A 57,671-nucleotide genomic window follows, 5' to 3' on the forward strand; every position below is an offset into this window, starting at 1 on the left:
AAACCAATAATGCAGTTTAGGGCGTAGCTTGTTTGACAGGTTTAAAATGTTTGAGCATCTACCCGATGCAAAGTATGATAAGTATCAAGATATGAGACTGCCATCTGATTATTAGGTTGGACAGAGTGACTTTTACATCGGGGTATGAACGGGAGGTAAATCCATGTTGATAATGAATGAAAAAATCAAAGCGTCAGAGGTTTTACTAACAGGACTTGATGGTGAAGACTTAGGCATAGTATCAAGGGAAGAAGCTTTGCGTATGGCGAAGGAACATAGGGTTTCGCTCGTCTGCACCTCGCTAATGAGCAGCCCTCCTCCTTGCAGCCTGATGGCGAAGGGCAAGGGTAAAGAAGCTTCCCAGAAGGAAGCTTCGGCGGCACGCAAAGCCGGAGCAGCAGCCGGGGGTTTCGGGCAAGCGGGAGCACGCTCTGCAACAGGCTCCGGCAAAGGCGGCGGAGACAAAGCCAAAGAGCTGCGCTTCACTGCGCACATCGAGGAGCATGACTATGACACGAAGCTGCGCCAAGCGGACAAACATCTGCGCTCCGGCAAGCCGGTGCAGATCGTCGTAAAGGCGTCCGGAGCCAAGGAGGGCGCTGCGGCGAAGGCGGTAGTGGAGCGGCTGCTCGGCGATCTCAAGGAAGTCGGCGTCAAAGAGACCGGCATCCAGTCCAGTGGCAAGGGCTCGCAGGTTAGGGTCAATCCGAAGTGAAGATACGGGGAGTTGAGCGCTTGGCGCTCAGCTCCTTTTTCTTTTTTATAGGAATGAGAGGAAGAAATCCAACCCTTCCCCTAGTTCACCAACCCACCGCGTCCTTCCCCGGTTCGTTTCTACGGGTACTCAACCAGGGTCCGCTATTTCATGGGCTCTCAAGCCTGTGAAAAGCGCTGCCTGTAACTGCGCGGCGAGATGCCCTCGTACTTAGAGAAGCAGGAGGCGAAATACGCCGCCTGATTAAAGCCGACCTCGCCCGCGATACGCGAGACGGGGTAATCGGTGCGCAGCAGGAGCAGCTTGGACTGGTCGATGCGGTAGCGAAGCAGGTACTCTTTCGGCGAGCAGCCGAACTCCTTTTGCATGCAGCGGGCGATATAAACGGAGTGGAAGTTCAGGCTCTCGCTCATCGCTTTGGCGCTGATGTCCTCGCGGTAATTTTGCCGCAGGTAGGCTGCGGCCAGCGCGGCGCAGGCCGCGGAGGGCGAAGTGGAGCGGGCGTCAATCGCCGCGGATAGCTGCTGAAGCAGCTCCTGGAACAGGATCTGCTGCCTCCACAGCGCGCCGCCGACCAGGCCGCTTTTGGTCATTGCCGTGAGCTGCGCCAGCAGCTCGAACGTTTTGGTCGGCTCGACCAGATTGGAGTACTGAGGCACCTGTACAGAAAACATCTGGACGTTCATTTTCCAGTCATGATCGGCAGACGACTCGATCCCGGCTCCCTTTTTGCCAGAGTGTGTGGACTTCTTCTTCGCTTCTTCCCTTTCAGCTGGCGTCCCCGTCAGATCTGCTCGTTCCTCCCGCTGATTGCGGTAGAGAGGCAGTCTTTCATCGGTCGCGGTCCAGTAGCCGTCATGCTTAAAATGAAGCCAGTAACAGATAGTCTCCGAGCCAAGCGGGGCGCTGCCGTAGTGATGCGCATCCGGCCGCAGGATGAGTGCCTGACCTGGGCGTACGGCATAACCTCGATCACCTTCTGTAATTGGCAGCTCACCTTCCACCACAACCAGCAGGTCGAACAGGCCGATGTTGCAACGATCAACGTGAACCATGCCCGGAGGATGCTCCTCATAACCGCTCGCGACGAAGTAGGGAAGCGGGGGCAGCGCGAATTGCAGCAGTTTCATTTGAGTCATTCCTTTCTGGCGGTTTTTGGCAAGGGGGAGGAAGTTTCTTTTTTAAAAGTTCTGGTTGCGTACGTGATACCTCAAAGCGAGTATAGCACTTATAATACGGAATGAATAACGAGCTCCATGCAAGGCTGAACTCCCCTTTATTCCTAGTCAAGTTAGGTAGTTAGGCGGCATGGCCAAAGTAAGGGCTTTCATAGTAATTGGCTGTGCATGTGGCAAGCCGAGCAACAAGGTGGAGGTTTCATTCATGAAAAATCGTAACTATTCCCTGTGGGCGCTTTCTTGGCCTATTTTCATCGAGCTGTTCCTGCAGTTCCTGCTGGGCGCAGCGGATACATTCATGGTCAGCGAAATATCCGACGATGCGGTCGCGGTTGTTGGCTTTTCGCAGCAGCTGTTCAATGCGCTAACCGTGCTGTTCACCGTCATCGCGAGTGGTGCCGGAATCCTAATTGCGCAAAAGCTCGGGGCACGCAAGGAGGAAGATGCACGCACAATCAGCATCATCGCTCTGAAAGCTACGGTGTTAATCGGAGCTGTGCTCAGCGTTGTGTTGGTCGTTTTCCCAGAACCAATCGCCCGAGTGCTGCAAATGCCGGAATCGCTCCTGCCTCTCGCGGGTACGTATATTTCAATTATCGGCAGCAGCATGGTTCTCGCGGCGATTATGAGCACGCTCAGCGCGGCCATTCGCAACACGGGCAATACGCGCGGTCCGATGTACACGGCGCTCGGTATGAACGTCGTTCATATCGTGCTCAATTATGGCTTTATCTATGGCGCGTTTGGGCTGCCGGAGTGGGGACTAGGTGGAGTCGCTTTAAGCACAGTCGTCAGCCGTTTGCTGGCTAGTGCCTTGCTGTTTTACATGTTTATTTTTGCCTTTGAGCGGAAGATTTGGTGGGGGGACATCAAGGTGTGGAGCCGCAGTTTGTTTGCGGAGATCATGCGCATTGGTTGGCCGCTGGGCGTTTACTCGGGGAATTGGGTGTTCTCGCAGCTTGTCATCTTCACCTTCATCGGCTCGCTGGGAGCAATGGAGCTGGCGGCGCGGACGTATATGAACACGCTGGAATCGTTCTGCTTCCTGATCGGTTTCTCCATCGCTCTTGCTACGCAGATTAGGGTTGCGCATCTATTCGGCGCCGGACGAACGCGCGAGGCGTACAAGGACTGTTATAAAGGGTTATGGATTGGTCAAGGCGTTGTCATAGCCAATTCGCTGCTGATCTACTTCTTAGGCAGTCAGGCGCTTGGCCTGTTCACTACAGATCCTGATATTCTGGCTATCTGCGCATCCCTGCTAGGATTGAATCTGTTGCTGCAGCCTGGCAAAATGCTTAATATGACCATCGGGGATGCTCTAAATGCGGTTGGCGATACGAAGTTTACGATGTATGTCTCTACGATTAGCATGTGGGGCGTATCGGTCGGCATCGCCTACTACTTCAGCTTAAGCCTTGGGTGGGGACTGACCGCTATCTACTGCTGCATGATCGCTGATGAATATTTGCGCGGCATCGTTTGTTGGCTGCGCTGGCGCAGCCGTAAGTGGGCTTTGCGTGCTGGCTCGCCGGAACTGGCTGTGTCGGCGCAAGGCGGGGCGGCTGCGGAAGTGTAGGAGCGTGGTCTGGACGGGCTTTTGAAGTTTGTACAAGTGTTCTTGATTCAAACCTACTACTAACTGCCCGCTTTCACTCATGGCGCTTATGATTTCGCGTGATGCGGTTTTGGAAAGGGAACTTACGCCGCTTTAGGTGTACGTTCCTTTTTTGTTTTTTCAGATCGTTTTATAAAAGGCTTACCCGGTTTGGTAAGACGTTAGTTATTCAACTTTTACTTTTATTGAATAATGTACAGTTCCCTTAGGCCAGGTTGCTATAAAAGAATAAATATAGATGCCTTTTTTATCCGGCACAATAATTTCATTCGACAGAATGTCTAATTTTATAAAATCATCGTAACTGAGATTTTGATGGAATAGTATTTTTTCTGGTTTTTTATCAAAAGACAAAATAATTTTCGACTTTTTTTGAACAGTAACCGCTGTTTTGTTCTCCAATAGTTCCCAAGGAGATCCATAAGTTTCCTTTAATCCCCAGTTATAAGATACTACCTCTACAGGAATTGTAGTCGAACTGTTTTCTATGCTGGCTGTAGGGCTTGGTATCGGCTCGTCGCTAAAATTACTACAGGCACTTACGAATATAATTAAAAAAAGCGAGAGTAGTAGCATAGGACTCTTGTGCAAAAGTTTTCGACCCCTTCATGTAAGCTTGCACTCATTAGACCTCCAAACCCCCAAATAAGTATCAATGTTAACGAAGTGATATTTGGAAGGTTCCTGTCTGCGAAAAACAAAAACGTCCGTCCCAAAACAATCGTTAGATGATTTAGGGGGGCTTCTTAATTATCGGCCGCCAGCGCTAGTACTAGGCTGATGGTGCTGAATCGCATCAATTTTTCGGAGGTTGGTTAATTACAGCATTCGGCCTATAAAAAAACCTCCGAATCACGATTGATTCGGAGGTTTTGTATGATTCCAGAAAGAGAATAATTCGGCCCAGCCGTTAAGATCAGCCATGCAGATCTCAGCGCGCGGTGGAGTGACACGTGTTGGCAGTCAATCACACGTTCATGACGGCCTCAGCCGAGCAAACCGGCGATCATCATCCTTAGCTGTTAAGCACGCAGCCCGATCGTCACGATCTCAGCCGGCCCAACCGGCAGCTGTAGTCCGCCGTCTGTCAACTGCAGCTCCTCGCCGGAATCCTGTTCCAGGATGCTGGACTTATAAGCAGCGCTGGAGCTATGAGGCGCTTGAAGCGCCAGTTGTCCCGCTTCGCGCTTGAGGTTGTACAGGCGGGCAACAACGTCGCCCGACACTGGGCTCACTTTGAAGGCCGAGAACGCCAGTGATTCGCCCCTCCAGGCAAGCGGTGCGCCGACCGGTTGCAGCTTGCCGCTGTGGACGCCGGTTTGGACGGCAGTCCAAGGCGTTTGCAGCTGGTACGCTTCAGCGTAAGCACCTTCACCTGCGCCGTCTCCACTATGCGGAATGACAGCCAGTTGAACTTTTTGAGCGCCGATGCACTGCGCTTCCGGCGTTGGGAAGTAACCCCAGTCGCCAAGCTCGCCGGTGGAGCGGAGCAAGGTGACAGCAATCGTGTTGGAGCCGTCACGCAGAACTTCATACTCGTTCAAACCAATGTTGGCAACTGTGAGACCGGCTGTTCCGCCGTCTGCCGCTGCGCCGCTCACATCAACGAATGCCTGCTGATGCTGGGCATTACTTGGGTTTTTCCACTCTTTAGCCGGTGTTGTATCGCGAACCGCAGCTTCGAAGATGGAGTCAGCCGTATGAACAGTTGCTTCCAGGCCGGTCGGGAACAGCATACGCACTCGGTGATCCTTCGCCTGGTTGTCAAACGAACTCGTAATATCAAGTCTGCCGCTGCCGCTTTCCAGGGACAGCACCGTCGTCAGGCGCAGCGTGATCAACTGCTGCGAACGGCCGGATTTGCGGTTTTGCATAAAGACGATTTCGCGTTGCTCGCGTTCCAGAAGTTCGTCGGCTGAAGCTGGGATAGCCCATTCATGGACGATTTCCAGGGAAGCGCGGTAAGGCTCATTAGCCAGCACACGAACTGAAGCGGCCAGACCGCGCGTCGTGATCGGCGCAGTGCCTTTTGGCTCCATGAACATATACTCGTTGCCGATGTCGCCAGTGTTCTCGTACACGCCGAGACCGGAGAAAACGCGGCCGCTGCGGTGATCGGTCAGTGTAAAGGAACCATCCTCTGCCACCTCGGCGCGCAGAACGCCGTTGTCGAGCACACGCTCGCTGTGGGCGATCGCCGGAGCGTCCTGGGGTTTAACATCCGCTTTGACCCAGGCAAAGGAGGCATGGCCGAGAGCCGGAACGGATTCCGCTTGGAACGTCAGTCGCACGCGGCGGCATTGGTATGGCTGGCGGAAAGCATCATCCGGCAGATCGTAGCCGAATAACTGTCCGAGATCCTCTACGGTGCAGTGGACTGGGAGGCCCTCGGAGTCTACGAGGACGCGGCCGGAAATATCAAGCTCATTCATACGACGATTCATTTCGCCAAAACCGATGCCTTCGCGGAAGTAGATGCGGGCCGCATCCAGTTCAATGGTAACGGCGCCGCTGCGTGTCCAGCCTGCCGTATTATGTACGACAAACGGCAGAGCGTCCGAACCGTAGCTGCCAAAGACAGAAGTATCCACCGCATTGGCGATGAATGCAGTTGTGTCCGCAACGATAGTTTCCGCTACATGGCGGCTCTTGTCGAAGCGGGTCACCATCTCGCGATGCACCTCATCGACACTACAGCCACAGATGCTGTCATGCGGATGATTTTGCATAAGCAGCTTCCAAGCGTAGGTGAACAGATGATGCGGATAATCCTTGCCGAGCAGATGCCCATAGGCAGCCAGCGGCTCCGCAGAGCGCTCCAGCAGAGCTTGTCCAAGCGTATTCATCTGCTTCAAATAAACGCGGGAGGACGCTGTATTAACGAGTGTGCCCCAGCCATCGGTGCGTTGGCTGCGCAGCTCGCCCTGTACGACAGATAGCCCGCGGCCGTCGGCGGTTTCACGTACCGCATCCAGATAATCCGGGAAGTTGGAATGGATGAACTCCGTATCCGGCTCCACCGCTTTTGCCATGCGAATCGCTTCGGCCAAATCGGTCTGAATCGGCTGGTGGTCGCAGCCGTTCATGAACAGAAGATGAGGCGTGGAAGCGTATTTGCCGGCATCCGCCAGCTTGCGCTGCCAGTATTCACGTGCCGCTTCGGCTTGCACAGGAACCTCATTGCCATTGGAGTACCAGTTGGCGAACAGGATTCCGAGCACGCGTGAGCCGTCTGGACCTTCCCAAATCAGCTCTGAAAAGGAGCTCTCATAAGCGGAAGACTCGCCCACTTCATTATTGAAGCCGGTCGGCTTCACGCCGCGTCCGAACAGTGCATTGTCGATGCCAGCTTGCTGCATGAGCTGCGGCGTTTGGCCGAACAGGCCGAATGTATCTGGGAAATAACCGATTTTGGAAACCTTGCCCCAACGATTCGCATCTTCGTGGCCGATCTGCATGTTGCGGATATTGGCTTCGCCGCTTGTCAGGAAGGCATCCTGCAGGATATACCAAGGGCCGATTAGAATGCGGTCCTCCTGAATCAGCTTTTCCAGACGGGAGCGGTATTCCGGACGAACCTGGAGGTAATCCTCCAGAATAATCGTTTGGCCGTCAAGGAAAAAGCTGCGATAACCAGGATCGCTCTCGAGAGTATCAAGCAGCGTGTCCATAAGCTCAACGAGCCGGACATGATGCTTTTCATAAGGGAGGTACCATTCGCGGTCCCAATGGGTATGGGAGATGATATGTGCGGTGCGCTTCGTCAAAGAGAGTCATCCTTTCTTTGTGAGAATCCGTTTTGTAGCTTACTTTTCGTCCAGAAGCCCGTCCTTCATGGCGCGGTAGACAAGCTGGGAGAACAGGCTGTTGGACCATGCGAACCATTTGCGGGTAAATACGGTTGGGTCATCGGAATGGAAGCCCTCGTGCATGAAGCCAGTGTCGGCGTCAGTTGCCTCAAGCAGCTCGATCATGGCGAGTTTTTCCTCGTCCGATACCGCCGTCAAGCCTTGCATGGACAGCGCCATATGCCAGATGTAGCCTGGAGGCGTATGCGGACTGCCGATGCCTTTTGCCTTTTTCCCTTCATAGTAGAAAGGATTCTCCTTGCTGAGCGCGAAGCGGCGTGTATTCAGGTAGATCGGATCGTCGTTCGATGTGTAGCCAATGTACGGAATGGACATCAGACCCGGCGTGCCGGCATCGTCCATCAGGCAATGATTGCCGTAACCATCCGTCTCATAGGCGTAGATCGGCCCGAATTCCGGGTGGCGAACAATGCCGTATAACTGAATGCCATGCTCGACTTCTTGTTCCAACTCACGAAGCTCTTTGACCATCGCCATGTCACGGAATACCCATTCGGCGATCTCGCGCATCTGGCGCAGCGTCACAACGGCAAACATGTTCGACGGGATGCTGTAGTGGAAGTCGCATGCATCGTCGCTTGGACGGAAGCCGGACCAGATCATTCCCGTATAGTTGACCGGCATGCCGAGGCCTTTGTTGCGCATGGAATCGACTGGAATACCGTTGTCGCGATTGAAGCGGTAAGGCGATTGCTCGAAATGGCGCTGCTCCGTTTTCCACAGGTCGATTGTCGCACGCATGGCGCGTTTGAAATCGGTGTCAAAAATGGCAGTATGCTTAGTTTCGTTCCAATAAGTATACGCCAGCCGGAAGGAGAAGCAAATGGAATCTAGCTCAAATTTGCGCTCCCAAACCCAGGGTCCCATATCGGTTTCATCGGTCGTGTTCCAGTGCCAGTCATTGGCTGTTTCATTGAAGGCATTGGCGTAAGGATCGATCAAAATCATCGCCATATGGCGCTTGATCAGACCCTCGATAATGCGCTGCAGCTCAGCGTCTTCTTTGGCCAGCGGCACATACTGAATGACCTGTTCCACGGAATCGCGAAGCCACATAGCCGGGATGTCGCCGGTAATGACGAATGTCGTGCTGTCAGGCATCCGTTTGGTCGTTGTTTCGAGTGTATTCGGGAAGCAGTTGCGGAACAGTTGGCGCAGCTTAGGACGGTGAGCTAACCGCTCATCGGCTTCGCTCAAAACGTTCTGCACGGCGTTTGGCAGCGTTAAGTCAGGCATTGGGATTTTAGGAAGTCGGAATTGCTCCATATTGATGATCTAACTCCTTGTTCATAAGGTTTGATTGCTTGCATAGGGCATAAGGCATAGCGAGGTTGTTTGGCAGAATGAGGTTCATTCTGCCAAAACGATACTGTATTTGTTAGGTGCGTTAGGTTCATTAGCTTGCGTTATCGCTAACTTACTCTTTCACTGCGCCGATCGTCAATCCCTGTACAAAATAGCGCTGGAAGAACGGATAAGCGAGTACAATCGGGCCTGTCGCCAGCACAACCATAGCCATTCGGGCCGTGTCCTGCGGCATATCTTGAAGCCCTTCAGCCAAGGAGGCATTGCTGGAAGCTTGCGAGAGCAGGAACTGCATATTCGTCTCGATGCGCATCAGCATGGATTGGAGCGGCACTAGATTTGGATTTTCAATATACAACAGAGCATTGAACCAATCGTTCCAGTAGCCAAGTGTACTGAACAGGGCGATTGTCGCCAGGCCCGGCAGCGCAAGTGGAAGGACAAGTTTGTAGAAAATTTGCAGTTCGGTGGCGCCGTCGATTTTACCGGATTCGATGATCGCGTCTGGAACCATTGTGATGAAAAAGGTACGCATGATGAGCACGTAGAACGCGTTGACCATCAGCGGCAGAATGAGCGCCCAAACACTGTCCTTGAGGCCGAGCATTTGCGTTACGACGATATAGGTCGGCACAAGGCCGCCGTTGAACAACATCGTGAAGAAAGCGAAAAAGTTGAAAAACTTACGGTATTGGAAGTTTTTTCGCGAGATGCCGTACGCATAGAGAGCAACGATTATCAGCGATAGTACGGTGCCAATGACAGTGACAAAAATCGTGACGCCATAGGAACGGAGCAGAGCGTCGCCATTTTGCAACACGTAACGGTACGCCTCCATGCTCCATACATCCGGCCAGAGCTGATATCCATTGAAGGCGAGAGACTGCTCGCTCGTAAAGGAGATGATGATGATGAATATAAACGGGAACACACATATTAGCGCGAACAATCCGGCAACGAGATTGAAAATGACGTTCCAGGTTGGGCTAAGTCGTTGAAAATCGCGAGGTTTCCGTGTGGCTGAGCGTGTAGACATCGTTGTAGCCCCTTTCTGTTAGGGAAGTGTGTTAGATCAAAGGCTCGACCGGCTGCACCGGAACTCCGCTGCGAGCCCCGAGCCTTCCTCCGATTCCACTGGAACAGGGATGCCTGGATCGCCTAATCCCTTAAAAGGGAGGCATCCCTGTTCCAAGAGGACCGCTGTCGCTTCTCCGGAAGGCATCGGGTCTCTCCGCTGCGCTGGCGCAGCCGCTCTCGCCCCTCACGCCCCACTCCCCACAGTTTTTTGTGGGGGTGGGGGCGCGCCTCCTGTATACATAGGAGGCGACAGACGCTAAGCGCTTTGCGGCGGCGAGCTTCTCCGCCGCTGAATAATCGGGAGGCGGTGCATTTCGCCTCCTTAGGCCCTGCCCGTGCACGGCACGGGGCAAGCAGCGCGGCACCGGAGAAAGCCCGGTGCCTAGCCCTCCCCCATAAAATAAGGGGGAGAGCTGGAGCTCTTGCTGGGCAGGGGAGCGCGGAGCGGGCTGAATCCTTCTGTAGAAGCGGCAGCGGTTCTCTTGGAGGCCGGATTCCTTCCCTAGCGGGGAAGAGGAATCAAAGGAATCTGGGCTCCAGTGAATCGGAAGAAGGATCAGCCCGTGGAGCGGCTTTTGCCAGGCAAGGTTGTCCTTTAAGATGCTGTCTTTTAAAACAGCGTATTATCCTTGTTAACCTTACCAACGACCCAGTTAGATGTGAGAACCAACACGAGCCCAACAAACGACTGGTACAGGCCGGCCGCTGTAATCATCCCGAACTCGCCGGTTGTTTTCAGGCCGCGGTATACGTAAGTGTCGATAACGTTGGTGACGGAATACAGAGCGCCGGAATCACGAGGAACCTGATAAAACAGGCCGAAGTCAGCGTAGAAGATTTTGCCGATTGCCAGCAGTGTCATGATCGTCATGAGCGGTGTCAGCATCGGAAGGGTCACATTGCGAATTTGCTGCCATTTGTTCGCGCCGTCTATCATTGCGGCTTCATACAGCGAGCGGTCAATACCCATGATTGAGGCGAGGTAGACGACGCTGTTGTAGCCGATTGCTTTCCACATGCTGATGAAAATAAGGATGAACGGCCAGTAGGTGGGATCGGAATACCAGTTAATGGGATCGATGCCCAGCTTGACGAGGAACTGATTGAGCAGGCCTTTGTCCAAGCTCAGGAAGCTGAATGCGAAGTAACCAACGATAACCCAGGAAAGGAAGTAAGGCAGGAACATGCCAGTTTGATATAACTTGGATAGCTTTTTGTTAGCGATTTCGGAAAGCACAATGGCCATAGCTACCGCGGCAACGAGGCCAATCACGATAAACGTAATGTTGTAAAGCAAGGTGTTGCGCGTAATGATCCAGGCGTCGCTAGTGCTGAACAGAAACTTGAAGTTGTCCAGTCCAACCCAGGCGCTGCTGATAATGCTGTCAATGAAGCCATGACGACTGATGCGGTATTCTTTGAAAGCCAAGATGGTGCCCGCCATCGGGATATAGGAGAAGATCAGGAACCATAGAGCCCCTGGCAAAACCATGAAAAGGATCGCTTTGTTGCGGTTCAAATTGCGGAAGAAGCCCGACAATCCGTTCATGATGGCATAACCTCCTTGAGATGTGGATCTTGTTACTGATCTAGCTTTTGATTGCGAATGAAGCAAAAAATAGGGCGAAGTCGCCTTCGCCCGCTACGCAATCAATGGGGATTTACTTTTGATTAGCCATCCAGGCGTCGTACTGGGACTGTGCTTCGGCCATGATTTTGTCGAGGCCAGCGGCCTTCATTTTCTCAATAGCGCGAGGCAGGTAGACCTCAGGGTCGACGGTGCCGGTCATGAGCGGAGCCCATACTTCGGCTTTGATGTTTTGCAGGCTAGCGAGCTCGGTGGACACTTTGGAGGTGTCGAAGTTGAAGCCGAGCGTTGGGGCAGGCTTGCCCTCATCGTTGAATTTTTTGAACTGCTCCCATTTGTCATCCGGGTCGGCCGGGTTGAGGTAGGTGAGCATAACGTTGCCAAGCGCGAATGTTGGCATATCGTAGTTTTTGGATTCCGGCAGGTTTTCCATACGGTTTTCACCGAGCATTTTGTAGTGTGTGCCCTCAATGCCGGAGTCAATCATATTGCGCAGCTTGGCGTCAGTATTGAGCAGGTTAAGGAATTCCATCGCTTTCTCCGGATACTCCGCATTGGCCGAGATAGCTTGCATAGAGCCCATAACGGACCAGTTGTAAATGACGGAATCGCCCGCTGGTGTGGAGACAATCGGATAACCAAGGCTAGTGCTCCAAGCATTGTCCGCCAAAGGCTGGGTATCCGCTTTGTCTATGAGCCATTTGCCGGTTTTCTCCAGATCGCTTGTGGAAGTTGTGGTAGCCGCTTCAGGAGAAATGTAGCCGGCCGTGTAGTATTTGTGCATCGTAGCGAGTGCTTTTTCCATCTCCGGCGTTTCCAGCACGTTGACGATCTTGCTCTTGTCGCCATTCAGTGCAACGGCCATCGGTAGACCTTGAATGAGGTAGTCATAAGGCACATAAGGTCTGTAGCTTTGGTCTACTTTCATCCCAAGTACGCCCGGCAGCTTATCTTTGGCCGCTTTGAGGAAGGGCTCCAAGCTTTCCAGCGAGCCAGCCTGTTTGTAATCGAGACCGAGCTTGTCCAACTGTTGTTTATTAAAGCGCCAAACGGATTGGGCCGGAAGCTCTTTATTGGCCGGAATGCCGTAGTTATGTCCATCGACCTTGGAGCCTTCCAAGAAAGCTGGGTCCAGTGTATCAACGATGCCTTGTCCATGCGTTTTCAATAGCTCGTCCATTTCCATGAAAGCGCCCTTGCGAGCATTCTGCACGTAGTCAAACGCCCATGAAGAGGTGAACACGATGTCCATCGGCTCGCCGGAAGCAGTCATGACACCCATCTTTTGGTTATAGTCGCCAAAATCGATCTGTTTCATCGTGATAGTGGCTCCGATTTTTTCAGCGGTATATTTACTGACTTCCGCCATGACCTTATCCGTGTCTTTTTGTGGAACGCCGATTGTGTACCAGATCAGATTGACCGGTTTCTCTGCGGTTCCTTCTTCCTTGCCGGCGCTATTGCCGCAAGCGGTTACGAGTAGTGCTGTCGTGAGGGCCAGTGCGATGGTGCTGACTTTGCGTGTTGATCTCTTTCTCATCATGATGCCTCCCCTAGTGAAAGAAAGTTTTCGAAGCAGCCGTGTCCGGCATGTCGGTGTGTTTATGGTATTACCTTAATGGATGTAAGCTTTTTCAAATAGGATACAAATTATGAATCCGCTGTCCAAACTAAAGAAAGGAACTGCGCATTAGCGCAATTCCCGGTAATCATTGGGAGAAATTCCCACATATTTTTTAAATTGTTTATAAAAATATCCTGTCTCCAAGTATCCGACCTCCTGAGAGATGTCGGCGATTTTGTCATCGGTATCCTTGAGTTTTTCCTTCGCTCGTTCAATCCGATAGCGGTTCAAGTACTCCGTGAAGCTGGCTCCGGTCTCCTTGCTGAACAACTGGCCCAAATAGGCCGGATGAATGTGATACAGGGCTCCGAGCGTTTTGAGCGACAGCATCTCCCGATAATGGCCGGCAACATGCAGAATGACTTGATTGACGATCGGGACGCGGTCGCTGCGCTGCAGCAGCTCCATAGTGAAATGAGCCGAGGCTTTGATCGAGTCGGTAAGTTCCTCTAGTGTGGAGGAGCGGCTAATTCGGTCGAGCGTTTTTTTAAAATGGAACAGCACTTCCTGCGACTGCTCGCCGCCTTTCATGTCTCGCAGCTCCAGGCGAAAAGCGACGACAAGCTCGATGGCCGCGCTTGTCAGCAGCTCCGGCGTCGCGCCTTCGCGCTGCTGAAGCGCCAGAAAATCCGAGTCGATACGGGCAAATAGATGGTCCGTATCACGCGCGAGCAGCCAGCGGGAGTACTGGCCTCCGCCGATTTCGAGCGGCTGCTCCAGGCCGGCTGGCGTTTGCGATAGCTCAGCGGCGTCGAGAATTGGGCTGTCGCTGTGCAGCAGGTGGTAGTCCTGGGTTTTTTTGGCCCGTGCGTAGCTACGCTGCTCCAGCTCGCCGATGCGCTCGGCTGTACCGAGCGTAAAGCGGAGGGGAGGCCCGCTGCGGCCAGGTTCGGTGGGAGCGTCGAAGGTGATTAAGGGCTCTTCGGCATGCAAGCCGCCGTCCTCCTCCTGCTTGCCGGAATCGGCCGCGACGAGCCGTTCCAGCGTTTCGCGCGCCTGCTGTTTGGCTTCCTCCGGTGAGTCAGCCAGAAACAGCAGAATTTCATCGCCGTCCAGATCGGTAAAGCGAAGATTGCCCGTAGACTCAGGCAACGACGCTTCGATAATCCGGCGGGCGTAAGCGCCGCCGCTTTCAGCATGGCGCACGGAAGCGGCGACTAGCCATGGATGCTCGAGGTTCAGCCCGAGCAGCTCGGAGCGTTGGCGCAGCTCAATGGGGTCAATGTCACCACGCATCCAGCGGTACAAGATGCGGTCGCGCAAAATGCCCCTCTCCTCGCTGGTGAGGGAGTCCCGGTTAGTCGGAGCCGCGTTAAGCTTGGCGATGGTGGCGCTCAAGGTAGAGCGCAGCTCCTGAAAGTTAACAGGCTTCAGCAAATAGTTTTCAATACCGAGCGACATGCCTTCTTTCAAATAATCAAATTCATTGTAGCCGCTCAAAATAATAACCTTCAGCTCTGGCAACAGCTTCCGTGCTTCACGGATCAGTTCCAGCCCGGTCATACCGGGCATTGTGATATCGGTAACGAGCAGATCGGCGGGCCGCTGCTTCAGCAGCTCCAGCGCTGCCTTGCCACTGCCGGCGGTTCCGGCGACTTCCAGCTCGTAGGCCGACCAGTCGATGGCATCCTGCAGTCCTTCCACGATAAAAGGCTCATCATCGACAAGTAAGACGCGATACATCAGAGTCCCTCCTTGGGCGCATGATTGCTTTTACTTGGTTCATTCCGTTCATCCCGTTCATCCGGGAACCATAGCTCCACCGTCGTACCCTGGCCTGGCGAGCTCTCGATAGACAGTCCGGCCCCTTGGCCGTAAACGAGGCGCAGCCGTTCGCCGACGCTATGCAGGCCGAAGGAACCGGCGCCATCCTCGGGAGGAGAGGGGAGCTGCAAGCGCAGTTGCAGCCTGTCCAACTGCTCCGGCGGAATGCCGCGTCCATTGTCATGGAGCGTAATGCGGATTAGACCGCGGTCGAGCGATGCTACGATGTCGAAGCGGTTGTTTTCCCGTTCTGTATCGAGTCCGTGCACGATATAGTTCTCGATTATCGGCTGCAGCGACAGCTTAATGACGGGGCGGCCTCCCAACTGCTCGTCCATCGTAATGGTATAGGCAAAACGGTTTTTATAACGGATGCGGAATAGCTCCAGATAGCGTCGTCCGATTTCCAGTTCCTCGCGCAGCGTCACCGTGCTTTGGCTGCCTACCATACTGCGGAACAGGACGGACAGACTGTAGATCATTTCGCCGACATCGTCGGCTCCCTGCGAGACGGCTCTCATGCGGATGACTTCCAGCGTATTGGACAAAAAATGCGGGTTAATCCGCGCCTGCAGCGCCGACAGTTCGGTATTTCGCTGACGGATTTCCGCTTTGTAATCCTGTTCGATATGGCGGTTAAGTTGATCCAGCATCCGATTGAAGCCTTGGGAGATCTGTCCCAGCTCGTCACCGCGTTCGTCGCTGATGCGACCGGCGAAGTCACCGCTTTCCACTCGGCGCATCAGGCGGACCAAGCTACCGGTGCGGCGCGCCACATTTGAAACGGCAAGGGCGGGAACAAGAATCGCGATCAGAATGCCGATAATGCTAATGAATAGAACGATACGGCGCAGTTTTGCGGTTGCATCCTGCAGCTGAGAATCGGGCACAACGCTGACAACGGAATAACCGGCGGAGCTATTAGTGAGTACGGCAACACGAGAGGGCTCCTCCAGCTGTACCGAGGTGTTAATCGAGCTGATTTTGGCTTCGTAGGGGTAACGGGCTCCGTAATAACGGCCGGAAGAGTCGAAAAGCACCTGTCCATCCGGCGTTAACACGAGAATATAGCCCTTGAGCGCGTCCTTAAAACCTTTCAGTGCATCGAGCAATCCGTCTGAGTTGTAGTAGACGAATAACTGGCCGATTTTTTGCAGGCTGCCGGGATTGTTAACGCCGACCCGCACGGCGTATAACCGATCATCGTCCAAAGCCAGTCCTTTGGATACCCACGGATTAGGAGCGGAAAAAGCCGGAACATCCAGCGCCATAACATCGGGGATGAAGGAGCGCGAAGAATTCATCTCTAATAGATGCGAGCTTCCGCTTGTTTTCCAGGCGTAGAGGTATTGTTCAACCGAACTGTAAATCATGAGCCGGTGGATGTCACTATCGCTGGCCGCCCTATGCTGAAAATAAGTCAATGCATTGGCGTAAGCAGCCAAGGGCTCGTCGGAATATCGGTCAATCCGGTAGCGAATATAATCGGCGTAGGAATTGGACAGCAGGTAGGAGACATTTTGGCTTAGCGCCTGGTCGGAATAAACATCAGAGATCATTCGCTGCGCGCTTTCATGTTTTGCTGCCAGTCGGGAATTGACCGCTTCTATCGCGCGTCGCTGATTGTCGAGAATGTCGCTGCGGACCGACTCCGCTATGAAGGCGTACAGCAAGTAGGCTAACGCAACAATCGTCAGGACGGAGATCGCCGAGAAGGTTGCCAGCAGCTTGGTGAATAGATTGTTTTTGATAAAGGTCCGATAAAAGCTGTGAGCCTTCATGGCGAAATCCTCCTGACGGGCAGATTGAATTGCCGATCATTATAGCATAGTGGGGCTTAAGTTTCTTGGAGGTGTGGATCGAAGATGGAGCGGGTAGCCATGCCGCGCGCTCCTATGCTATGCTGATGGGGACAACTGAAGTGAAAGTCCGGCAAGGGCGCCACAGTGCGGCTGCCGGGAGAGGTTCGCGAACTCCCTCTATAAAAAACTACAGCACACGATTCCACGGGGAATCCGTGTGTTTTGCGTTCGGCGGAAAGCCGTCTCTCCAGCAGGAGGGGCAGAGCTTTCCGCCGTTTTCTTTGGCAACAGGCAGCAGCCTATGTAGATTGCGGAGCATCGCTTGCCCTCTCTTCCGTTTCGGTGGATTGGGGAGGAGAATAATTATGATGGAACAACAACAAGTGAGAGTAAACCCTTTGGATAAACGCCAAGGCAAAGCCGTCGTCGTATTCAGTGGAGGACAGGACAGCACAACCTGCTTGTTCTGGGCCCAGCAGCGGTATGAAGAGGTTGAGGCGGTGACGTTCCGCTATGGCCAGCGCCATGAGCTGGAGCTGGATTGCGCCGCGTCCATCGCGGCGGAGCTTGGCGTCAAGCATCATATGCTTGATATGAGCCTGCTTGGGCAGTTGGCGCCGAGCGCGCTGACGCGTGCGGATGTAGCGGTGGCGGACGCGCCTGCCGAGGGCGGATTGCCTAATACATTTGTGCCGGGACGTAATTTGCTGTTCATGTCGTTTGCGGCCGTGCTGGCTCAAGGCGTCGGTGCGCGGACGATTGTTACGGGTGTATGCGAAACGGATTTCAGCGGTTATCCCGACTGTCGCAATGTGTTCATCCAATCGCTGAACGTTTCGATTAACCTCGCGATGGACAGCTCATTCGTCATTGAAACGCCGCTCATGTGGCTCGACAAGGAACAAACATGGGAGCTGGCCGATCAGCTTGGAGCATTCGATTTTGTAAGGGAGCGGACGCTGACCTGTTATAACGGTATACCGTCAGATGGCTGCGGCGAATGCCCGGCCTGTAAGCTGCGCAGCAGCGGGTTGGAGCGCTACTTGGCTCGGCGGGACGGCGGCGGAGTGTCGGCTTCACTACAAGGAGGCGCACGCTAATGCAGCAGATTTATCCTGCACCTCCACCGCATGTTTACCGTTATGAGCTGAATAAGGAGTTTCATTTTGCCGCAGCGCATTATATTCCTGCCGAGGCGGCGGGCAGCTGCAGCCGTGTACACGGGCATACGTACTACTGCAATGTTACGGTTGGCGGCGATAAGCTGGATGACTGCGGTTTTCTGGTCAATTTCTCCGAGGTGAAAAAGCTCGTTCGAGACCGCTTTGACCACCGTCTGCTCAATGATGATGAGCGTTTTGGAGGCGGGGCCTCCGAGCTTGATCCGCAGCATTTTCCGACGACCGAGGTCGTCGCTCGCACCGTTTGGGAGCTGGTGCAGGAGGAGCTGGATCGGCGCGATAACGGCGCTCGCTGCCTGCAGGTATTCCTGCGGGAGACGCCGTCCAGCTATGTGATCTACCGCCCGGAGGCTCAGCATGGTTGAGCGGGGACAAGTGGCTGAAAGAGAGCTCGCTATGGGCGGCATGATGCCTACGCGGAGTGCGACCCCGCGCCGTAAACGTATCCCGGTATTGGAGGTTTTTGGCCCAACGGTCCAGGGTGAAGGCATGGTCATCGGCGTCAAAACGATGTTCGTGCGCACGGCGGGTTGCGATTATAGCTGTTCCTGGTGCGATTCAGCGTTCACTTGGGACGGCAGCGCCAAGGACGACATCCGCTGGCTGGAGCCGCAGGAAATCATCGATGAGCTTACCGCTTTATCCGGCGGCAGCTGGCCGGGACATGTGACTCTGTCCGGCGGCAATCCCGCTTTGCTCCCGCAGCTAGGCGAGCTGATTTCGCAGCTCCAGGCTGGCGGCAGCGCGGTTGCTCTGGAAACTCAGGGCAGCCGCTGGCAGGACTGGTTCCTTGATATCGACGAGCTGACGCTGTCTCCCAAGCCTCCAAGCTCCGGTATGGAGACGGATTGGGCTCAGCTCGAAAGCATCGTAGAGCGTTTGGTTCAAGCAGGACGAATACCAAGCTTGAAGGTAGTCGTAATGGAGTCGAAAGTTGGAGCCGAGGCCGCAGCCGAGCACGCTAACCAACCAGCCGACGGCGATTCACAGGCAACTAAAAAACCCGAGCCTGCTGAAGCGGGCTCGGGTTGGAGTGACTTGGAGTTTGCCAAGGAGGTGCATCGCCGCTTCCCGGCGATTCCGATGTTCCTGCAGGCTGGCAATGACCAGTTGGATGAACCGGACTCTGCAGCTTTGCGGGAGCATTTGGCTGCTCGCTACGAACGGTTGATTGACGAAGTAATGAGCGATCCTGAATGGCGGCGAGTGCGTATTCTTCCTCAGCTTCATGCCTGGTTATGGGGCAACAAGCGCGGCGTCTGAAGTCGGTACTTGTATAACAGTCCAACGTTAGCGCGGCTTGGCTTTACGTTTTTATAAAGTTACTGGTTTTGCGCCTTTGTGAAGTTGCTGGTTTTGCGCCTTTGTGAGGTTACTGGTTTTGCGCCTTTATGAAGCCGTTTGGTTGTACGGTTTCATAAAGCTGGTGAAAAAAAGGAGCGGAGCCAAAGGTCGAGCCTGGAGAAGCGTCAGCGTTCGCATTTGAAGTCGGATTTCCACCTCTATGGGAGGTTAAGTTCAGGGAAATCTGAGTTCAAGAGCGATCGGAGGGCCGGCCTTTGGCGCAGCGGGCACTTGTCACTAAGCATTGTCACTAAGCCTTCTCATTAAGCTTCTATTCGTCAGCCCCCTTCGGCGATGTCCGGAAGACATAACCGAAGTCGCCGGTTTTGACGGCAGGTCCATAATCTTTCACCCAGGTGCTGTAAAAGCGGCTGGAGGCATTTTTGCGAGTGACAATGATGAAGTCAGGTTTATTGGCCTTGACCAGATCGGTCACATACACAGGAAAGCCGTTGATAGTCTGCTCAAAGGCCGTCCAGCCGAGCGCAGTTTTCGTTTCATCCGTGATGAAGGGATCTTGGCGTCCATCCGCCAGCACGTCAGCGCCACGGAACATGACATAACCAGAGGTGCCGTACAGCGTCATGACCTTCGGTCTGCCAGGTCCTTTGAACGTTTCCATGATGTAGTCCATTTCCTTCACCGGATACTTGAATGAATTTGGCTGCGGCGTATGCTGGAAGTTGTAAACGGTGTTGACGGCAAGTCCAAGCACAAGCCCCGCGATGAGCGGAGCAGAGCCTAGGCGCAGTCGGAAGCGGCGTAAGCCCGGTACGTCTTGGATAACAACTGCGGCGAAGTACAGCACGAACAGCCACATGAACAGATGATATTTGTAGTTGGATACGCCCAGGAAAAAGATGCCGAGCATGAACTGGAAGCGGAAAAACCGCTTATGTATGCTGAATGGCAGCAGCGCGATGAATGTCAGCAGCATCAGCGTAGCTGTCAGATTGCCCATGCTGTTGAACTGGATCGCTTTCCACTCGTTGATCATCAGATTGAAGTTGTCCTGCGTGACCGTGAGAATGAACAGGACGCCTTTGGCGCCAGCCACATTCAGCAGTCCAGCTCCGCCGACCGTGAGCAGCACCGTCAGCCATTTCCAGCCGACGCGGCGATTGAACAGCTTACGAGTGAACAGCGATTCCAGCAGCGCCATGCCCATGAATACGATGATGACCGGCCAGACGCCCGAGTGGAAGTTGGCGATCAGCAGCGAGATCAGCGGCATCAGTATCATATAGCGGACAGCCTGCTTCATCTGGAATTCGCGGAGGAACACGAAGAACCAGACGATCAGGAAGGCCGAGATCATTTGCGGACGAGTCGTAAAATAAATCTCATAAATGCCCCAGATGACTGGCAGCAGCATCAGCATCAACAACGGCTCGCGACCGCGAGAGTCGAAACCGAGCTCTTTGCGAGAAACGAGCATCATCCGGTATAACCCGAGCGACAGCAAGAGCAGGCAGACAGCGGATAGCAGATAAGTTCCGGCCCAGCCGAACGCTTTGTACAAGGATGCAATGACGATTTGGAAGCCCATTTCATGCGGCACGTAAGGGAGCTTGTCATCTCCATAAAAGGTATGAACGGCAGTATGCGGTACTTTACCGTCCTGGAGAATATGATTGCCGACCTCAATATGCCAGAACGTGTCGGGATCTTGGTAGGACTCGGACGGAGGCATCGTGAAAACGATGACGCAGAGAACGATAATGGCGATAGCCGCCGCAGCGGCAAAACGGATTTTCATTAGTAGGCTCCTTGCAGGCTTGATAGTAGATCAGTCCGACCATACAGCAATTCCCTTTATTATAGGGGGAATAGGGGGCTTCTACAATCAGGAATGGCGCAAGTAGGCACTAATAAATCAAGATGAGGAGACTATAACGATGAGCGAGCAAGGAAGAAGCAGTGAGGAGTTGAGCGGCGTGACGCTGCTCGGCAACCAAGGGACGCAATACCCGATGACATATGCACCGGAGGTGCTGGAGAGTTTTGTGAACAAACATCCAGACCGCGATTACCGCGTCAAATTCAACTGTCCAGAGTTCACGAGCCTGTGCCCGATGACGGGCCAACCTGATTTTGCAACGATTTATATCGCCTACATCCCGGACAAGCTGATGGTGGAGAGCAAAGCTCTCAAGCTGTATCTGTTCAGCTTCCGCAACCATGGTGATTTCCACGAGGACTGCATGAACATCATCATGAATGACCTCATCAAGCTGATGGAGCCAAGGTTCATCGAGGTGTGGGGCAAGTTCACGCCGCGCGGCGGCATTTCCATCGATCCTTACTGCAACTGGGGACGCCCTGGCACGAAGTACGAGCAGATGGCTGAATATCGCCTGATGAACCTAGATCTGTACCCGGAGAAAATTGACAACCGTTAGATCGTTTGGAATGTGCATAAGAAGAGAAACGCCTCAGCATACGCTGGGGCGTTTCAAATTGCGGATCAAAACGGCAAGTTAGATGTTCCGGACGATGAGCTGGTTGGCTTGATAGTAGTAACCTTCACTGAACCTGATAGGAGCATCGGTCGTTATAGCATCGAATCTGGTGTTTATTCCAACGTAGACGGACATCGTGAACGAAAGTTGGCCAATATTTCTTTGATTGGAATCGCTAATATTATAATAGACTGTTGCGCTTGTATCATTGGGAAACTTTGCGGTTACTTCAAAACGATCGTTTCCCTGAGGAGGGACAGTTGTTAACGCTGGAGGTTGGGCATCTCCATTAATTGAAACATAATTAAAGTAGTAGCCGCTTGTTTGATTATCGATAACGAAACCGTACGTTCTTAAGGCTGTTGGGGGTTCTGCGATTTGGCCGGTAGGTGAAAGTCCCAACGTCTGAAGTACAATGACAAGCAGAATAAACAAAATTAGAATTTGGCCGAGTCCGCTCCATGACCCGCCGGATATTCTAGTGGAATAGGTATTAATTGTCATATTCATTTCTCCTCCAACGTTTTTCTATCCATAGGTTATGAGGAGTTTGGTGCATTTGATACTAGCAAATATCATATATAAGTAGTGGAAATTGCAGATAAGCGGACAAAAAAAGTACGGCAGCCCGCAGGAAAGCGGGACGCCGTATTTTTTCTTTATCCTATCGATGACGTGAATTAGAAGTTCGCATTCTCTTCCACGATGTAATCGATGTTGGACTTCGAGAGTATCGAGCCTCGTCCTAGAAGATAGTTACTCTTCCGAGTCCAGCTGGCACTCTTCCAGCTTCAGCAGCTTTGTTTTATGCTTCCACTTATGGCCGAGCCAGATGGCAAGGAACAGCGGCAGGCCAAAGTAGGAGGCGGCGATATATGCCCAATCTATTTTGCCCTCACTAACGCCGCCAATGAACTGGCCAATAATGACGAGGGAGCACAAGGCGATCGCGAGGATCGGGCCGAATGGGAACCATTTGGCCTTGTAGGTCAGTTCATCTAGCGAACGACCTTGGGCCGCCCAGGCGCGGCGGAAGCGGTAATGGCTTATGGCAATGCCCAACCAGACGATAAAGCCGGTCATGCCGGAAGCGTTCAGCAGCCATACGTACACAACGCCGTCGCCGAAGAACGAGGCGAGGAACGCCAGCAGGCCGAAGGCGCTCGTCACGAGCAGCGCAGGCACTGGAATGCCGCGTTTGTTGAGCCGGGCAAGCCAGCGCGGGGCTTTGCCTTCTTTGGCGAGTACATAGAGCATACGAGTGGAGGCGTACAGGCCTGAGTTACCGGCCGACAGGAGAGAGGTCAGAATGACCGCATTCATGACGGAGGCGGCGATGCTAAGGCCTGCTTTTTCAAACAGAATCGTGAACGGACTCGTGGCAATTTCTCCGCTTGCCAGCTCTGGCGTCGTATGCGGAATGAGCAGGCCAATGATTAGGATAGCGAGCATGTAGAACAGTAGGATGCGCCAGAAAATAGTGCGGATCGCGCGAGGCACATTACGGCGCGGGTCCTCGCTTTCGCCCGCAGCGACGCCGACCAGCTCCGTTCCTTGGAACGAGAAACCGGCAGCCATGAAGACGCCAAGCACGGCCAGGATGCCAAACGGGAACGGATTATCCGTCAGGTTGGCGAAGCCGGTGCTCTCGATGCCGTCGCCGCGCCAGATGCCGAATATCATAAGCAGGCCAACGACGATGAACACGATAACGGTGATGATTTTGATCATGGCGAACCAGAATTCGGACTCCCCGTAGCTGCGCACCGACAATAGATTAAGCGCGATGAGCAGCGCTAGGAATAACGCCGACCAAAACACGGAGGAGCTGCCGGGCAGCCAGAATTTTAGAATTAAGGTGGCGGCTGACAGCTCCGCAGCAAGCGTAATCGCCCAGTTGTACCAATAGTTCCAGCCGATAGCAAAGCCGAAGCTAGGTTCTACAAAACGGCTTCCATACGTGCTGAACGTGCCGGATACCGGCATATGGGTCGCCATTTCGCCGAGGCTCGTCATCAAGAAATAGACCATGATTCCAATTAGCGCGTAGGCTAGCAGCGCACCGCCCGGGCCTGCATTGTAGATGGCTCCGCCGCTGGCGAGAAATAAGCCGGTACCAATCGATCCGCCGAGCGAGATCATCGTTAAATGTCTTGCTTTGAGGCCTCGGCGTAGGCCTTTTTGAGATTTGTTTTGTTCCAAGAGGAAAGCACACTCCGTTTCATTCATTCGATCATTTAAGTTTCTTCTAGCGCTTCTCTACGGAGTCGCGTTATTTAGAAGAGACTTTATTGCAACTTCCTTATAGTAGGCGACATAGCGCCTAAGCTCAAGCGTAATTACTCCCAATTTTGTTCTCACAGCCGTAACGCTATAGTATTATCCTATCGAAAAAAGCGGCGATAGCTCTCCGGTGGGATACCGGGAAACGATCGCCGCTTTTTTTTGTAACAGTCTGAATTGGTGGGAGATACCCAACCAGGGAAGCCTTAAGCGCGGTGCGGGAGTGGACCCACTCTTCGCAGTGTTCCCTTAAATCAGCTTAGCTGCATACAGCAGCTTGTAGATGACATCGGCCGCAGCTTCGCGGCTGATGATCGGCACATTGCTGTACCATTTGCCGCCGCTCGCGCTGAGACCGGCTGCAGAGCCGCCGCTGAGCACACCAGCGTCAGAGGCGATGGCCTTAACGTCCGCATTCAGCGGTGAAAAGGCTGCTCCTGCACCAGAAGGAGCGACAGAACTGCTGAATGTTTTGCCGGCAACCGGCGGAAGGCCAAACGCCTTGCTCACCATTTCATCGAACTGTGCGAGCGTCAGGCGTGACTTAGGCGAAAAGGTCGTATCGGTTGTGCCATCGATCAGCAGCTTCTCGGACAGCGACTGGATGCTGTTTTTGGACTTGGACTTCGCGATGTCCGTATAGGCGACGGTACGTTTGGCGGCCGCATATACGTTGTAGCCCGGCTGTGATACCGAGACGGTCGTTGTGCCATCGCTGTTTTTCGTGAATGCGGATGGAGCTGGGTAAGCTTTGCCGTTTTGCAGGAACAGTGCGCCTGCTTTGCTGGAATCAACGCCTGCTTCCAGTACAAAAGCATGCTTCACAAAAGAGCTTGCCGGAATCGGCAGCGGCTTGGAAACCGAGCTAGAGGAGACGCTGTTCAGTTCGAAGGCGACTGGAGCGCCTAACAGCGTCAGACCTGGACGGCTTGCGGTAAACGTACCCGCTTCGCCAGCGGCAGCGCGGATAATGAGCTCTGCGCCGGAGCCTTTAGGCAGAGATTGCAGCAAATACAGCGGCAGCTCGACGGCGGCGGAGCCCGCGTTAAGGGCGATGGAGCTGCCCAGCGGTGCTTTGGCCAGCGAAGCGGCTTGAGCGGCGCTCAGGCTGAGCTTCACGGTAGATACCGAGTCTAGAGACGCTCCATTCACGACAATTGCCAGTGGACGGTAAGCTCCTTTCAGAGCGGCTTTGATATCGGTATCTGTTACGGTAACGATACCATCCGTTGAGACGGTAGACTTCAGATTGACTTTGGTCCCCATGGAACGGATGACGCCTTTCAGCGCACGGTCGCCAAGCTCCACCGGCTCGCTGCCTGGCAGCAACACGGACACTTGCGCGGTGTCCTTGATCGTTGGTACTTTTGCCGAGGCAATGGTGACGGTCAGCAGCACCGTTTCAGCTTTTTTCGGGCGTGAAGCCAGGATGCCATCCGCTGCGATCAGCGCAGGCTTCTCGCTCGCTGTGACCGTATAGGTTACGCCTTGGCGGGAAGGCAGCTGCAGCACTGGCTTGCCAGTGACGGTGGTGTTGATGATTTTGGCTTGGAATGCTTCTTTTGCATTGGCTACCAGTCCCAGCTCAACCTTGTTGTAAGCGACGGCCATCGTTCTGGTCGTGGAGTACTGGTTCACAACATTGAAAACCTCGTCATAATCCGTTGCGACGGCATACAGCGTATAGGTTCCTTCTGCAAGCTTTTGGTAGACTGGATTTCCTTCCGCATCGTAGCTGTCATAAAATTGCTCGGTGAGACCGTCGATGGTGTAGCGACCAGGTACATAACCGCCTGGCTGGATTGTTTCGGAGACGAACATCAGGCCGACAAAATCATCATTCACATCATAGACTTCCAAGCTGAGGACATCCGTGTTCGCAGCGTTCAGCGTGAAGCTCGCGCTCAGTTTGTCATTCACTCCATCTCCATCAGGGGAGAGGATTGAACTAGACAACGTTAGATCCTGGATGCCAAAACCGTTGTCCGGCAGCTTATCGCCGACATGCAAAGCGAATGGCAGACGCAGCGTTGGCAGGCCTGGCGCGGTCAGAATAACGGAGCCTTCGTAGGCGCCTTTAGCTGCATCGGCTGTCGGAGTCGCACTCAGCGTGAAGGAAGCCGCACCGCCAGGAGGCGCTGTAATGGAGCCATTGTTCAGACCGCCGAGCGATACGCTCAGCTTGGAGATGTCCGGCGTTGCGATCGGGTTCGCCGGATCGGAGGTGACGGAAGCGTTGAGCTCCACGGAAGCGGAGTATGTTACAGCTGCTCCGGATGTATTTTTCACGCGAAGCTGACCGCTCTGTGTCTCAGCACCAGCTGGAACGACGCCGAAGCTGTAGTTCGCGCCGAAGTTGGTCACTTGGAACGGGTTAAGGTTCGCGTCCTGCAGCGTCAGCTCCTCTACACTTTGCAGCAGCGCAGGTGTTTGGAGCGCATTGACGATGTTGGCGCGGCCTCCGCCTTGGGAATAAACGTCGTAGCGGGTTCCGGCTTCGTCGTAGATGGTGTCAGCCGTGTTGGCGAGTGCCGCACGAATGTCCATCGGCGTCCAATTCGGATGTTTCTGCTTCAGCAGCAGCGCCAGCCCGGCTACATGAGGCGTTGCCATGCTTGTGCCGCTGATGCGGTTGTACGCCTCGTCATACGAGGCATTAGGATCGGCTTTACCGTAGGCCGGCCAAGTCGACAAGGTGTTTACGCCCGGAGCGGTCACATCCGGCTTGATACCGAGCTTGCCGTCGGAGGCTGGACCACGGGAGCTGAAGCTAGCCATGCGGTCGCCAGGAACAACCGTTTTTGGATACTCGCCATCGAAGTCCAGCTTGAAGCTTGCGCCGGGATTCGCCAGCACGATGCGTGCAAGCTCGCGGCCTTTAGCGCCTTCCATATCAAAGGTTGGGATGTAGTTGAAGCTGTCTCCAAAAAAGCCAGCCGGACCGATGAAGCTATCCCGCCCAGGAATGGATGGGTTTAGGTTCGCTTTGAGGCCGGTATTGAGTCCGTTGAAAATGATGATTGCCTTGGCGCCCTTGTTTTTGGCAATCTCGGATTTTTGCACGAAAGGCTGTATTCCGCGCGAGGCGAGGACGATTTTACCCTTCGCATCAATGCCTGCGTAGTCGTTTTCCCCGCCAAGTCCAACGTAGACCGCCTCTACCGGCTCTGTGCCGAGCAGCGAAGCGAAGTCCTCCTGACCCGTGCGCCAGCCCATCATGTTGAGATCATAGTCGAGTCCGCTGTAGGTGGCGCCTGTGACGGTCGGGTTGTATACCGAGGCGCTCACGCTCGCCGTGTAGTGATTGCTCGGACTGTTCACTGCACCGACGGCAATGGCCAGCTGGCTGTTTGCCGGGGAGCCCATCGAGTAGTAGTAGCGTCCATCATCGGCCGCGTTGCCGTTGGCTACGACCGCGACGACGCCGGAGAGCACAGCATTATTGACCGCGATGGAATCCGGTGAAAATGGATCTTTAACGGTGTCGGCGCCGAGCGACAGGTTGATGACATCCATGCCGTCCTTAACAGCATGTTCAATGCCGTCGATGACTTGCGCGGAGGAACCGGAAGCACGGCCGTTTTCGGCGTTGAAGCCGAGCACCTTATAGGCGTATAGATCTGCCTCGTAAGCGACACCTTTCTGGACAATGTCGGTTTTGTTCGCAGCTCCGCCGACGATTGTACCGGCGACATGAGTGCCGTGCGACGTGCCTGTGTTGCCGGTTTCGCTGTTCGGAATTTCTTCGTACGGGTCATTCGTGTTGAAGTACGAGTCGCGTCCACCCTTATACGCGCCCTTCAGGTCGGGATGCAGGTAGTCGACACCAGTGTCGATGACGCCCACCTTCAGCCCCTTGCCTGTCAGTCCCATAGCCCAAGCCTCAGGGACGCGGAGCTGCTTCAGCGGTTCGATGTCGCAACGGCATTGTTCCGAGGTCGTATTGGGAGCGACAGTCTCGGCAGGAATGGCGTAGTAGGTCAGATTTTCGTGAATCGACTTAACGCCAGGCAGTGCAGCGAGCAGTGGAATCTGGTTGGCCGGCAGCTCGACCTCCATGCCGTTCAATACGGTGTCGAAGCGGTAGCTGACCTTCAGCGCCAAGCCCCGCGCTTTAGCCGCGTCGAGCAATACTTGTTGCTCCACATCTACCGAGGATTCGGTTACGTCGGTGGCGGCGATGCCTTGGCTGGAGGCGAACTTGCCTTCCGCTACGGCAGCGCCGTCCAACTGGAGAATGACTTTGACGCGCGCGGATGTTTTTATGTCCAGGCGCGGCGAGATAACGGCCGGTGTGGTGTCAGCAGTCGTGAGCCCGCGTGCACGCGATGGATTCAGCGACTGCCCGTTCGAAGCCTTCAGCTTGGAGGAGCCGGGAGCGACTCCTTGCTCCAGACGACTTTTCAGAATGGCTGCAGCGCCTTCTGAAGAGGCTGGGGAAGGAGATAACTCGGTGGCGTGGACACCGGATGGCAGGAGTAGAGTCGCCGCAAGTACGGCGGATAGGATATTGATCTTAAATCCTTTTTTGACCAATCTGTGTACCTTCTTTCTATTAAAAATAGGAGTTGGATTATCCGGTAATTCGGCAGGTTCTCCGCACTCCCTGCTGGAAGGGGAATAAATAAGGCTATATGATCAGAAAAGACTGAAAGTTGTCGTAAAAAGGAGTAAATAAGACCTATAGGAAGGAAACAAAAGAAAAGCACCAGATCCGATAGTCGGAATCTGGTGCTTGGTGTTGTTTGTTGCGGCTGCAGAGGGGCTAGGATATAGCGCCTCTGCAGTCGATGGGGAATTAGATCAGCTTGCTGTTTGTGAGCAGTTTGTGGATGACAGTAGCTGCTGCTTCGCGTGTCGTCGAGCCGAGTGGCTTGAATACGGAGCTGCTGCCTGCGATGGAGCCTTCCATCAGGCCAGCGGAAGTGACAAGCGCGATGCTGTCCTTCGCGAAGGCGCCAAAGCTTGTTGCGTCACCGTAGGTGGTGATTTTGCCCGTGGTGGAAGATGCGCCCGCCAGCGTTGCCGCTTTAGCCAGCATAACGGCAAGTTCCTGGCGGCTGATGATGCCGTTTGGACGGAAGGTGCCGTCGCTGTAGCCGTTGATCAGACCAGCTGTATAAGCTGCGCTCACGGCGTCATTGTACCAAGCGCCTGCTGCCAGGTCGCTGAACGGAGCTTTTGCTGTTGCAGTGAGGCCCAGGCCGCGTGCCAGCATAGCAGCGAATTCAGCGCGGGTCACATTGGCTTTTGGCGAGAAGGTGGTAGCCGCCGTGCCGTTGATCAACAGTTTGTCGCTCAGGGACTGGATGCGGGATTGTGCCCACGAGCCAGTGATGTCGTTGAAGGCTGTGGTGCGCGATGCCGCTGTGTATACGGAGAAGCCTGGACGGCTGACCGTTACGGTCGTCGTGCCATCTTCATTTGCCGAGAATACAGCAGGGGCTGGAGCTTGTTTGCCATTTTCCAGGAACAAGACGCCGGCTTTGGAGACGGTGATGCCCTTATCCAGGGTGAACGAGCGTTTCAGGAATGTTTTGGACGGTACGGAAAGCGGTGTAACAGTTGAGCCATTCACTGTGTTAGCTTCAAAGGCAACTGGCGTGCCAAGTACGGTTGCGCCAGCGAATTTGCTTGCCTCGTCAGCCGCAGGGCGGATGACCAGCTCAAGGCCGCTGCCTGCTGGAACAGAGGCAATCAGGGAAAGAGGAAGCTCAAGCGCTTCTTTACCCGTGTTCAGGTAGATTGCGCTGCCCGCAGGAGCGGTGCCAAGCAGTTTTACTTGCTCTGCCGTCAGGCTCAGCTTGGAAGCTTTGCCAGCTTCGGCAGCAGCGTTGAATACGAGCGCCAGCTTCACATTACCCGTGCCGATTGCAGCTTGCAAATCTGCATACGTAACGGTCGTTACAGTAGCGTTGGCTTGGGAAGCAGTAGCGGATTTAACCGTTACTTGTTGCAGGCCTTGAGCGGTGATAGCTTTCAGAGCGCCGCCCGCTGCTACAGGAGCCGGTGTTGGCGTGGCCATTGGGCCTGGGTAGAAACCAGGACCGCCGCTGCCAGCGTTGTAGTTGCTGTTTACGATGGAGAATGGAATGTAGCCGACAGATTGGTATACAACTTTGCCCTTCGAGATATACGCTGCGAAAATATTAAAGGAGTAAGATCCATCCTTCAAAGCACCGGCTATCTTCTCTTGATTTGCATCAAGGGAATAGGTTCCGTTGAACGTGTGGCGATACGTTTTTGCCTCAATCGGTTCCTCTGAATATACGGCATCAATTACGCTCAGATAACCTACGGTGTCGTCGTTGATGTCGCTAATACTAACCTGCAGGAGGTTAAAATCTTCAGTAGCTACATTGAAGGAGAGCTCCAGGCTGTCATTGTTGCCGTCGCCGTTCGGGGACAATTGGCGTGTGGACAGCTTTACTTCTTGAACGCCATAACCAGTATCGAGAGGCTCTTTGCCTACATGAAGGACGAATGGAATATGCAGCGTTGGCTTGCCTGCCGCTTCCAGTACGATCGAACCTTCATATACACCTTTTGCCGCATCGGCTGCTGGAGCTGCGCTGATGCTGAATGGCTGTTTGCTGTAAGCATTAGCCGTAACGGTTCCGTCTGTCAGACCGCCCAGAGAAACGTTGATTTTGCTCGTATCCGGCGTTGCGATCGGATCGCGTGGGTCCGAAGTTACTTTTGTGTGCAGCTTCACGGAAGCTTTGTAAGATACAGCTTTGTCGGAAACGTTATTGACTTGAAGTCCAATTGTTTTCGCTGCGCTTCCAGCTTCCATAATGCCAAAGCTGGCGTTGTCGCCATAATTCGTAACGGCAACTTTGTTCATGTTCACGTCGTACATCGTCAGTTGCTCGACCGTTTGCAGTAGTGCTGGTGTTTCCAGCGCTTTAGCGATGTTGATACGGCCAGCACCTTGGGAATATACATCGTAACGGGTTCCAGCGTCATCCGAAATCGGGTCGGCAGTGTTCGCGAGAGCCGCACGGATATCAAAAGGAGTCCAGTTCGGATTAGCCTGTTGCAGCAATGCTGCAGCGCCCGCTACATGGGGAGCTGCCATGCTGGTGCCGTTGTTGCGGAGATAGGCTTCATCGTACAGAGATGGATCAGTAGAGCCTTTTCCGTAAGCTGGGTAGGTCGACATGATCGCTACGCCAGGCGCAACGACATCGGGTTTGATGCCGAGCAAGCCGTCGGAATTCGGACCGCGGGAGCTGAAGTCAGCCATTGTGTCGCCCTTTGAAAGGGTTTTTGGATACTCGCTGCCAAAGTCAAGATTGAAGCTTCCACCTGGGTTGGCTACTAGCTGTCGTGCTAGTGCTCTACCCTTGCTGCCTTCCATATCGAAGGTAGGGATGTAGTCGAACGTATCACCTAAATAAGCAGCAGGACCGATGAAGCCGTCCCGATCCTTAACAGATTCGCTCAAGTCAGCGGAATTTGCATCGGTGGATTTGATGTTGCCGTTGAAGATGACGATGGCTTTTGCACCATGTTCTTTAGCATTGGCTACTTTATCGACAAAAGGAATATTGCCGCGGGAGACAAGGACAATCTTGCCTTCAACATCGATATTCTTAAAGTCGTTAGCTGTGCCGATACCTGCATATACAGCTGCAAGCGGCTTGGTGCCGAGAATTTCTGCGAAATTCTCTTGAGAAGTCGTCCAGGCCATTACATTCAAGCCATAATCTTTATATACGGCTTCTGTTACCGTTCCGCCATATACCGCTGAAGTTACGCTGCCCGTGTAATGATTGCTTGGGCTTGTTACAGCGCCTACAGAGATGGACAGCTGGCTGGAAGCCGGCGAACCCATGGAGTAATAGTATTGCTCGGAATCGGTAGCATTGTTGCCGTTCGCTACGACAGCCACAACTCCGCCCAGTACAGCATTGTTAAGTGCGACGCTATCAGGCGTAAAAGGATCTTTGGCATCATCTGATCCTAGCGACAGGTTGATGATGTCCATTCCGTCTTCAACTGCATTTTCAATGCCGTCGATGACTTGAGCCGAGGAGCCTGAGGCGCGGCCGGTCTCGAAATCGAAGCCGAGAACCTTGTACACATAAAGGTCAGACTCATACGCCACACCTTTGTGAGCATATTCGCCGGTATTTTTTTCACGGGCTGCAATAGTACCGGATACATGAGTACCGTGAGAGGTTCCCAGATTTCCTGTGTCCTTATTAGGAATTTCCTCAAACGGATCGTCCGTATTAAAGAAGGAGTCATGTCCGCCTTTGTAGGCATCCTTCAGATCCGGATGAAGGTAGTCAACGCCGGTGTCAATAACGCCGACCTTGATGCCTTTGCCGGTAATGTCTTTTGCCCAGGCTTCTGGGGCGTTGATCTGATCAAGCGGATTAATGTCACATTTGCATGCAACGGAATCGTCTGCGGACTCCGTTTTTTCAGCTTGCGGAATGGAGTAAAAATTGCGGTTTTCGTAGATGGATTTCACACCTGGAACTTTGGCAAGCAAAGGAATCTCATTGGCGGGAAGCTCTACTTCCATGCCGTTAAGCACCGTATCGTATTGATACGTTACATCGAGATCAACCCCGATGCTTTCGGCTTTGGCGATAAAGCTGGTCTGTTGGCTGCTGATGCTGCTTTCCGTCGCCTGCGAGGCGAGGGAGTGGATGCCCATTTTGGCGGCATATTTGCCTTCCGCGATGGATGCTCCATTGAGGGTGACAATAACTTTGATGAGATCCTGGGACTTGGTATCAAGGCGGGGCGAGATGAGAGGCTGCAGACCAGCTTGGAGGCTGCTGGTTGATACGGGCTCAGCCGCCGCGGCTTGAACGGCGAACGGCGTCAGCAGCAGAGCTGCGGACAGGGTGGTGGACAGAGCCTTGACGAGTGGTAAACGACGGGATTTCTGCAAGCAAGAACCTTCTTTCTAAAGAGGATGTAGGAATATAGTCACCGCTACCATGGTAGAAAAAATAACATTAGTAGTTTAATAAACTACCATTGTCGCAGTAAATTAATCTTAGAATACTCGGACTAATAGGGCTTGTCTAGCAGATTTTAGGATATTTTTAATATTGTTTTAACGTTGTTGCGCTGAAACTGCATCGATTAATTGCATTAACGCTGTAGTGTGACGGTATATTTCTCTGTATTTAGCTGGATTAAATACTATTTTAGGTAAAAATATTGATTAAAAATGAATCTATTGGACTAATCCCTAATAGGTCTATGTGATTAAAAGTGACATATGTCGACATGAGGCGGCTTATGGTTATTTTTATGGGTGGACTTTGAGTTTTTCTAGTTCATGGTGGACGAGCTGAGGTGCGGTGAGGTGAGGTTCGTTGGTGAGCGAATGGATGAGTTGAGATGTGATGAGCTACGTCGATGGACGAATGGATGAACTGAGGCGAAATTAGCTTCGCTGGTGGATTAATGGAAGAGCTGAGGAGCGATGAGCTTGGTTAGTGCCTGTATAGTGCACGTATTAAAGCATCTCCGAAACGAAGTTATCATGGTTTCTCAATTAGCTGCATCCACAGTCACCCGTATCCATTCCAACATTTTAGGGGGACTTACTTAGGGGGACGTCGGCCCTCTTTTGCGCTCTCCTACTAGACTTTACCTTCCAATTAAAGCGACTAACTCAAGTTGCCTATTTAGCCGAAGATATAGGTATTGGTGCGAGCGGAAATTCTCGTTTGCCCTGCGCTTGCATCACCTCTAGGAATAAAGCGTTGTGGAGGATGGATTTTCTATGATAATAACGGCGTCCTGCCTTATTGCGTCTTGTTTGTCGATTGCCCTTGCCTTGGTGGTATTCCGCTACCGCCAGGTTCCTGGCGCGAGTTTATACATCGTTCTGGCTTTGCTGTCGGCATTGCTCAGCTTTGGTTCGCTTATGCAATATGTTTTGCCGGAATATGAAGCAAAGCTGTTCTGGCGCAATATAATGCAGATTCCACTTCTTCTATTTCCTGTGGTCGGGTTGCTGTTCTCGATGGTCTACGCCGGAATGGAGCGCTTGATCCGTCCTTGGCTCGTTACCGTGCTGTTTGTTATCTCGCTGATCGCGCTGATTCTGATTTTCACGGATGAATCCCATAATTTGATGCGCAGTGCAATCTCACTGGGTGAGGATGGCTTATTTGATAGGAGTCGAACCAGTCTAAACAGTATTTTTCTGGCCTACACCCAGGCTTTGCATCTCATTGGAGCAGCATTGCTATTGAAGGCAGCCAGCGGTACAAGCGGCCGTCACCGCTTCCAACTGCTGCTGATGTCGGGGGCGATGCTGCTGCCAGTCGTTTCTTTTAGCATGAACGCCATTAATCATGATCTGTCGGCGGGAGCTTCCGGCATTCTGTTCTTTTCGCTTCTGCCTACCTCTGGAGTTCTGTTTTGGGCGTTGTATCGGCATCAGGTGCTGCATGTCGTACAGTTCGCGCGCAACAAGCTGATCGAAATAATGAAAGAAGGCGTCATCGTCCTGGATACCGAGCAACGAATCATGGACTACAATCCTTCCGCATCCCGGCTGCTCGCGCGGGCTGAAGGCATTGAGCCGGGGAACTGGATTGCAATGGCGCTGCCCAAGCTGCTGCCTTCTGCAGCGGCATGGTTAGCGGCTCATGACAGCCGGAGCGAAATGCATGTTGAATTGCCTTTTCATCTTGAAGAAGAGAATCAGGTGTGGCTGGCTATTACGGTTACGCCGCTTGTATCGGGCCGAGGAATGTATTATGGGAGCTTGTCGGTCATTGCAGACATTACGGAAACGAAAAAGCTGGAACAGGACCTCCGCCGCCGGGCTTCCATAGACGGACTGACTGGCATTTACAACCGAGACAGCTTTATGGAGCGCGCGCAGCGGCATCTTTCTCTTTGCATGGAGGAAGGGAAAGCGTTCAGCTTACTCATTTTGGATCTGGACTTATTCAAGAAAATAAATGATGAGCATGGACATCAGAGTGGAGACATGGCGCTGAAAGGCTTCGTGCAAGTCGTGCAGGGGGTCGTGGTGTGCAGGGCGCTGTTCGGCCGAGTTGGCGGCGAGGAGTTCGCGATTGCTCTGCCCGACAGCGACTTGGAGCATGCCGCAGAGCTTGCGGAGCTTATCCGCAGCTCTGTTATGAATACCGGAGTGTCGCTGGAAGACGGGCGCGAGCTGCAGTTGACCGTAAGTATCGGCTGCTCTGGACGGGATTTCTCTTCGCGTTCGCAGGAAGATAATTTCCAATTGCTTTATTCCGAGGCGGATCAGGCTCTGTACCGTGCCAAACGGAGCGGGCGCAACAAGGTTCGATTCTAGAGCGGACAGCATAGTTAGGGACCGCGTTAATCAACCGGAACTTTACCCTATTAATAGGTCAGCCAGAAATTTATGGTTGGCCTATTTTTCTTTTTGCGGCAGGCTGTGGGGAAAGGAGTGGGAAATAATGGTGTCATCAATCGTTATAAGTGTGTTGGTTGCGAGGGGACTTGACCCCTGTAGGAATTGAGGTGGAAAATAAGGGTAAGTGTAGTTCGCAGCTGAAACCGATGAAGGAGGGATTGCCTTGCATTTCAGGGCGCTAGTGGTGGATCGACAGGAAGAGAAGGTGGAGTCATCCGTTCAAACTGTAGAGGAGGCCCGGCTGCCGGAAGGGGATCTGCTCGTCAAAGTCGCTTATTCCAGCATCAATTACAAGGACGCGTTGGCGCTTGAGCCAGACGGAAGAATAGTGGGCCGTTATCCTCATATTCCAGGGATCGATGCCGCAGGCGAAGTTGTGAAAAGTTCGGATAAAAGGTTCAAGCCAGGGGGCAAAGTCATCGTGACGGGCTACGGGTTCGGAGTCAGCCAGCATGGCGGCCTCTCGGAATTCGCCCGAATTCCGGCAGATTGGGCGGTGCCGCTTCCGAAAGGTTTGACGGAGCGGGAAGCGATGGCGCTCGGCACGGCCGGGCTGACGGCAGCCATGTCCGTGCAAAAGCTGCAGGACAACGGCATCTCGCCCTCATCGGGGCCGGTTGTCGTAACTGGAGCGAGCGGTGGAGTCGGCACGCTAGCCGTGTCGATGTTGGCACGCCTCGGTTATGAGGTGGAGGCGGTGTCAGGCAAGCAGGAGGCGCAGGCTCGCCTGCTTGCGCTTGGCGCTGCTCGCGTGCTGCCTCGCGAGGAGTTGTTGCCGGAGGAGCTGCGGCCGTTGGACAAGCAGCGCTGGACGGGGGCCATCGACTGCGTCGGCGGCGCAATGCTGGCCTGTGTTCTCAGCCGCATGAAATACGGCGGAGCCGTCGCGGCATGTGGAGTGACCAGCGGGGCAGAGTTGCCGGCTAGTGTTTTTCCGTTTATTTTGCGGGGCGTCAGCTTGCATGGCATTGACTCGGTGTGGGCTTCACGCGGGCTGCGCGTCAAGCTCTGGAAGCGCATGGCGACTGACCTGAAGCCGCGCCGCTTGGAGGAGCTCATCTCTGAGATCGAGCTGACTGAGGTGCCGCAGGCGGCCAAAGAGTTGCTGCGAGGCGCCTCCTCTGGCCGCAAAGTTGTGGTGCTCGACAGCGGCGAGAGATAGTGGCGGGCGGCGCTGTCTGTTGTATGGTGTCTGCTACCCGCCGTCTGCGGGAGCTCGTAGGGGAGGATGCAAAAAGCCATGGAAATCACGGATTATTCGTGTTTCCATGGCTTTTTTGTCATACGAGGATGTATATCCTTCACGCACGGATATCATCTAAGCGAGAAGGTGAATTAATGATTGCTTGCTTGTACATATTGCGCGCAGGAGCGAGTTAGCCCATTAGACTTTGCGCCCAACGTACACGAGATCTCGCTCAATGCCGTCCAAAATGGCTACGCGGGGTAAACGTCCCCAGATTTCGAAGCCATGCTTTTGGAAGAGGCGCAGACTAGGCTCGTTATGGCCGAAAACAAGACCGACCAAGGAGTGGATGCCGAGGCCGGGACATGCTTCCAGTGCCCGCTGCAGCAGGAGACCGCCGAGACCTTGGCCGCGAAGCAGTGGTGACAGATAGATGCTCACCTCAGCGGTTCCGTTGTAGGCGGCTCGAGGGTGAAAGGACTGGTAGCTGAGCCAAGCGACAACAGCGCCGGATGAATTTTTGAGCGTCCATAGGGGACGCAAGTCTGGAGAATGCTCGTCATACCAGGCTTGGCGGTCCGTTGGCGCAATGGGTTCCAGATCGGCCGTGACCATGCGTCCAGCAATGGTCGTATTATAAATGTCGACGATGGCCGGGAGATCCTCCGGCAGCGCATCGGTAAGGGTGTAGGTCAGGAGGGTTTCATTCATGATGTTCAGCATCCTTTCGCCTTAATTAGCTGTCCCTATGTTAGCACGAGGATTAGGATTCGGCTATGCGAAGAGGGCGGGGAGTTGCCAGTAGAAAATAGAAAGCCACTCAGAGAATCGTAAGCTTAAAGTCCCTTCACACTATCTTCAATCGGATGTGTAACATTCGTTTCCATCTACGAATATCGTCGGAAGCTCTTACAATATGTTCAGTCCGTTTTTCTAATTTTTTTAATTGAAGCAAATATTTTTACTATTATTTTATCGAAGAAGTAACTTAGATATTTTTTGACTAGGAAACCTACCAAAGCAAAGAATAGTGAAAAAACTATTATAAACAAAAATAGTTTTAGTCCTGTTTCTATAGATTCCACTTAAATACAGCGCCTCCTTTTTATCTTGAAATAGCTGAAAGATAACCGAGCAATCCATGGATTCGCTTCCGGTTGTAAAAAATTCGATGCCACAGCAGGCAGTCTAGAGCTTTATTTTCTCCTCGACGGATGTCGCTATGGCAACACCAACAAGCCCACACTGCCTCATGAAGAGGAGGGCGGGCCCGGAACAAAGGGACCTTTAGAACTGCTTCTCGTTGCTGGACTCGGCTGAAGCGCTTGATGCGGGCACGGTTCCAATCTCGGCGGCATATTCCTCTAGCGACTTGATTTTGCCATGCGGGTGAAGATGTCGCTTACGCTGTTTCCAGTTGCTTTCGCGGCGGCGTTTGGCTGTGCTCATGGGGTCCCCTCCTTCCTGTGAATTAGCGTGGGCAAGGAGGGGATTTCCTATGCAAGGCCGTTGTAAAAGGAGCCGCGAACGCCCAGTTATCAGTCAGTAAGTCTGTCCGTTCTCCCGGACATAAGCGCGAATAAGCTCGGCGCCGGAGCGGTAGGCCTCCTGGATAGTCGCTTTATATTGAGCGTACAAGGCATCCATTTCTAACTGAAGCTCGGGATTTCGTTCCAGATCGGAAGCAGATGGAGGCGGATAGGGCGTTTTCGAGGGAATGGATTCACTTTGGGTTCCGTCAGTTTTCAACCTGTCAGTATCCTCCCCAATAGCATCCACACCGACAGAACGTATGCCGCTATTCACAGTAGGCGAAGCAGAAGCAGCCAAGCCGTCCATCCGCTTACGATGTACAGCGGCGGTATCCGCCAGTGTTTCCAGCAGCTCCAGAGCACCAAGCTCACGCAAAGAGCCGAGAACGGCAGGCCAAGTATCCGGCGACTGTAGCAGAATGCCAGTCCAAACATAATATTCCCATGCGGAGCCAGCGGCATGGCCGTCCAGCACCCGTAACAGGAACAGCGGCCGCAGCGAGGCGGGTAGAGCCTTCAGCGCTTCGACTTTGCGAGCGTCAGAAGCGCCGCGAAGTGGTAAGAGCACTGGCTCCATGAATTTCACGACAAGCTGGCGATCGTCCAGCTGTTCTAGTTGCTGCTCCGTCATTGGGGAGGGTTTGGACAAGTTTTTAGCTCCTTTCTTCCTTGAGCGTTTCAAGCCGTGAGGCTACGCTGACATCGGGCTGCGGATAAGCCAGCTCCAGCTTTTCCAGCTCCTCGACGAGAATGCGCAGCACGAGATAGTTCCTGTACCAGCGGTTGTTGGACGGAATGATATGCCAGGGGCAGTCTTTAGTAGCGGTGCGGCTAATTGCTTCTTCATAAGCGGTTCTGTAGGCTTTCCAGTGCTTTCTTTCCTCCAGGTCATTGGGATCGAACTTCCACAGCTTCTCCGGATTTTCCATTCGCTCGTGGATTTTCTGCAGCTGGAATTCTGGCGATATATGCAAAAAGAACTTCAACACCCGAATATTCTGCGAAGTCAGCATCTCTTCAAAATGGCGGATGGACTTCAGACGCTTGCGTGCCTCTTTGTCGCTGATCTGCCCGTGAACACGTGTAATCAGCACCTCTTCATAGTAGGAGCGATTGAACGCCGTCATATATCCTCGCGCAGGGACGCTGCGATGTGTCCGCCAGAGGAAGTCGTGACGCGCCTCTTCCTCATTCGGCTTTTTAAAGCTATAGGCGCGGAAGCCGCCCGGATTGATGCCGTGGAATACTTTTTTGATAACACCGTCTTTACCACTGCAGTCCATACCTTGAAAAACGATTAGCACTCCATGTGAGCTAGAGGCAAACAGTCGATCCTGCTGCTCCTCCAACCTCTTCAAAAGCTTCTCGTACTCCTCATGGATTTCTTCCTTGCTCTTCAGTTCATGCGTATCCTCAGGATTAAAGGACGTCAGCTTAAGCTTGGTGTCGTTGCCGAGGCGGTAGCGGCCGATGTTCATCATGATCCCTCCTGGAAAATAAATTCCACATTATAAATAGATTACCCTGAATGCTGAATAATCCTGCTTGGCGAAGGAGAATAACTCTGAAAATAAATGCGTGAGGCGAGGGCAAGGTCTGCTTTTTTGAAATGAGCCTGCCGAGTGTGAGATGATAAGGGGGACTACAGCGGCCGCTAGGCCGGGCAAGGAGCCCAAAGATGAATTCTCCTCAGCTGGCGCAATTGAAGAAGCTCAAAAATGAAATTACGCGATTCATGATGATGTACAAGTTCGCTCTGGACGAAATGGAAACCAAAATCGAGATCCTCAAGGAGGAGTTCCAGCTTCTCCACGACTATAATCCTATTGAACACACCAAGTCGCGAGTTAAATCACCGGAAAGTATCATCAATAAAATTTCTCGAAAAAGCGGCGAGCTTTCACTGCCGGCCATCAAGGAAACGATTAAGGACATCGCTGGCCTGCGCATAACCTGCTCGTTTGTGTCGGATATTTATCGCATCCATGATATGCTCAAAGTGCAGCATGACCTGAAGATCATCGACGTGAAGGACTACATCGCATGGCCGAAGCCCAATGGTTATCAAAGCTTGCATCTGCTCGTGGAAGTGCCGGTGTTCATGTCGGACAGGCAGGAGAAGGTGATCGTCGAGGTGCAGATCCGCACAATCGCGATGGACTTCTGGGCGAGCTTGGAGCATAAGCTGTACTACAAGTACAACAAAGCGGTGCCGGAGCATTTGCTGCGTGAGCTCAAGGAAGCTGCCGATTCGGCGGCGGCGCTCGATATTAAAATGGAGCGTCTACATCGCGAAGTGGAGTCCCTTCAGGCTCAACAAGAGGAAGAGGAGGCCGCGGACTATTTGCCTGCGCTTCTTGAAGATGGTCGCAAGTCGAGCGACGTGCCCGCGCAACTTCTTCGCCTTCTGGGCGGGGATTTCCGGGGCTGATTGGGAATCGGCAGGATTAGAATTTGGCAGTGAGTAGGATATGGAACCCGAACGTAGTCGAAGCTACTTGAGAAGCGGAAAAGTGGCTTGGAATGGTGAAGCAAGTAGTCGAAGCTACTTGAGAAGCGGAAAAGTGGCTTGGAATGGTGAAGCAAGTAGTCGAAGTTACTTGAGAGGCGAAAAAGTGGCTTGGAATGGTGAAGCAAGTAGTCGAAGTTACTTGAGAAGCAGAAAAGTGGCTTGGAATGGTGAAGCAAGTAGTCGAAGTTACTTGAGAAGCAGAAAAGTGGCTTGGAATGGTGAAGCAAGTAGTCGAAGTTACTTGAGAAGCAGAAAAGTGGCTTGGAATGGTGAAGCAAGTAGTCAAAGCTACTTGATGAGCAGAAAAGTGGCTCGGAATGGTGAAGCAAGTAGTCGAAGCTACTTGAGAAGCGATAAAGTGGCACGAAATAGTGAAGCAAGTAGTCGGAAAGAACTTTAATTCTAATTGTGCTGTACACATGCTCCTGAGTGTATAGCAGCAACTGCAACCAAAAAAGAGCGCCCCAGGTGGTTATAACCACCTGGGGCGCTCTGCTTGCAACTATGCTGTATCTGACTAGTGGGAACAACAGCAGCATGAAATTGTAGTTTGTAGCGTGTAGCTTGTAACCATAGTCAGAGCAGGGTGTCGCGCTGACTGCTAAGCGGGCCTTTACCGCAGTTGGAGCTTGGAGCTTGCTCCGTAGGCCAGCACCCAGCACCCAGCACCCAGCACCCAGCACCCAGCACCCAGCACCCAGCACCCAGCACCCAGCACCCAGCACCCAGACCTGCGCCTGCTTCGCCGCGTGCTTCGCAGGTCAGCGACCTACAGTCTGCTCCTACCCTACTTCGCTGCTGCTTGCTCCGTAGGTCAGCGCCCAGCAGCCAGCCCCTCGCTCTACTTCGCCGCTTGCTCCTTAGGCAGTGCTCCTCCATGCTCCGGCAGCGCCGTCATGTAGCTGTCAGACAAGCGTAGCAGCTCAAGCGCGCGATTGTACTCGTCTTCCGAGGAGCCATTAGCCGGCTGATCCTTATGCAGGCTGTAGCGTGTACCGTCCTCGTATCCGACGCCCGGAATATACAGCGAGCTGCCGTTCAAGAACGAGCCGGAAGGGAGATAGTAACGCTGCGGGATGATGTTCTCCTCGCCTGAGTTGAGCAGATCCTGACCGAAGTGGATTTGGTCGTTCAAGGACGCTCCAGTAAGATTGGCGACAGTCGGCAAAACATCCACCTGACCGCTCAAAGTGCTAATCGTCCGGCTTTCCGTCACGCCTGGGAGCGACATGATAAGCGGTACGTTGGTCATTTCCGAAAAGTCGTACTCGCGGCCGGAAATATCCTGCATCAACTCTTTCTCCTTGGTGTCCAGCGAGTAGAGCGGCATTCCCTGGTGATCGCCATATACGACTAGCAGGGTATCCTCCCAAAGTCCGGCCCCCTTGAGGCCCTCCACGAATTGACCAAACGCGTAGTCTGCATAATTCTGAGCGCGGAGGTAGTCACCGACAGAGTTATCCTCATACTTTTCAGGGAGCGGAAGCTTCTTGAGCTCCGGCGTTTCCGGCGTGAGCGTGAAAGGATGATGGGCGGTCATGGATATGACCTGAGCATAGAAAGGATTGGCGCTCGAATCCATTTCCTTAAGCTTATCAAGCGTCTTGGCATAGAGCACCTCGTCGTCTGAACCGAAGTAAACGCTATTATCCTTGCCGAAGTACTTTTGATCATAAAAAGTATCAAAGCCAACCGCTTTATACAGCTCGCGACGATTCCAGAAGTCCACTACATTTGTGTGGAAGGTAGCCGACTCGTAGCCGCCTTGCTGCTTCAGTAGCTTGGGAAGGCTCGGGACGTTTTTGTAGAAATAGGTCTTCGCAGCAGCTCCTTTTTCGGGAACGTAGAAGGAGGTGTTGACGACAAACTCAGCATCCGAAGTGTTTCCTTGGCCGACCATCTGATAGAAGTTGTCGAAATAAAGACTCTCACGAGCCAGTTTGTTCAGGTTCGGCGTTACTTCCTGGCCATCCATTTCCAGGCCAATTAGGAAGTTTTGGAACGATTCCATCTGTACGATGATAACGTTTTTGCCCTTGGCTGATCCGAAGTAAGCAGGTGTAGATGGCTGCTGAACTCCTTTGAGCTCATCGATACGATCCTGAGTCACCTCTTCCGGATCAAGCAGATCCTCCTCGATGCCTGCATCCAGCAGAGCATAAGCTTCATAGTTGAGGATACCCATATCCTCGGCTTTTGTATGCTCGTTCATGCTGGCGCGGTTGGGCAGAATATTGAACAGGCTCAGCGAAAAAGAAAGTACGACAACACCTGCAAAAGCCACATTGCGACGGCTGCGTTCAGGGCGCTGGATGCGCACTGGCTTAAGCAGCTCTTTGCGGCGACGGATCAGAAGGTACGTAATGACGATGATATCCAAAAAGATCAACGTATAATAGGGATCCATCAGCGAGAAAACACTATTGCTGACGGCTGTCACCTGATTGACCTGTTGAAGCGCCTGCCAGGTAGCGATAACCCCGTAATATTTATGATACATGAAGACGGAGAACAGAATGCCAGTTAGTGCAGCATCTGCAATGACATAATAAATTAATTTGCGCTTGCTCGCGAACATCTCAATAAGGCCGAAAATCAGCCAGGCGAAGGGCAGCTCGGTAATTAGAATGGCCCAGGAAGGACCGTCATCAAAAACGACGAACCAGGTTAGCATGCTTTTGAACAACATGACAATGGAGAAAAACAGAAAAGGCCGGCTGGAAAGCAGTCGGGTTAATCGGCTCTGCTGCAAGTTAATTCTTCCTTTCCGGTAAAATTCAATTGTACGGATAAATGCAAATTTACTGTCTTCGTAGACGTATAACCTATTTAACGAATATAACAAGTTCAAAGCTCTAAACGCTAGTGTACATTATGAAGGGGGCTTCATGCCTTGTCAAAAAGCAGGGAGGTCAGCCAGAAGTAGTTAGTTAAAGGAAATAAAAGGAATTTCAATGTTTTTTCGAATAACTGATACAATCGCGAGCATTCGCCCGTCTATAGATTAGCTGCAGCACGAAAGAAGGAGGAACAGACTTTGGGGATTCCGGAGCCAAAGCTCTATAAACAACTATTTTACGACTATTATACAGGCGTGCTCCGCAAGCTGACCGCTCTTGTACGCGATGCGGCAGTAGCGGAGGACTTGGCACAGGAAACTTTCCTGAAATTATATCGGCAGCCTCCAGACAATCTGGACGCGCCTGGTGCGTGGCTGCATCGTGTAGCAACTCGGCTCGCCTATGATTATATGCAAAAAGCAGCTCGGGAGCGCAAGCTCACGGAGCGTCAGGGGCAGGAGCTGCCAAGGGATGGAAGTGCTGCTCCCTCGGGTGAGGATGAGCTGATGCGTCAGCTGGATCAGGAAGAGGTCCGGCTGTGGCTGGATGGACTCGACGAGCGGGATCGTAAAGCACTACTGCTTCGCTACTCCGGTTACAGCTATACGGAGATTGCAGCGGAGTTAAACATACGGCCTCCTGTGGTCGGTACACTTCTTTCGAGAGCAACGGAGCGGCTGCGAAGGCTTGCCGGGGAAAGCGATACGGGAGGCGGCAGGCATCCAGGTGGGAAACCCAGCGGAAAGTTAGGCAGGGAGTCCAGCGGAAGGCCCAGTGGCTCCAATGGGGAGCTCCGGGAGTTGTCCCCCGAGCCGGATTATAGGGTACGTGCGGAGTTTCACTAATGAGGGAAAGGGAGGACATGCGCATGACAGACCATCAAAAAAATCCAAAGCGGACGCTGGACGAAGCAGAAGCAAGCGGACATCAATTACAGAGCGCGGAAGAGGTCGCCCGTACGGACAAAGCTTGGGAGCGGCTTATGATGACGCTCGGTGAAGAGCAGCCATCTCCGGCTTGGGCGAAGCTGGAACAATTCGATGATGAGAGCAGAATGATAAATCAGATGGAGCAAGGCAGAGAAAGCAATCGAGAGGGGAATATTACAATGAACAATAACGAGAAGCTGGCTTCAGTCCAGAACGAAGGTACGGCGAATGGCTTGCAACAGGTTGCAGCTGCCAAGCCGCGCAAGCGCCGCATGAGTGGCCGGGCGCGGGGCTGGGTTGCGGGAGCTGCTGCAGCACTCGTCGTCGTGACGGCTGTGGCGACGCCTCTAGGCAACAAAGCGCTGGCTGCTATTCTCGGCCAGTTCCGCATGGAGCAGGTGACGGAGGTACGCGAGTCCGATTTGCAGGTGCTGTTCAACAGCGTGTTCACGGAAGGAGTTTCGGAGGAAGCTGTGAGCCGTTTCGGCGAGTTCAAGATTGAGACCGGCGTGTCAACCAGTGACAAACTTGATCAGAAACAAGCGGCGAAAATGGCTGGCTTCGAGCTTTTACCGGAGTCTGTCACCGGACCTCAGAAAAACTTCTATGGAGATGGAGGCAGGTCCCTCCAGCTTAAGCTAAATGTCGGTGAGATTAATAAAACGATGAAACAGCTTGGCGCCAAAAAGCTGATGCCGGAAAGTGTGGACGGCAAAAATTTGACGCTGAAAATTGAACCGTCGGTCTGGTTCAATGCAGATGCAAATGGAATGAACCTTAACATTACCCAACAGAAAGCGCCTTCGGTGGAAATGGATTCCTCCGTCGGCCTTGAAGATGCGGTTGATGCGGTGGTGAATTTTCCGCTGCTACCTGGGCCTCTGAAGGATAGCCTCCAAAACAGCATGCTGCTGACGAATGGGCAATTGCCGCTTCCCGTTCCAACGAACGAGGACAGCAAGTCCGAGCGATTGCAGATCGGTGGTACGTTTGTCATCGTATCAGAGCGTAACTATGGTGATAACGACAATTACGTTAAGGAAGCGACCTGGGTAAAGAACGGCGTTCTGACGCAAGTTTCGCTTTACGTTAACGCTAAGGAGCAACCGGATCTGAACAAAGAGCAGGTAGCGAACGAATTCCGCAGCAAGCTCCAGGAGCTGGTCGGCGCGTGAATGCCATTCATACCGAAGCGCTGACGAAGCGTTACTCCAACGGGCGCGGCTGCAGCGACGTCCATATCAGCGTCAGGGAAGGGGAAGCCTTTGGCTTCCTCGGCCCAAACGGCGCGGGCAAGAGTACTTTTGTCAAAATGCTTGTCGGCCTGATCTTCCCTACGGAAGGTCGGGCTTCGCTGTTTGGCGAACCTGCTGGAACTGTTGCCGCACGCCGTATGCTCGGCTACCTGCCCGAGCTGTATCGCTATCAGGAATGGCTGACCGGTGAAGAGGTCGTGAGGCTTCATGCCAAGCTTGTTGGACTCGGCCGGGACGAAACGAATCGGCGCGTACCGGAACTGCTGGAGCGGGTCGGAATCGGTCTGCGTTCCCGCGACCGGGTGAAAAACTATTCCAAAGGCATGCAGCAGAGGCTCGGCCTAGCCTGTGCGCTCGTCGGCGATCCGCGCATTCTGTTTCTGGACGAGCCATCTTCGGCGATGGACCCCATCGGGCGCAGTGAGGTCCGCCAACTGCTCCATGAGCTGAAGGCTCAAGGTAAGACGATTTTTCTTAATTCGCATTTGATGGAGGATGTGGAGTCGCTATGTGATCGGGTCGCTCTGCTGAACAACGGAACTGTGCTGCAGCAGGGCCTCGTCTCGGATGTGCTGCAGCAGCGTCCAGTCTGGAAGCTGCGGATTGGCGGCTTCGCGCCAGCGTTGCTCGACTGGCTGCGCGTAGAGACGGGACTGGAGCTGCGGGTTGTAGCGGCAGAGTCGGATGGCTCGGCGGTACTGGAAGCCCAGCTGGAATCGGAGGAGCAGGCAGGGTGGCTGCACAGTCTGCTGATCGGCCAAGGGGCGACGCTGTACGAGAGTACGAAATCACGAACGAAGCTGGAGGAGTGGTTCGTTACCGAGCTTGCCGGCAAGAGTCACAGGGGGGAGAAGTTATGAGCATCATTTGGAGCATGACTTGGAAAGAGCTTCTCCGCAAACGCGTCGCCCTGCTGACGGCGCTCATGACGATCGTTTTTCTGATTGCGTTCTGGTTCATCGCATCAACGCTCGGCAACGAGGTCCGCGATTATGGTCTGTCAGAGAGTGATCCGATGTTCGCCATCGAGATGTTCGCCAGAGGAATGATGATCCTGAGCCTTGGCTTCTTTTTTGGGGCGTTTGTCGTCGCGTTTCTGGCTATATTCAGTGCCTCCTCGGTCATCTCCGGGGAAGCTGAGCTTGGTGTCATGCAGGCGCTTATGCCTCGGCCAATGCCACGTTGGAAATGGTATGTCGGCCGATGGCTCGGTTATGTCAGCTTCGGCATGCTGTACGCGCTTATGCTATTTGCAGCCATTTTGATCATTGGCGATATCCATGCGGGGGTTCCCCGAGATCCCATGACTCTGGTTGTCGCTTATTTGCTGTTTGCCTCCGTTGTGCCCCTGCTGGTCACGTTGTCGATGCTGGGCTCTACCTTTTTCTCCGGTATCGGTAACGGCGTATTTATGACGATGCTGTATGGCGGAGGGTGGCTCGGCGGCATGATTGAAAAGCTTTCGTCGCAATTTGTATCCCTGCAGGAAGGTCGCGCTGGTATCGGAGGAGACTCATTGTCCAACATCTCCGGTTTGTTGTCGCTGGCGATGCCCGCAGACGGGCTGCAGCGGATGATGCTGGATCGATTATTCAACATCTCTGGCATCACAGAGCTCGTTGGTGATAATACCGGCGGTATGCTCATGTTGTTTGGTGTGGGAGCCGCTCCGGCGCCTGCTTTTCTGTGGTATGCCTTGCTCTATACGCTAGTGGCGTTTGGGATTGGTGCATGGCGGTTTCAGCGCAAGGACTTGTAGGGTATCTAAATAGGGTGCAACCCATAACGGCTGACATTCGTCTATAGTTTAAAAGGGACGGCGGGTATAAGGAACGGGTTAACGTCATTCGACCTCACCTGCATGCGGACAACTTGTATTAAACTCCAGCGGACAGGGGGCGGCGGGGATGCGGACAGGACCAAAACTACTAGGGCTTTGCTTAATGGTGGTCGGCTTGCTGCTGGGCAGTGCTGGCTGGTATTTTAACCAAAGCAGCGGCAACAGTAGCTACAGCGGAGGCAACAACATTAGCAGCAATAGTGGCGGCAATATGTCAAGTGAAGCCGTCGATCCTCCAGTTTCCGTTCCCTCTCAGGAAGAGAACACTCTTTTGAGCCGGCTTGGCCTCTTTTTGGAGGGGGCGGATGTGGAACATTTCGTTCCCCCGCCGCCGCCCGGACTAAGTCGGATTGCCAAGAAACAAGCGATTCGTAACGCGAGCTGGATCTACCCGAAACTGGAAGACTCCGCTTCCTCCGTGAGCTGCGACTATCGTTTCATTACGAGCAATGAGTTCCGCAACTTCTCGCCCGAAGCGCTTGCCGCTAACCCCCGGTTGCGGGAGTCCGGCAAGTTGAACCGCACACCAGTCTATATCGTGACGTTCAAGGATGTTAAGGTTAAAGACGGCCTACACGGGCAACAGCCGCCTAAGCTGGCACCGCCGGGCAACGGCTTGCTCAGCGAGGCGAATATCGTCGTGGACGCCCTAACAGGCGTCACGCTGCTGAGCTACAGCTTCAGGTAGCAGCCTCTGGCTGCGCGAGTCTAACAAGTTGAACTTCACAGTTTATATCGTGGCGTCAAAGGTATTCTCAACGCCAGCCGGTATAAGTTCCGCGCCGATCAGAAAAAGGCATTCGGAAAGCGATTTCGCTTTCCGAATGCCTTTTTGGGTTTCGTCGTTGGGTTGTATCAACAGCGAGCCGCCGGAGGAGCGAACCCTGTGTAAGGTGGAGCAGTGCTAGGCTGTGCCACCGCAGCGTTAGAGATATGGTGCTAGTGCAAGCGGCGCCCATTTACTTGCCGGAAACATCCGCCCCGCTTGATGGGGCGGGGTCTTTGTCCGTCGACGGTAGCGAGCGCACGTAGCTGTCCGACATGCGCAGCAGCTTCAGCGCGCGGTCGAACTGCTCCTGCGTCGCGCTCCCAGGCCCGCCATCCGCGCTATCATCGGCGCTAGACGGCAGCTCTATACGTTTGCCGTCGGCATAACCAGTACCCGGGATGAAAATCTCCCGGTCGTTGATGAATGAGCCTGAAGGCAGATAATATCGCTCTGGCAGCAAATTGCTGCGCTCGTTCAGCAGATCCTGCCCAAAATGCAGCTGGTCATCCAGCTTGGAGCCTATCAGATTGGCAATTGTCGGCATAATATCGCTCTGTCCGCCGACCGTCGATTCCACTGATGGCTCCAGTGCACCAGGCGCGGTCACAATGAGCGGAATATTAAGCATTTGCGAGGAATCGTACTTCTGCCCGACCAACTCCTCCAGCAGCTGCAGATCCCGGTCGTTCAGCGAGTAGATAGGCAGACCCATATGATCGCCATAGATGACGAGCATGCTGTTTTCCCACAGCTTGGCGTCCTTCAGCTCTTGAATCAGCTGTCCCAGGGCATAATCGGCGTAGTTCTGCGCGCGCATATAGTCCCCGACAAAGCTATCCTTGTATTTATCCGAAAGCTTCAGCTTCACTTTGCTTTCTTTTATGTTGTACGGATGGTGAGCGGACATCGAGATCAGCATGGAATAGAACGGTTTTCCTGTCTCCTGCCGAACCTCTGCCATCTCTTGAACGCTTTTGCGATACAGCACCTCATCCGACGCTCCGAATGCAATGACATCCTCATCTCCGAAGAAATTCGTATCATAATATCGGTTAAATCCTAGCGCTCGGTACAGCTCCTTACGGTTCCAGAACGAGACATCATTTGTATGGAATGTCATCGTCTCGTAGCCCTTGGTCTCCACCAGCTTGGGCAGCGACGGCAGTGACTTGCCGGAATAGGCTTGGGACGCGGGTACCCGGAGCGGCACGTAGAGCGAAGTGTTCATTAGGAACTCGGCGTCGGAGGTGTTGCCAGAGCCCGCCTGCTGGTAGAAGCGGGGGAAGTACATGCTCTGGCCGATCAGCTTGTTGAGGTTGGGTGTGATCTCTTGGCCGTCGACGGTTTTGTTCAAAATAAAGTTCTGAAAAGCTTCCAACTGCACAACGATAATATTCCGTCCCTCTGCTGCTCCGAACTTGGCCGGTTGGCCTGTCCCCGGCTGAAGCCCCTTCAGCCGGTCGATTTCCTTCTGCGTCACTGACGCCAACGGTACGAAGCTTTCATTGCCGCTTGTTGCGATCAGGAATATCTCGTAGTTGACGATGCCCATACGCTCGGTCTGCACCAGCTCATTGGCAATGTTGCGGTTCGGCCAAATAACGGCAAAGCAGGCGGCGGCCATCAAAATAAAGCCGGGTAGAGCGACTCGCCAGCTCATTAACCTGCGGTTAGCGATTTTCCGCCAGTCGCTGCGCAGCCGCTTGTTGAAGCCGAGCAGAATCCAACATAGCACGATATCAACGAAAATCAGCATGAAGTACGGATGCAGCAATTGGAAGACGCTGCCCTTGACCTCGGTTACCTGGCCGACCTGGCTGAGCGCATGATAAGTGACAATGATGCCAAAGTATTTGTAGTACATGATGACGGCAAAATAAATCGCCGTGAATGCCAGATTCACGATAAGATAACCCATTATTTTGCGCTTGCGGGCGAACAGCTCAATGAGGAAGAAGGCGGCCCAGACGGTCGGCAGTCCCGTCACCAGCGTCAGCAAGGGATTTTCTCCCCCGTCGATTACGTAGGCGGCGAGGTACATTTTGAAGATCATCGTCAAGGTGAAAAGGACAAAGGGGCTCAGCCAGAAGCGCTTGGCCCTGCTTGGTTGCAGGTCATACACGGGTACGTATACTCTCCTTCCGAGCCTCCGGACGTTCCGGGGCTGGCATGCCAGATGATGGATGAAAAATGCTCCTTTCATTGTAAAGCCCACTAAAGGCATTTACAAACAAATGGGAGACGACGGACGAGCTGCCGAACGAAAAAAACTCCTTCACCCTGGAAAGGATGAAGGAGATGCTGTGGAAACTGCCACTTCGAGAAGGATGAAGGAGTTGCTGCGGAAACTCAGCTTAGCGCTGGTTGGAAAGATGCTCGTATACGTTGACGATGGCAACGGCAGCCATCTCGCGGCTCACAGCTGCCTTTGGATTAAACTTGCCGGCTGCGTCACCGACCATGAACTCGCTGCCATGCACAGCGATAATGGAAGTCACGGCATAAGGGGAAGCTGCGCCAAGATCTTTGATGTACGGAGCTTCCGTTACAGAGGGATCAAGCTTGAGGGCGCGGGCGAAAATAACCGCCATATCCTGGCGGCTCACCGCAGCGTCCGGCTGGAACTTGCCACCGCCGACGCCGGAGATGATGCCGTGAGCGGAAGCGACGCGTACCGCGCCTTCATACCAGCTGCCCGCCTTCACATCGGTGAAGGAAGCGGCTGCTGCCGGAGCGCCGGCCTCATCCAGGCCGAGCAGACGGACTGCCAGCGCCGCGAACTGGGCGCGAGTCAGCTCCTGCTTTGGCGCAAAAGCGGGCTGGCTGCCGCCGATACCGCTAATTAGTCCGGAGGCATAGCCATTTTTGACGGCTTCAATTGCCCATGGTGCGATGCTCTTTTCATCCGAGAACTTGACGCTGGTCGAGCCGACTGTAAGCTTGACGGAATGCTTCAGCACGGATGGAGCTTTGGACGAGCTGTAGCCGGTCACGGCCAGATCGTAGCCCCCTGCGGACAGCGGCTGGAATTGGGCTTTGCCGTATGCGTCTGTGGTGACGGTGACACCGCCGGCCTGGACGGCGACGCCCGCAGCGGGCGTTACAGCGAACTCATTGGCTTTGAAATCCCATTCTTGTTGATTCACCTGAACGGTAAATGTTTCATTGTCACGCGGCTGGCGAGGGCTCACCTGCACGGAGCTGATGAGCTTCGTGCTGTCGCCGTAGAACACGACTAGGCGGTCGCCGGCTTCCAGCTTAAAGTCGCCCATGCCGACGGATGGGTTGATCCAGGCGCCTTTGCGCTCCACGGCGAACATCCAGCCGTCGTAGCCGCCGTATTTGCCCCCAGCGATGCCGTTAATGGCATTAACATACTTGCCGAAGGACATTTCTTTCACATCGACGGCAAGTTTTTTATCTGCGCCGACCTGTGTCAGCGCGTCAAGCGCGTAGACAGCGCGAGTCACGCCGGAGCCCAGCGTGGACTCAGGGCCTTCCACTGTCACGGCTACGGATGGTGCGGGCTTGCTGTAAAGGCGGCCGGAGCCAGCTTTGTACTTCTCGTAGGCGGCGAGCGCCTGCACGGATTGGTAGGTGCCATAGGCGTTCGCTGCGAGAGGCAGCGAGTGGGAGAAGCTGCCGTCGGTATTGCGGAACGTCATCAGCTTGTCGAGCATGCTTTTGCCTTTCGGTGTAAAGGCTTCGCCTAGAGGATCATAACCGGCTGAGGCCAGCCCGATGATGATCTGCGCGATGCTCTCGCTGCTAGACTGGCCGTAGCTGGTGAACCCGCCATCCTTGTCCTGTTGGGACTTGATCCAAGCGACGGTACGCTCGCCGGCCAGTTTAACTTCGGCTTGTCCGAAGTAAGGTGCAAGAGCGGTCAAGGCGGAGCCGGTCAGATCCGGGTTGCCGTTTTTCTCGCCTGTGAAGGCGAAGCTGCCGTCGGCGGACTGCTTTTTCAGCACTTCGGCGACGAGCTTGTCACGGGTCCACTTGGCGGAAGCGGGTACGTCATAATTGCCATAATCCAGCGCCAGCAAAGCGTAGATCGGGCCGTTGACACCCTGGTTCAGCATGCGATCGCTGTTATAAATGCGCTCGATCAGGTTGATGCCCCCATAGGAGCTCGCATCCTGGCCAGCAGCGGTTACCGCCATCGACAGACGTTCGAAGTCCGTCACGTCGCGGAAGGTCGGGACTTCCTTTTGCATGGTTGTCTGGAGCTTGGAAAGGTAAGAAGCAGGAAGTTCGTATCCGGCTTGGGAGGCGGCAATGGCGTCCCAGTCGGAGGTGATGCCGCTTTGGAGCAGCGCGGCCCCTGCCTTCTTCAACGCAGTGGTTGTGTCTACAGCCGCTGAGGCTGGTGCCGCTGGAATGGCGGACATGATTAGAGCTACGGCAAGCAGGACGGCCAGTGCAGCGCGATTAAATAAAGCTTTCAACAGAATCAACCCTCTTTCTTAATTATTAATTGGCTGCAGGGAGGGGGAGGGAGAGCGCGCAGCACACGGACTTCCCGGGAATAAAAAAAGCCGCCTAAAAGGGCGGCGTAAGTATAACAGTCCAAGCGCCCCAGCGGCGTCTCGCGTGAGACGATGCAGTCGCGGAATCGGATTCCATGGGGCGAATTGTGTTCGCCTGGTGGAGACGGGTACTGAACTGGAAGCCGATCGGGCAAGCAGTCCAGCGAGTCACGGTAGCCGATGAGCGAGTGTGCGGGCAAAGGCTAGCGGATGCCAATCCGCCCGGCAGGCGAAGAGATTCGGGATTTGGAAATCACTCCGGTCTCTACATCTAGGACAAGTGGCATTCGGCAGCATTCTGCTGGGGCGCTGCGTCAGGCTTCCACCCCCCGGGAGGCCTGACGAGAGATTATTGGGGCAGGTCTCCTGGCTTAAGCGTCAACGTCCTCCTGCGCCTTCCCATCCGAATCGGACAGTGGCTGATGCAGGGAACTACACTCGTACAGTGGCGGGACCGCGCCGGACTTGAACCGGACTTCCCTATTAAGCCGAGAGCATGCTGCTCAGGGCACCCGAATAAACGTGATTATGGAAGAATCTCATCTATCATAAGGTTAAGGTGGGGGATTGTCCATAGATTGACACGCAAGCTAAATAGGATTAATTCCTAACGAAGATAGCGGCGAATCCATTCCTCGCATTCCTCCAGGTCCATCTTCCAGGAGACGCATAGAATCGCGGCTTCTACCAGCTCATCCTCCGGAACATCCAGTTCGATTCCGTTCAGTAGCAGGAATGTCATCATGGCATGGATTGCTGTAGCTGCATTGCCATCACGGAACGCCACCGCCCGCGCCAGTCCGTGCCAGTAGAGCGCGGCTTGGCGCACGAGAGTGGAGGCATCGTCGCTGCCGACAAAACCCTCCAGCAGCGGCCGATCGACCAGTTGTAGTAAAAAGCCGGGATTGCGGAAGCCGGGACTAACGTTGAAGCGATCTTGATGCATCATGTGGATCTCCAGCAGCTGCGGTACGGTCAACTGCTCGTTCATGAGCGCTCCGACAGCCTGCGGAAGGCATTACGGTGCAGCAATAACAGCTGTCGCGCAAGCAGCAGAGCGGGATCCTCCTTAGATTCAGAGACTTGAGAAGTGCCGGGAGTAGGGGGGCGTTTGGAGTCCGCCATCGTCGATCAGCCTTTCTGTGAGAGAATGGGTACACTTGTTCGTGATCCAAGTTTACCATTCCTAACCATATGCATCAAGGGTTAAATTGAACTTTTAGGTTAAATTTTATTGGGCGTCCCGATGCCGAGCAAAGTGAGGCCGTGGCGCAGCACGCTGGCCGCCGCTGCACTGAGGCGCAGCTTGGCGGCTGCGGCAGCTTGGGCGCTTAGCGCTGCATCTTCATCCGTGCTCAGCACTTCACTCGGGCCGGCGACTGCCGCTGTGCCTAGAATTTTGCCGCTATTATAGAAGCGGTTGTAAGCCTTGGCCAGCTCCAGCAAATAACGGGCAAGAACCGAAGGTTCATGCTCACGCAGCGCAGCCCGCAGCGCTTCGCTGTATTGGCCCAGCTTGAGCAAGCAGGCGCGGGCGGCGGGAGCATCAAGCACCTCAAGATCTTTCGCAGGCCACAAATAGGCAGCGATGTGAAGGGAATCCGCTTCACTAGCTGGATTCGCTTTACCCTGGCTTCCTGTGGAAGCATCGGCAGATGGGGCGCATTCTCCCGGTTGCCCTGACTCCGCATCCGAGCGATCTTTTGCCTCTTGCAGAAGAGGTGCTGTCCAGCCCAGCTCCGCCGCTCTGCGCAGCAGACTGCGCGCTCTGGCATGCGTGTATTGCAAATAAGGCCCGGTCTCGCCTTCCATGCTGACCATTTCCTCCAGGTTGAAATCCACCTCCAGCATGCGGCGGTTGCGCAGGTCGCCGAACACAATTGCCCCCGTGCCGACGGCTTCAGCCACGTCCTCCTTGCCCGGCAGATCGGGCGTTTTACCCTCAATGACAGCGAGCGCGCGCTGCTTCGCCTCGTCCAGCACCTCTTCCAGGAACACCACCTTGCCGCGGCGGGTGGACATTTTTTTTCCTTCCATTTTCATCAGGCCGAACGGGGTATGCACACGCTCCACCTCCGACCACGACGCATCCAGCTTCTCCAACACCCGGAACACTTGGCGAAAATGCAGCGTCTGCTCGGCGCCAACAACGTAAAGCAGCTTATCGCCACGCATCTGCTCGCGACGGTACAGCGCCGTAGCCAAATCGCGCGCGCCGTAGATAGTCGAGCCGTCCGACTTCAGGATCAGGCATGGTGGCATGCCCTCCTCATCGAGACGGACGACAGAAGCGCCGTCGCTTGCCTCCAGCAGTCCCGCCCTGCGTAGTCGATCGACGGTCTCTTCCATCTTGTCATTGTAAAAGCTTTCCCCAAGCAGATGGTCGAAGCTCACGCCCAGTCTGCTGTAGATGCGTTGGAATTCCTTCAGGCTTTCGCGGATGAAGTAGTCCCAAAGCTCGCGCGCCTCCGCGTCTCCCTGTTCCAGGCGGCGGAACCAGGCGCGGCCCTCATCCACAAGCTCCGGAGCGTTCTCGGCTTCCTCGTGAAAACGGACGTACAGCTTCAAGCTCTCGCCGATAGGGTCGGCCTCCAGTGCAGCACGATCGCCCCAATGTTTGTAGGCGGCAATCAGTTTACCGAACTGTGTGCCCCAGTCGCCGAGATGGTTGACCGTGACAACGTCCCAGCCAGCGGTGCGATGCAGATTGGCCAGCGCGCGGCCGATGACAGTCGAGCGCAAATGACCGACGCCGAACGGCTTGGCGATATTAGGCGAGGAGTAGTCGATGATGACGCGTTTCCCGGCCCCGTCCGGCAGTTGTCCCAGCTTAGGGGATTCTGCCTCGCGCAGCAACGCATCCATCCAGCCTGTGCCGACGGCTTTCAGGTTAAGGAAGCCTCCAGCGGCATCGGCGTGCCAGCGGATGATGGGAGCAGCCACTTTCGAAGACGCCATCTCGGCCGCCGAGTTCAGCCTTGCCGCCAACGCTGCGGCAATAACATTCGGAGCCTGGCGCAATGTCTTGGCCAGCGGGAAGCAGGGGAACGAAAGATCGCCGAGGGCCTCCTCCGGCGGATATTCCAGACGAGCGGCCAGCTCCGCTTCGCTTAACCCGGTCAGCGGGGCGAGCAGGGCGGCGGCGGATTGTTTGAGCAGGGTGGTCATGGGTTTCATCCTCCTAGAATCGTATGGATTGCCTGAATTGGGCAGTAATGGCGTTCTGCCGGTATGGCCGCTTGCCGAGGGACTTGGCTGAAAACGCAAAAAGCCCCCGTCTCAAAAAGAGACGAAGGCTTAGCTCCGTGGTACCACTCTTGTAGCCGGGCGGCTAGCAGCTATCCGCGCCAGTAAGGGCAAGAGGAAGCTGCAGCGCATCGGCTGCTCGGCAGGGTAACGGCCAGTCCGGGCGTTCCTACACATCCGCTGGGCGGACTTCGGACGCCTGCTCACGGGGCCGTTTCCGCCGACCGGCCGCAGCCGGTTCGCACCAATCCCGGCTCTCTGTGTGCGGCTGCGGCCGGGTACTTTCCCGTTCATCGCATGTTTTGGATGTAATTTTCAACAGTATAGCGGAAGCTTCAAGGAAGGGCAAGGGGACAAAAGGCTGTCGCCAATTCCGGTACGACCCTTATATCTCCCCTTTTTTCAGCCAAGAGATCATGGTATCGCACCATTCTATCCTGCATCTCCCGAATCTATATCCCATCTCAAGAACGGCAGCAGACGAAAATAACGGATGATCGCTCGTTAATCGTTCATTTTGCTCGCGGAAGGAAGCCGTTTTGCCCTTAAACTCCGCCAGAAGTTGTTCTTGCTCAAGCTTTTTCTCTTCCAGAATCGAAATCAAAATTTCCGGCTCCACCAGCCACGAGCTGTATTGCTTAAGGAGAAATTCCTCCCAACTGCCCGGCTCCTTAACCCAATCCTTTAAGCATTCAATTCCGGCATCCGTAATTTTATATACTTTCCTTGCAGGTCTATAGGACTCCCGTTCATACGCTTGCAGCTCCACCAGCCCATCTTCTTCTAACTTAGAAAGTGTGGGATAGAGCTGGTTATTGTTGATTTTATAAAAAAAGTCGACCCTGCTCTTCATCTGCTGCTTCATGTCATAGCCGCTTAATGGCTCACGCGCCAATAAACTAAGCAACACAAATTTAGTGGAACTCACTTGTAATCCACTCCTAGTATACGTTCATCCTAAAATACAAACGATCACGATGAAAGTCAATTTCTTACTCAATATTATAGGTTAAGTATAACATAAGTTAATCTTGACATAAACCATTGACTGTTATAGGTTATTATTAACCTATCAAGGTTGAGTTACACCCCAAATTTTAAGGAGAGATTGCGATGAAGATTGTATTCGAGGATCAAACTTTTTCTTTTGAGCTGCTAAGAGCCCTTGGTTACGCACCCTATGGGGGAGCTGATATTGGAGAATGTCTGTCAACTGCATATCGAATAGAAGATGGTAACTTTGAAAGCTGGTATACCGAATGGTACAAAACAGCAGAAAGAATCCATGCTCTGGCTCTGGATAGCTCGGAGAAAGGTAATCGGGTTAGTGCACGAGAGTTCTATTTACGGGCCTCTAATTACTATCGCAACGCCGAGTTTTTCCTGCGCGACATTCCCAACGATCCACGTATGTTGGAGACATGGGGGAAAAGCCGGGATACATTCAGCCGAGCTGTTGAATTGATGGATACTTTAGTGGAGAAAGTAGAAATTCCTTATGAAGGGACCTATTTGCCGGCCTATTTCTATCGTGTGGATGATGCACAGCGGCCTACTTTAATTGTTCACGGGGGTTATGATTCCACAGGAGAGGAAATGTATTTTGCAGCGGCAGCGGCGGCATTGCAGCGTGGTTACAACTGTCTAGCCTTCGAAGGTCCTGGTCAAGGCGCGGTCATTCGGGAGCAACAAATCCCGTTTCGCCATGATTGGGAAAATGTTGTCACTCCTGTAGTGGATTACTTGCTGACTCGACGGGAGGTTGATCCGCAGCGAATGGCTCTCCTGGGTATGAGTCTTGGAGGTTATTTGGCGCCACGCGCC

The 57,671-nt window shown here is 53.8% G+C and carries 41 protein-coding genes and 2 riboswitches (1 of these 43 cut by a window edge); of the genes, 17 read left to right on the forward strand and 24 right to left on the reverse strand.

Features of this window, described 5'->3' with window-relative positions; all coding sequences use genetic code 11:
* The first annotated feature begins 163 nt into the window (after positions 1 to 163).
* Positions 164 to 715: a translation initiation factor IF-3 gene (locus CGZ75_RS18715; protein ID WP_089525716.1), complete on the forward strand. Its 552-nt coding sequence runs from the start codon at positions 164 to 166 to the stop codon at positions 713 to 715.
* 158 nt (positions 716 to 873) lie between these two features.
* On the opposite strand, the gene CGZ75_RS18720 is transcribed toward CGZ75_RS18715, so the two are convergent.
* Positions 874 to 1,845: an AraC family transcriptional regulator gene (locus CGZ75_RS18720; protein WP_089525717.1), complete on the reverse strand. Its 972-nt coding sequence runs from the start codon at positions 1,843 to 1,845 to the stop codon at positions 874 to 876.
* Between the two features lie 253 nt (positions 1,846 to 2,098).
* Here CGZ75_RS18720 and CGZ75_RS18725 point away from each other — a divergent pair, with 253 nt between their 5' ends.
* Entirely contained in the window at positions 2,099 to 3,472 is a 1,374-nt protein-coding gene (locus CGZ75_RS18725) for an MATE family efflux transporter (RefSeq protein ID WP_089525718.1), read from the forward strand.
* A 204-nt stretch (positions 3,473 to 3,676) separates the two neighbouring features.
* Here the strand turns inward: CGZ75_RS18725 and CGZ75_RS18730 are convergent, their stop codons facing one another.
* From CGZ75_RS18730 to CGZ75_RS18765, 8 genes are all read right to left on the reverse strand, one after another.
* A complete protein-coding gene (locus tag CGZ75_RS18730) occupies positions 3,677 to 4,102 on the reverse strand; it encodes a hypothetical protein (RefSeq protein WP_089525719.1) in 426 nt (141 codons plus the stop codon).
* Positions 4,103 to 4,533: 431 nt separating this feature from the next.
* Positions 4,534 to 7,278: an alpha-mannosidase gene (locus tag CGZ75_RS18735; protein ID WP_089525720.1), complete on the reverse strand. Its 2,745-nt coding sequence runs from the start codon at positions 7,276 to 7,278 to the stop codon at positions 4,534 to 4,536.
* A 39-nt stretch (positions 7,279 to 7,317) separates the two neighbouring features.
* Positions 7,318 to 8,646, reverse strand: coding sequence for a glycoside hydrolase family 125 protein (locus CGZ75_RS18740; RefSeq protein WP_089525721.1), 1,329 nt, complete (start codon positions 8,644 to 8,646; stop codon positions 7,318 to 7,320).
* A gap of 151 nt (positions 8,647 to 8,797) precedes the next feature.
* Positions 8,798 to 9,721: a carbohydrate ABC transporter permease gene (locus CGZ75_RS18745; RefSeq protein WP_089525722.1), complete on the reverse strand. Its 924-nt coding sequence runs from the start codon at positions 9,719 to 9,721 to the stop codon at positions 8,798 to 8,800.
* Between the two features lie 651 nt (positions 9,722 to 10,372).
* Positions 10,373 to 11,311 (reverse strand): ABC transporter permease, encoded by a 939-nt coding sequence (locus CGZ75_RS18750; RefSeq protein ID WP_089525723.1) that lies wholly within the window; start codon positions 11,309 to 11,311, stop codon positions 10,373 to 10,375.
* A gap of 112 nt (positions 11,312 to 11,423) precedes the next feature.
* Positions 11,424 to 12,890 carry an ABC transporter substrate-binding protein gene (locus CGZ75_RS18755; RefSeq protein ID WP_425436520.1) on the reverse strand — a complete coding sequence of 489 codons (1,467 nt, stop codon included), beginning with the start codon at positions 12,888 to 12,890 and terminating at the stop codon, positions 11,424 to 11,426.
* Positions 12,891 to 13,040: 150 nt separating this feature from the next.
* On the reverse strand, positions 13,041 to 14,657 hold the full coding sequence (locus CGZ75_RS18760; protein ID WP_089525725.1) for a response regulator transcription factor: 1,617 nt from the start codon (positions 14,655 to 14,657) through the stop codon (positions 13,041 to 13,043).
* Positions 14,657 to 16,519 carry a sensor histidine kinase gene (locus tag CGZ75_RS18765; RefSeq protein WP_089525726.1) on the reverse strand — a complete coding sequence of 621 codons (1,863 nt, stop codon included), beginning with the start codon at positions 16,517 to 16,519 and terminating at the stop codon, positions 14,657 to 14,659. The genes CGZ75_RS18760 and CGZ75_RS18765 overlap by 1 nt, the downstream gene beginning before the upstream one ends.
* A gap of 174 nt (positions 16,520 to 16,693) precedes the next feature.
* Positions 16,694 to 16,737, forward strand: a riboswitch (PreQ1 riboswitch).
* 171 nt (positions 16,738 to 16,908) lie between these two features.
* On the opposite strand from CGZ75_RS18765, the gene queC reads away from it, so the two are divergent.
* Genes queC through queE form a run of 3 tightly spaced genes read left to right on the forward strand, consistent with a single transcriptional unit; the run spans position 16,909 to position 18,984 of the window.
* The gene (gene queC / locus CGZ75_RS18770; protein ID WP_089525974.1) at positions 16,909 to 17,640 is read left to right on the forward strand and encodes a 7-cyano-7-deazaguanine synthase QueC; all 732 of its coding nucleotides are present in this window, start codon (positions 16,909 to 16,911) and stop codon (positions 17,638 to 17,640) included.
* Positions 17,640 to 18,086 carry a 6-carboxytetrahydropterin synthase QueD gene (gene queD, locus CGZ75_RS18775; protein ID WP_089525727.1) on the forward strand — a complete coding sequence of 149 codons (447 nt, stop codon included), beginning with the start codon at positions 17,640 to 17,642 and terminating at the stop codon, positions 18,084 to 18,086. Before queC ends, queD begins: the two co-directional genes overlap by 1 nt.
* Positions 18,087 to 18,129: 43 nt before the next feature.
* Positions 18,130 to 18,984 (forward strand): 7-carboxy-7-deazaguanine synthase QueE, encoded by an 855-nt coding sequence (gene queE, locus CGZ75_RS18780; RefSeq protein WP_089525975.1) that lies wholly within the window; start codon positions 18,130 to 18,132, stop codon positions 18,982 to 18,984.
* Positions 18,985 to 19,336: 352 nt separating this feature from the next.
* On the opposite strand, the gene CGZ75_RS18785 is transcribed toward queE, so the two are convergent.
* Positions 19,337 to 20,824, reverse strand: a complete 1,488-nt coding sequence (locus CGZ75_RS18785; RefSeq protein ID WP_089525728.1) for a hypothetical protein — start codon at positions 20,822 to 20,824, stop codon at positions 19,337 to 19,339.
* Between the two features lie 139 nt (positions 20,825 to 20,963).
* Here CGZ75_RS18785 and queF point away from each other — a divergent pair, with 139 nt between their 5' ends.
* The gene (gene queF / locus CGZ75_RS18790) at positions 20,964 to 21,467 is read left to right on the forward strand and encodes a preQ(1) synthase (RefSeq protein WP_089525729.1); all 504 of its coding nucleotides are present in this window, start codon (positions 20,964 to 20,966) and stop codon (positions 21,465 to 21,467) included.
* Positions 21,468 to 21,545: 78 nt separating this feature from the next.
* Here queF and CGZ75_RS18795 read toward each other — a convergent pair whose 3' ends face one another.
* From CGZ75_RS18795 to CGZ75_RS26280, 4 genes are all read right to left on the reverse strand, one after another.
* Entirely contained in the window at positions 21,546 to 22,031 is a 486-nt protein-coding gene (locus CGZ75_RS18795) for a hypothetical protein (RefSeq protein WP_089525730.1), read from the reverse strand.
* Between the two features lie 252 nt (positions 22,032 to 22,283).
* On the reverse strand, positions 22,284 to 23,756 hold the full coding sequence (locus CGZ75_RS18800; protein WP_089525731.1) for an amino acid permease: 1,473 nt from the start codon (positions 23,754 to 23,756) through the stop codon (positions 22,284 to 22,286).
* Positions 23,757 to 24,059: 303 nt separating this feature from the next.
* Positions 24,060 to 28,346: a S8 family serine peptidase gene (locus CGZ75_RS26275; RefSeq protein ID WP_089525732.1), complete on the reverse strand. Its 4,287-nt coding sequence runs from the start codon at positions 28,344 to 28,346 to the stop codon at positions 24,060 to 24,062.
* Between the two features lie 262 nt (positions 28,347 to 28,608).
* Complete coding sequence (locus CGZ75_RS26280) at positions 28,609 to 32,724, reverse strand: S8 family serine peptidase (RefSeq protein ID WP_089525733.1); 4,116 nt, start codon at positions 32,722 to 32,724, stop codon at positions 28,609 to 28,611.
* Positions 32,725 to 33,570: 846 nt separating this feature from the next.
* Here CGZ75_RS26280 and CGZ75_RS18815 point away from each other — a divergent pair.
* Positions 33,571 to 35,124, forward strand: coding sequence for a histidine kinase N-terminal 7TM domain-containing diguanylate cyclase (locus tag CGZ75_RS18815; RefSeq protein ID WP_089525734.1), 1,554 nt, complete (start codon positions 33,571 to 33,573; stop codon positions 35,122 to 35,124).
* A 247-nt stretch (positions 35,125 to 35,371) separates the two neighbouring features.
* The gene (locus tag CGZ75_RS18820; RefSeq protein ID WP_425436509.1) at positions 35,372 to 36,370 is read left to right on the forward strand and encodes an oxidoreductase; all 999 of its coding nucleotides are present in this window, start codon (positions 35,372 to 35,374) and stop codon (positions 36,368 to 36,370) included.
* Positions 36,371 to 36,592: 222 nt separating this feature from the next.
* Here the strand turns inward: CGZ75_RS18820 and CGZ75_RS18825 are convergent, their stop codons facing one another.
* From CGZ75_RS18825 to CGZ75_RS18835, 4 genes are all read right to left on the reverse strand, one after another.
* The gene (locus CGZ75_RS18825) at positions 36,593 to 37,105 is read right to left on the reverse strand and encodes a GNAT family N-acetyltransferase (protein WP_089525736.1); all 513 of its coding nucleotides are present in this window, start codon (positions 37,103 to 37,105) and stop codon (positions 36,593 to 36,595) included.
* 576 nt (positions 37,106 to 37,681) lie between these two features.
* Entirely contained in the window at positions 37,682 to 37,843 is a 162-nt protein-coding gene (locus CGZ75_RS26545) for a DUF6254 family protein (RefSeq protein ID WP_176444913.1), read from the reverse strand.
* A gap of 93 nt (positions 37,844 to 37,936) precedes the next feature.
* Positions 37,937 to 38,575, reverse strand: a complete 639-nt coding sequence (locus CGZ75_RS18830; protein ID WP_141136820.1) for a hypothetical protein — start codon at positions 38,573 to 38,575, stop codon at positions 37,937 to 37,939.
* Between the two features lie 4 nt (positions 38,576 to 38,579).
* A complete protein-coding gene (locus CGZ75_RS18835) occupies positions 38,580 to 39,404 on the reverse strand; it encodes a PPK2 family polyphosphate kinase (RefSeq protein ID WP_425436522.1) in 825 nt (274 codons plus the stop codon).
* Between the two features lie 200 nt (positions 39,405 to 39,604).
* On the opposite strand from CGZ75_RS18835, the gene CGZ75_RS18840 reads away from it, so the two are divergent.
* Together CGZ75_RS18840 and CGZ75_RS24735 are read left to right on the forward strand one after the other, a co-directional pair.
* Positions 39,605 to 40,357, forward strand: coding sequence for a GTP pyrophosphokinase (locus tag CGZ75_RS18840; RefSeq protein WP_089525739.1), 753 nt, complete (start codon positions 39,605 to 39,607; stop codon positions 40,355 to 40,357).
* Between the two features lie 40 nt (positions 40,358 to 40,397).
* Positions 40,398 to 40,838: a hypothetical protein gene (locus tag CGZ75_RS24735; protein WP_141136821.1), complete on the forward strand. Its 441-nt coding sequence runs from the start codon at positions 40,398 to 40,400 to the stop codon at positions 40,836 to 40,838.
* 441 nt (positions 40,839 to 41,279) lie between these two features.
* On the opposite strand, the gene CGZ75_RS18850 is transcribed toward CGZ75_RS24735, so the two are convergent.
* Positions 41,280 to 43,190, reverse strand: a complete 1,911-nt coding sequence (locus CGZ75_RS18850; RefSeq protein WP_342745693.1) for an LTA synthase family protein — start codon at positions 43,188 to 43,190, stop codon at positions 41,280 to 41,282.
* Between the two features lie 285 nt (positions 43,191 to 43,475).
* Between CGZ75_RS18850 and CGZ75_RS18855 the strand changes: the two genes are divergently transcribed.
* The 5 genes from CGZ75_RS18855 (at position 43,476) to CGZ75_RS18875 (ending at position 47,991) form a co-directional block, all read left to right on the forward strand.
* The gene (locus CGZ75_RS18855; protein WP_089525740.1) at positions 43,476 to 44,123 is read left to right on the forward strand and encodes a sigma-70 family RNA polymerase sigma factor; all 648 of its coding nucleotides are present in this window, start codon (positions 43,476 to 43,478) and stop codon (positions 44,121 to 44,123) included.
* A gap of 23 nt (positions 44,124 to 44,146) precedes the next feature.
* Entirely contained in the window at positions 44,147 to 45,382 is a 1,236-nt protein-coding gene (locus tag CGZ75_RS18860) for a hypothetical protein (protein WP_089525741.1), read from the forward strand.
* Positions 45,379 to 46,323 carry an ABC transporter ATP-binding protein gene (locus CGZ75_RS18865; RefSeq protein WP_089525742.1) on the forward strand — a complete coding sequence of 315 codons (945 nt, stop codon included), beginning with the start codon at positions 45,379 to 45,381 and terminating at the stop codon, positions 46,321 to 46,323. Before CGZ75_RS18860 ends, CGZ75_RS18865 begins: the two co-directional genes overlap by 4 nt.
* A complete protein-coding gene (locus tag CGZ75_RS18870) occupies positions 46,320 to 47,222 on the forward strand; it encodes an ABC transporter permease subunit (protein WP_089525743.1) in 903 nt (300 codons plus the stop codon). The genes CGZ75_RS18865 and CGZ75_RS18870 overlap by 4 nt, the downstream gene beginning before the upstream one ends.
* A gap of 148 nt (positions 47,223 to 47,370) precedes the next feature.
* On the forward strand, positions 47,371 to 47,991 hold the full coding sequence (locus CGZ75_RS18875; RefSeq protein ID WP_089525744.1) for a hypothetical protein: 621 nt from the start codon (positions 47,371 to 47,373) through the stop codon (positions 47,989 to 47,991).
* 271 nt (positions 47,992 to 48,262) lie between these two features.
* Here the strand turns inward: CGZ75_RS18875 and CGZ75_RS18880 are convergent, their stop codons facing one another.
* Positions 48,263 to 50,194 (reverse strand): LTA synthase family protein, encoded by a 1,932-nt coding sequence (locus CGZ75_RS18880; RefSeq protein WP_342745694.1) that lies wholly within the window; start codon positions 50,192 to 50,194, stop codon positions 48,263 to 48,265.
* 232 nt (positions 50,195 to 50,426) lie between these two features.
* Complete coding sequence (locus CGZ75_RS18885) at positions 50,427 to 52,520, reverse strand: S-layer homology domain-containing protein (RefSeq protein ID WP_089525746.1); 2,094 nt, start codon at positions 52,518 to 52,520, stop codon at positions 50,427 to 50,429.
* A gap of 176 nt (positions 52,521 to 52,696) precedes the next feature.
* Here CGZ75_RS18885 and CGZ75_RS24740 point away from each other — a divergent pair, with 176 nt between their 5' ends.
* Positions 52,697 to 52,876, forward strand: coding sequence for a hypothetical protein (locus tag CGZ75_RS24740; protein ID WP_141136822.1), 180 nt, complete (start codon positions 52,697 to 52,699; stop codon positions 52,874 to 52,876).
* Between the two features lie 64 nt (positions 52,877 to 52,940).
* Positions 52,941 to 53,132: riboswitch (cobalamin riboswitch) on the reverse strand.
* Positions 53,133 to 53,208: 76 nt separating this feature from the next.
* Here CGZ75_RS24740 and CGZ75_RS18890 read toward each other — a convergent pair.
* The 3 genes from CGZ75_RS18890 to CGZ75_RS18900 all read right to left on the reverse strand — a co-directional run bounded on the left by CGZ75_RS18890 (position 53,209) and on the right by CGZ75_RS18900 (position 56,775).
* The gene (locus CGZ75_RS18890) at positions 53,209 to 53,592 is read right to left on the reverse strand and encodes a type II toxin-antitoxin system death-on-curing family toxin (protein WP_089525747.1); all 384 of its coding nucleotides are present in this window, start codon (positions 53,590 to 53,592) and stop codon (positions 53,209 to 53,211) included.
* Positions 53,593 to 53,825: 233 nt separating this feature from the next.
* On the reverse strand, positions 53,826 to 55,769 hold the full coding sequence (argS, locus tag CGZ75_RS18895) for an arginine--tRNA ligase (RefSeq protein WP_089525748.1): 1,944 nt from the start codon (positions 55,767 to 55,769) through the stop codon (positions 53,826 to 53,828).
* Between the two features lie 463 nt (positions 55,770 to 56,232).
* Entirely contained in the window at positions 56,233 to 56,775 is a 543-nt protein-coding gene (locus tag CGZ75_RS18900; protein WP_089525749.1) for a PadR family transcriptional regulator, read from the reverse strand.
* 185 nt (positions 56,776 to 56,960) lie between these two features.
* Between CGZ75_RS18900 and CGZ75_RS18905 the strand changes: the two genes are divergently transcribed.
* Positions 56,961 to 57,671, forward strand: the 5' portion of a protein-coding gene (locus tag CGZ75_RS18905) for an alpha/beta hydrolase family protein (RefSeq protein WP_089525750.1). 486 nt of this gene lie beyond the right edge of the window; 711 of the gene's 1,197 nt are visible here — the first part of the coding sequence; it begins with the start codon at positions 56,961 to 56,963; its stop codon lies beyond the right edge, outside the window.

This window comes from Paenibacillus herberti (assembly GCF_002233675.1).
Taxonomy (GTDB): domain Bacteria; phylum Bacillota; class Bacilli; order Paenibacillales; family Paenibacillaceae; genus Paenibacillus_O; species Paenibacillus_O herberti.

What these genes read in the sequence shown, in the direction of transcription:
- CGZ75_RS18785 (WP_089525728.1), bottom strand. Translation starts at nt 20,824, where the DNA reads ATGAAAATCCGTTTTGCCGCTGCGGCGGCTATCGCCATTATCGTTCTC.
- queF (WP_089525729.1), top strand. Translation starts at nt 20,964, where the DNA reads ATGAGCGAGCAAGGAAGAAGCAGTGAGGAGTTGAGCGGCGTGACGCTG.
- CGZ75_RS24735 (WP_141136821.1), top strand. Translation starts at nt 40,398, where the DNA reads ATGGAACCCGAACGTAGTCGAAGCTACTTGAGAAGCGGAAAAGTGGCT.
- CGZ75_RS24740 (WP_141136822.1), top strand. Translation starts at nt 52,697, where the DNA reads ATGGGGCGAATTGTGTTCGCCTGGTGGAGACGGGTACTGAACTGGAAG.
- CGZ75_RS18740 (WP_089525721.1), bottom strand. Translation starts at nt 8,646, where the DNA reads ATGGAGCAATTCCGACTTCCTAAAATCCCAATGCCTGACTTAACGCTG.
- CGZ75_RS18760 (WP_089525725.1), bottom strand. Translation starts at nt 14,657, where the DNA reads ATGTATCGCGTCTTACTTGTCGATGATGAGCCTTTTATCGTGGAAGGA.
- CGZ75_RS18890 (WP_089525747.1), bottom strand. Translation starts at nt 53,592, where the DNA reads ATGAACGAGCAGTTGACCGTACCGCAGCTGCTGGAGATCCACATGATG.
- queE (WP_089525975.1), top strand. Translation starts at nt 18,130, where the DNA reads ATGCCTACGCGGAGTGCGACCCCGCGCCGTAAACGTATCCCGGTATTG.
- CGZ75_RS18875 (WP_089525744.1), top strand. Translation starts at nt 47,371, where the DNA reads ATGCGGACAGGACCAAAACTACTAGGGCTTTGCTTAATGGTGGTCGGC.
- CGZ75_RS18795 (WP_089525730.1), bottom strand. Translation starts at nt 22,031, where the DNA reads ATGACAATTAATACCTATTCCACTAGAATATCCGGCGGGTCATGGAGC.
- argS (WP_089525748.1), bottom strand. Translation starts at nt 55,769, where the DNA reads ATGACCACCCTGCTCAAACAATCCGCCGCCGCCCTGCTCGCCCCGCTG.
- CGZ75_RS18860 (WP_089525741.1), top strand. Translation starts at nt 44,147, where the DNA reads ATGACAGACCATCAAAAAAATCCAAAGCGGACGCTGGACGAAGCAGAA.
- CGZ75_RS18870 (WP_089525743.1), top strand. Translation starts at nt 46,320, where the DNA reads ATGAGCATCATTTGGAGCATGACTTGGAAAGAGCTTCTCCGCAAACGC.
- CGZ75_RS18840 (WP_089525739.1), top strand. Translation starts at nt 39,605, where the DNA reads ATGAATTCTCCTCAGCTGGCGCAATTGAAGAAGCTCAAAAATGAAATT.
- queC (WP_089525974.1), top strand. Translation starts at nt 16,909, where the DNA reads ATGGAACAACAACAAGTGAGAGTAAACCCTTTGGATAAACGCCAAGGC.
- CGZ75_RS18745 (WP_089525722.1), bottom strand. Translation starts at nt 9,721, where the DNA reads ATGTCTACACGCTCAGCCACACGGAAACCTCGCGATTTTCAACGACTT.
- CGZ75_RS18825 (WP_089525736.1), bottom strand. Translation starts at nt 37,105, where the DNA reads ATGAATGAAACCCTCCTGACCTACACCCTTACCGATGCGCTGCCGGAG.
- CGZ75_RS18725 (WP_089525718.1), top strand. Translation starts at nt 2,099, where the DNA reads ATGAAAAATCGTAACTATTCCCTGTGGGCGCTTTCTTGGCCTATTTTC.
- CGZ75_RS18750 (WP_089525723.1), bottom strand. Translation starts at nt 11,311, where the DNA reads ATGAACGGATTGTCGGGCTTCTTCCGCAATTTGAACCGCAACAAAGCG.
- CGZ75_RS26545 (WP_176444913.1), bottom strand. Translation starts at nt 37,843, where the DNA reads ATGAGCACAGCCAAACGCCGCCGCGAAAGCAACTGGAAACAGCGTAAG.
- queD (WP_089525727.1), top strand. Translation starts at nt 17,640, where the DNA reads ATGCAGCAGATTTATCCTGCACCTCCACCGCATGTTTACCGTTATGAG.
- CGZ75_RS18755 (WP_425436520.1), bottom strand. Translation starts at nt 12,890, where the DNA reads ATGAGAAAGAGATCAACACGCAAAGTCAGCACCATCGCACTGGCCCTC.
- CGZ75_RS18720 (WP_089525717.1), bottom strand. Translation starts at nt 1,845, where the DNA reads ATGAAACTGCTGCAATTCGCGCTGCCCCCGCTTCCCTACTTCGTCGCG.
- CGZ75_RS18815 (WP_089525734.1), top strand. Translation starts at nt 33,571, where the DNA reads ATGATAATAACGGCGTCCTGCCTTATTGCGTCTTGTTTGTCGATTGCC.
- CGZ75_RS18765 (WP_089525726.1), bottom strand. Translation starts at nt 16,519, where the DNA reads ATGAAGGCTCACAGCTTTTATCGGACCTTTATCAAAAACAATCTATTC.
- CGZ75_RS18800 (WP_089525731.1), bottom strand. Translation starts at nt 23,756, where the DNA reads ATGAATGAAACGGAGTGTGCTTTCCTCTTGGAACAAAACAAATCTCAA.
- CGZ75_RS18715 (WP_089525716.1), top strand. Translation starts at nt 164, where the DNA reads ATGTTGATAATGAATGAAAAAATCAAAGCGTCAGAGGTTTTACTAACA.
- CGZ75_RS18835 (WP_425436522.1), bottom strand. Translation starts at nt 39,404, where the DNA reads ATGAACATCGGCCGCTACCGCCTCGGCAACGACACCAAGCTTAAGCTG.